Annotated in this window: 41 protein-coding genes (1 of these 41 running past the window's edge); 20 read left to right on the forward strand and 21 right to left on the reverse strand. The window is 69.3% G+C overall.

What is annotated here, in order from left to right:
- Positions 1–432 carry the 3' portion of a helix-turn-helix transcriptional regulator gene (locus EIZ44_RS17150; RefSeq protein WP_037813897.1) on the forward strand. 408 nt of this gene lie to the left of the window's left edge, so only the last 432 of its 840 coding nucleotides appear in the window; its start codon lies beyond the left edge, outside the window; its stop codon occupies positions 430–432.
- Here EIZ44_RS17150 and EIZ44_RS17155 read toward each other — a convergent pair.
- Positions 429–806, reverse strand: coding sequence for a winged helix-turn-helix transcriptional regulator (locus EIZ44_RS17155; protein WP_037813896.1), 378 nt, complete (start codon positions 804–806; stop codon positions 429–431). The genes EIZ44_RS17150 and EIZ44_RS17155 overlap by 4 nt on opposite strands.
- An 89-nt stretch (positions 807–895) precedes the next feature.
- On the opposite strand from EIZ44_RS17155, the gene EIZ44_RS17160 reads away from it, so the two are divergent.
- Positions 896–1,738: an NAD(P)H-binding protein gene (locus EIZ44_RS17160; protein ID WP_037813894.1), complete on the forward strand. Its 843-nt coding sequence runs from the start codon at positions 896–898 to the stop codon at positions 1,736–1,738.
- Here the strand turns inward: EIZ44_RS17160 and EIZ44_RS17165 are convergent, their stop codons facing one another.
- The 5 genes from EIZ44_RS17165 to EIZ44_RS17185 form a co-directional block, all read right to left on the reverse strand.
- Positions 1,739–2,287: a phosphoribosyltransferase family protein gene (locus EIZ44_RS17165; protein WP_037813891.1), complete on the reverse strand. Its 549-nt coding sequence runs from the start codon at positions 2,285–2,287 to the stop codon at positions 1,739–1,741.
- Between the two features lie 40 nt (positions 2,288–2,327).
- Positions 2,328–3,197 carry an SAM-dependent methyltransferase gene (locus EIZ44_RS17170; RefSeq protein ID WP_134729660.1) on the reverse strand — a complete coding sequence of 290 codons (870 nt, stop codon included), beginning with the start codon at positions 3,195–3,197 and terminating at the stop codon, positions 2,328–2,330.
- 32 nt (positions 3,198–3,229) lie between these two features.
- Complete coding sequence (locus tag EIZ44_RS17175) at positions 3,230–4,108, reverse strand: helix-turn-helix domain-containing protein (protein ID WP_240691328.1); 879 nt, start codon at positions 4,106–4,108, stop codon at positions 3,230–3,232.
- 140 nt (positions 4,109–4,248) lie between these two features.
- On the reverse strand, positions 4,249–4,515 hold the full coding sequence (locus EIZ44_RS17180; protein WP_043828224.1) for a DUF397 domain-containing protein: 267 nt from the start codon (positions 4,513–4,515) through the stop codon (positions 4,249–4,251).
- A 748-nt stretch (positions 4,516–5,263) separates the two neighbouring features.
- Entirely contained in the window at positions 5,264–5,551 is a 288-nt protein-coding gene (locus EIZ44_RS17185) for a hypothetical protein (protein ID WP_037813883.1), read from the reverse strand.
- Positions 5,552–6,085: 534 nt separating this feature from the next.
- Here EIZ44_RS17185 and EIZ44_RS17190 point away from each other — a divergent pair.
- From EIZ44_RS17190 to EIZ44_RS17205, 4 genes are all read left to right on the forward strand, one after another.
- Positions 6,086–6,712, forward strand: a complete 627-nt coding sequence (locus EIZ44_RS17190) for a maleylpyruvate isomerase family mycothiol-dependent enzyme (RefSeq protein ID WP_167754165.1) — start codon at positions 6,086–6,088, stop codon at positions 6,710–6,712.
- A gap of 555 nt (positions 6,713–7,267) precedes the next feature.
- The gene (locus EIZ44_RS17195; RefSeq protein WP_134729662.1) at positions 7,268–7,498 is read left to right on the forward strand and encodes an HC3 family zinc finger protein; all 231 of its coding nucleotides are present in this window, start codon (positions 7,268–7,270) and stop codon (positions 7,496–7,498) included.
- A gap of 268 nt (positions 7,499–7,766) precedes the next feature.
- Complete coding sequence (locus EIZ44_RS17200) at positions 7,767–8,240, forward strand: hypothetical protein (protein WP_134729668.1); 474 nt, start codon at positions 7,767–7,769, stop codon at positions 8,238–8,240.
- A gap of 345 nt (positions 8,241–8,585) precedes the next feature.
- Positions 8,586–9,071: a DUF2127 domain-containing protein gene (locus EIZ44_RS17205; protein ID WP_134729670.1), complete on the forward strand. Its 486-nt coding sequence runs from the start codon at positions 8,586–8,588 to the stop codon at positions 9,069–9,071.
- On the opposite strand, the gene EIZ44_RS17210 is transcribed toward EIZ44_RS17205, so the two are convergent.
- From EIZ44_RS17210 to EIZ44_RS17235, 6 genes are all read right to left on the reverse strand, one after another.
- Positions 9,068–9,769 (reverse strand): PP2C family protein-serine/threonine phosphatase, encoded by a 702-nt coding sequence (locus EIZ44_RS17210; RefSeq protein WP_134729672.1) that lies wholly within the window; start codon positions 9,767–9,769, stop codon positions 9,068–9,070. The genes EIZ44_RS17205 and EIZ44_RS17210 overlap by 4 nt on opposite strands.
- An 88-nt stretch (positions 9,770–9,857) precedes the next feature.
- A complete protein-coding gene (locus EIZ44_RS17215) occupies positions 9,858–11,696 on the reverse strand; it encodes an ArnT family glycosyltransferase (RefSeq protein ID WP_134729674.1) in 1,839 nt (612 codons plus the stop codon).
- Complete coding sequence (locus tag EIZ44_RS17220) at positions 11,693–12,958, reverse strand: bifunctional glycosyltransferase family 2/GtrA family protein (protein ID WP_134729676.1); 1,266 nt, start codon at positions 12,956–12,958, stop codon at positions 11,693–11,695. Before EIZ44_RS17220 ends, EIZ44_RS17215 begins: the two co-directional genes overlap by 4 nt.
- 103 nt (positions 12,959–13,061) lie before the next feature.
- Entirely contained in the window at positions 13,062–14,873 is a 1,812-nt protein-coding gene (locus EIZ44_RS17225) for a glycosyltransferase family 39 protein (RefSeq protein ID WP_134729678.1), read from the reverse strand.
- A gap of 39 nt (positions 14,874–14,912) precedes the next feature.
- Complete coding sequence (locus EIZ44_RS17230; RefSeq protein ID WP_134729680.1) at positions 14,913–16,433, reverse strand: sensor histidine kinase; 1,521 nt, start codon at positions 16,431–16,433, stop codon at positions 14,913–14,915.
- Positions 16,434–16,943: 510 nt separating this feature from the next.
- Positions 16,944–17,792, reverse strand: coding sequence for a fructosamine kinase family protein (locus tag EIZ44_RS17235; protein ID WP_134729682.1), 849 nt, complete (start codon positions 17,790–17,792; stop codon positions 16,944–16,946).
- 163 nt (positions 17,793–17,955) lie between these two features.
- Between EIZ44_RS17235 and tig the strand changes: the two genes are divergently transcribed.
- From tig to EIZ44_RS17260, 5 genes are all read left to right on the forward strand, one after another.
- Complete coding sequence (gene tig, locus EIZ44_RS17240) at positions 17,956–19,338, forward strand: trigger factor (protein WP_037813864.1); 1,383 nt, start codon at positions 17,956–17,958, stop codon at positions 19,336–19,338.
- A 143-nt stretch (positions 19,339–19,481) separates the two neighbouring features.
- Entirely contained in the window at positions 19,482–20,087 is a 606-nt protein-coding gene (locus tag EIZ44_RS17245; RefSeq protein ID WP_037813861.1) for a ClpP family protease, read from the forward strand.
- Between the two features lie 28 nt (positions 20,088–20,115).
- Positions 20,116–20,769 (forward strand): ATP-dependent Clp protease proteolytic subunit, encoded by a 654-nt coding sequence (locus EIZ44_RS17250; RefSeq protein WP_009081146.1) that lies wholly within the window; start codon positions 20,116–20,118, stop codon positions 20,767–20,769.
- Between the two features lie 222 nt (positions 20,770–20,991).
- On the forward strand, positions 20,992–22,287 hold the full coding sequence (gene clpX, locus EIZ44_RS17255) for an ATP-dependent Clp protease ATP-binding subunit ClpX (RefSeq protein ID WP_037813853.1): 1,296 nt from the start codon (positions 20,992–20,994) through the stop codon (positions 22,285–22,287).
- A gap of 70 nt (positions 22,288–22,357) precedes the next feature.
- A complete protein-coding gene (locus EIZ44_RS17260) occupies positions 22,358–22,753 on the forward strand; it encodes a hypothetical protein (RefSeq protein ID WP_235147034.1) in 396 nt (131 codons plus the stop codon).
- Positions 22,754–22,802: 49 nt separating this feature from the next.
- Here EIZ44_RS17260 and EIZ44_RS17265 read toward each other — a convergent pair whose 3' ends face one another.
- Entirely contained in the window at positions 22,803–23,732 is a 930-nt protein-coding gene (locus tag EIZ44_RS17265; RefSeq protein ID WP_043837252.1) for an alpha/beta hydrolase, read from the reverse strand.
- Between the two features lie 48 nt (positions 23,733–23,780).
- Entirely contained in the window at positions 23,781–24,431 is a 651-nt protein-coding gene (locus EIZ44_RS17270; RefSeq protein WP_134729684.1) for a TetR/AcrR family transcriptional regulator, read from the reverse strand.
- A gap of 65 nt (positions 24,432–24,496) precedes the next feature.
- Here EIZ44_RS17270 and EIZ44_RS17275 point away from each other — a divergent pair, with 65 nt between their 5' ends.
- Positions 24,497–25,810 carry a carotenoid oxygenase family protein gene (locus EIZ44_RS17275; RefSeq protein ID WP_134729686.1) on the forward strand — a complete coding sequence of 438 codons (1,314 nt, stop codon included), beginning with the start codon at positions 24,497–24,499 and terminating at the stop codon, positions 25,808–25,810.
- Here the strand turns inward: EIZ44_RS17275 and fdhD are convergent, their stop codons facing one another.
- Positions 25,811–26,635, reverse strand: coding sequence for a formate dehydrogenase accessory sulfurtransferase FdhD (fdhD, locus tag EIZ44_RS17280; RefSeq protein ID WP_037813836.1), 825 nt, complete (start codon positions 26,633–26,635; stop codon positions 25,811–25,813).
- Positions 26,636–26,788: 153 nt separating this feature from the next.
- On the opposite strand from fdhD, the gene EIZ44_RS17285 reads away from it, so the two are divergent.
- From EIZ44_RS17285 to EIZ44_RS17295, 4 genes are all read left to right on the forward strand, one after another.
- Positions 26,789–28,141, forward strand: a complete 1,353-nt coding sequence (locus EIZ44_RS17285; RefSeq protein ID WP_134729688.1) for an OFA family MFS transporter — start codon at positions 26,789–26,791, stop codon at positions 28,139–28,141.
- Positions 28,141–28,272 (forward strand): MFS transporter small subunit, encoded by a 132-nt coding sequence (locus EIZ44_RS45925; RefSeq protein WP_255409770.1) that lies wholly within the window; start codon positions 28,141–28,143, stop codon positions 28,270–28,272. Before EIZ44_RS17285 ends, EIZ44_RS45925 begins: the two co-directional genes overlap by 1 nt.
- Before the next feature lie 70 nt (positions 28,273–28,342).
- Positions 28,343–28,885, forward strand: coding sequence for an ArsR/SmtB family transcription factor (locus tag EIZ44_RS17290; protein WP_037813829.1), 543 nt, complete (start codon positions 28,343–28,345; stop codon positions 28,883–28,885).
- Positions 28,882–30,132 (forward strand): MFS transporter, encoded by a 1,251-nt coding sequence (locus EIZ44_RS17295; RefSeq protein WP_134729690.1) that lies wholly within the window; start codon positions 28,882–28,884, stop codon positions 30,130–30,132. Before EIZ44_RS17290 ends, EIZ44_RS17295 begins: the two co-directional genes overlap by 4 nt.
- On the opposite strand, the gene EIZ44_RS17300 is transcribed toward EIZ44_RS17295, so the two are convergent.
- Positions 30,107–30,436: a hypothetical protein gene (locus tag EIZ44_RS17300; protein ID WP_134663059.1), complete on the reverse strand. Its 330-nt coding sequence runs from the start codon at positions 30,434–30,436 to the stop codon at positions 30,107–30,109. The genes EIZ44_RS17295 and EIZ44_RS17300 overlap by 26 nt on opposite strands.
- A 163-nt stretch (positions 30,437–30,599) precedes the next feature.
- Positions 30,600–31,268, reverse strand: a complete 669-nt coding sequence (locus tag EIZ44_RS17305) for a GntR family transcriptional regulator (protein WP_037813824.1) — start codon at positions 31,266–31,268, stop codon at positions 30,600–30,602.
- A 72-nt stretch (positions 31,269–31,340) separates the two neighbouring features.
- On the opposite strand from EIZ44_RS17305, the gene EIZ44_RS17310 reads away from it, so the two are divergent.
- Genes EIZ44_RS17310 through EIZ44_RS17320 form a run of 3 tightly spaced genes read left to right on the forward strand, consistent with a single transcriptional unit; the run spans position 31,341 to position 33,987 of the window.
- The gene (locus EIZ44_RS17310; protein WP_037813822.1) at positions 31,341–31,763 is read left to right on the forward strand and encodes a VOC family protein; all 423 of its coding nucleotides are present in this window, start codon (positions 31,341–31,343) and stop codon (positions 31,761–31,763) included.
- On the forward strand, positions 31,760–32,503 hold the full coding sequence (locus EIZ44_RS17315; RefSeq protein ID WP_043837271.1) for an SDR family NAD(P)-dependent oxidoreductase: 744 nt from the start codon (positions 31,760–31,762) through the stop codon (positions 32,501–32,503). The genes EIZ44_RS17310 and EIZ44_RS17315 overlap by 4 nt, the downstream gene beginning before the upstream one ends.
- Positions 32,504–32,559: 56 nt before the next feature.
- Positions 32,560–33,987 carry an LCP family protein gene (locus EIZ44_RS17320; protein WP_134663058.1) on the forward strand — a complete coding sequence of 476 codons (1,428 nt, stop codon included), beginning with the start codon at positions 32,560–32,562 and terminating at the stop codon, positions 33,985–33,987.
- 327 nt (positions 33,988–34,314) lie between these two features.
- On the opposite strand, the gene EIZ44_RS17325 is transcribed toward EIZ44_RS17320, so the two are convergent.
- The 4 genes from EIZ44_RS17325 to EIZ44_RS17340 all read right to left on the reverse strand — a co-directional run bounded on the left by EIZ44_RS17325 (position 34,315) and on the right by EIZ44_RS17340 (position 38,982).
- Entirely contained in the window at positions 34,315–36,627 is a 2,313-nt protein-coding gene (locus EIZ44_RS17325; RefSeq protein ID WP_134729692.1) for an FdhF/YdeP family oxidoreductase, read from the reverse strand.
- Positions 36,628–36,673: 46 nt separating this feature from the next.
- On the reverse strand, positions 36,674–38,017 hold the full coding sequence (locus EIZ44_RS17330) for an MFS transporter (protein WP_167754166.1): 1,344 nt from the start codon (positions 38,015–38,017) through the stop codon (positions 36,674–36,676).
- 72 nt (positions 38,018–38,089) lie between these two features.
- Positions 38,090–38,536 (reverse strand): MarR family winged helix-turn-helix transcriptional regulator, encoded by a 447-nt coding sequence (locus tag EIZ44_RS17335; RefSeq protein ID WP_037364487.1) that lies wholly within the window; start codon positions 38,534–38,536, stop codon positions 38,090–38,092.
- Between the two features lie 104 nt (positions 38,537–38,640).
- Positions 38,641–38,982, reverse strand: a complete 342-nt coding sequence (locus EIZ44_RS17340; protein WP_134729694.1) for a hypothetical protein — start codon at positions 38,980–38,982, stop codon at positions 38,641–38,643.
- Positions 38,983–39,042: 60 nt separating this feature from the next.
- Between EIZ44_RS17340 and EIZ44_RS17345 the strand changes: the two genes are divergently transcribed.
- Complete coding sequence (locus EIZ44_RS17345; RefSeq protein WP_134729696.1) at positions 39,043–41,670, forward strand: valine--tRNA ligase; 2,628 nt, start codon at positions 39,043–39,045, stop codon at positions 41,668–41,670.
- Positions 41,671–41,723: the final 53 nt, after the last annotated feature.

A 41,723-nucleotide genomic window follows, 5' to 3' on the forward strand; every position in this document is an offset into this window, starting at 1 on the left:
TTGTACGGGGACCGCTCGCAGTACACGGGTCTGGCGCGCAGCGAGATCTACCGGTGGTTCACCGACCCGGACGAGCGGCTCGTCTATCCGGCGCACGACCGGGACCGGCAAAGCCGCGCGCTGGTGGCGAACCTGCGGGTCGTGCACGGGTCGATGGGGCCGCGCTCGCGAGCGGGCGAACTGGTGCGCGCGTTGACCCGCGAGAGCCCGGAGTTCGCGCGAATCTGGGAAGAACACCAAGTGGCGAAACGGTTCGAGGACCACAAGGTGCTCGTGCATCCGCAGCTCGGCGAGATCGAGGTGGACTGCCAGGTGCTGTTCACCGAGGACCAGTCGCAGGCGTTGCTCGTGCTGACCGCGCCGCCGCGCAGCGCGGCGTTCGAGAAGATCCAGCTGCTCGGCGTGCTGGGGAACGAGCAGTTCGCCGGTTAACGCGGAAGCGGGCCGGTGTAGGCGTCGCGGGCCTTCTCGACGGCGGGCAGATGCTCGTCGGTCCATTCGGCGAGCGCGGCGAAAACCGGCGACAGGCTCCGGCCGAGTTCGGTGATCTCGTACTCGACGCGCGGCGGCACCTCGGCGTAGTAGTGCCGCTCCACCAAGCCGTCGCGCTCGAGCTGCCGAAGCCGTTGCGTGAGGACCTTCCCGGTCGCGCCGAGCCGCCGTTCCAGTTCGCCGAACCGCACCGGACCGGATTGGCTGAGCGTCCACAGGATCGGGGTCGTCCACCGGCTGAACAGCAGGTCGACGGCAGGGCTGATCCGGCACGCGGCGAGCGGATCGGCCCCGGTCTGCGCGGTGGTGGTCATGCGGCTCCAATACTTTCCCTGGGGAACCTACTGTACGGCGGCTTTTAGCCTCGCTGTGTCGCTTTCGACCCCTAGCTGAGGAGCAAGTCATGATCGTCGTCACCGGCGCCACGGGCAACGTCGGCCGCCTGCTGGTCGAGTCCCTGACCGAAGCCGGGCACGCCGTGACCGCCGTTTCCCGCGGCGTGACGTCCCCGCCGCCGTCGCGGCCCGGCGTGACCCCGATGGTCGCGGACCTGGCGGACGCCGGCAGCCTGGCCCCTGCGCTGAAGGGCGCGGACGCGCTGTTTCTGCTGGTCTCCGGCGCGGGCGCGCACGTCGACGGGGAAGCTGTCCTGCGGGCGGCGGCCGACGCTGGCGTCTCGCGGGTCGTCCTGCAGTCGTCGCAGGCCGCGGGAACCCGGCCGGAAGCGGTTTCGCACGCGCCGCTCGCCGCGTTGGAAGAGGCGGTGCGGTCTTCCGGTCTGGAGTGGACAGTCCTTCGCCCCGGCGGGTTCACCACCAACACTTTCGCGTGGATCCCGACGATTCGGGCCCAGCGCAAGGTTTTCTCGCCGTTCGGCGACGTCGCGCTCCCAGCCGTGGACCCGCTCGACATCGCCGAAGTCGCCGCGGCCGCGCTGACCGGAGGCGGTCATGCCGGACAGACTTATGTCCTTACTGGACCGGAGGCGACGAGCCCGCGACAGCGCGCGGAGATCCTCGGCGCGGCCCTCGGCGAGCCGCTGGAATTCGTCGAACTTGACCGTGCGCAGGCACGCGAGCAGATGGTGCAGCAGATGCCGGAACCGGTCGCCGACGGCACGCTCGACATCCTGGGCCAGCCGCTTCCGGAGGAGCTCCGCAGTAGCCCCGATGTCGAGAAGGTGCTCGGCCGTCCGGCGACCTCGTTCGCTTCCTGGGCGAGCCGCAGCGTCGACGCGTTCCGGTGATCAGAAGTCGCGCGAGTGCAGGAGGGAGCGCACGCGGAGTTGCCGGCGGGGCTCGTGGCGACGCAGCCCGTCGACGACCACGGCGACGCCGATCCACGTCGCCCCGGCGTCGGCGACCAGGGCTTGTGCGGCGAAGGCTTGGCCGCCGGTGTCGATCCAGTCGTCCACGAACAGCGCACGGTCGCCCGCTTGGAGCAGACTGCGGCGGAAGCCGAGCCGCAGGTGCCGGTCCTGGTAATCCGGCGGCGAGGTGCGCTGGAACCACCGGTCGGAATCGCAGGTCGGGTACCGGTTCTTGCGCACCTCGACGAAGCCCGCGCCGAATTCCACCGCGACCAGCGGACCGAGCAGGCACCCGCGGGATTCGGGGCCCAGCACGACATTCGGCTGCTCGTCGGCGAACAGCGCGGCGAGCGCCGGACCCAGTTCGCGCAGCAGTCCGGGCGCACGCCACCACCCCGTCGGGTCGGGGAAGCGGTGGCGGTCCGGCCCGTCCCCGAGCAAGACGGTGGCTTCGCGGATCCGGTCCGCCACAGTGCTCGTGCGCATGCGTCGATGGTCGCAGCGGCGTCCGCCCGAAGCGAGCGAATTACGGCTTGCGCGCCGCTCCGGCCAGGATCACCGAATGCGCCGGCGTCTCGAACTCCACCTGCGGCGCGCCCTCGCCGGACTCCTCCGGATGCCACGACGGCGTCCAGGTGAGCCCCGGTTCGAGCATCTCGAACGACCCGAACAGCGCCTGGATCTCCTCGCGCGAACGCCAGATCACCGGGCTGCTCGACCGGTCGTACAGCTGCTTCAGCTCGACCAGCCCGGCGTCCACGTCGGGGGGAACGCCCTGGTCGGTGATGTGCGAGATGCCGAGGAACGAGCCGGGGGCGAGCAGATCGCGGTACCGCGCGACGATGGACGGCCCGAGGTCCTCGGTGCCGCCGCTGTCCTCGGCGGGCGGCTGCTGGACGTGCAGCACCGCGATCAGCAGCAGCGCGAGCGGTTTCTCGACGTCGATCACGCCGGTCGCCGCGATCTGCTCCCACAGCCGTTCCGGGTCGCGCATGTCGGCGTGGATCACCGCGTGCCGGTCGAGGTCGCCAGACTCGCGCAGCAGGGTTTCCGAATGCGCGACGGCGACCGGTTCGTAGTCGACGTAGCAGACGTGGCTCTCGCCCGGCGCGAGTTCGTCGGCGACCTGGTGCGCGTGGCCCATGGTCGGCACACCGGAGCCGATGTCGACGAACTGCCGCACGCCCTTTTTGACGAGGTGGCGCACGAGCCGGTGCAGGAACAGCCGGTTGGCCTTCGCGATGGGGCGGATCAGCGGGAACTCGCGGATCACCTCGTCGGCGAAGTCCCGGTCGATCGTCCAGTTCGTGGTGCCGCCGAGGTAGTAGTCGTACACCCGCGCGACGCTCGGGTGGTCGAGGTCGACCCCGGGAGGCGGGAAGGGTTCGTCGGCCACCGGTGGCTGTTCCTTTCGTTCGGGACTGCTGGTCAGCGGGCGGGCGTCGCGCAGCGGCTCGCCCATTCCTTCAGGTACTGCAGGGACTGGTCGCGCGACAGGGTGGCGGCGAGCTGCGCTTCCCACGACTCCTCGTAGGAGGCGAACTCGTCCTGCCCCTGCGGCACGGTGATGAGCTTGACTTTGCTTTCCTGGTAAGCGAAATCGGGCAGGTCGGGATGGCCGAAGCGGAGGATGGTGAAGTCCTCGTCCGGGTAGGCGGCCGCGTCGCGCGGGAGGATCCGGACCTCGGCGAAGGGATGCGTTTCGACGATCCGGATCATGTGCTCGAGCTGATCGGTGGCGATGCTGGCCTTGGTGCCGTAGACGAGTTTCTCGATGCAGCTGTACTCCAGCATGAAGACCGTCCGCGGAGCAGGGCAGGCGTCGAAAAGCCGTTGCCGCGCCTTGCGTTCGGCGACCCGGTCGGTGACCCGCTCCTGGCGGCTGGCCTGGAACTGCGCGAGCATGTAATACTCCGATTGGAGCAGTCCCGGGATGCGATTCCCGGTCCAGCTGAGGATTTCCGCCGCCGTCTGCTCGCGTTCGAGGATCTCGCGGAACCACTGCGGCGTGATCATCCTCCGCTCGGCACGCCGCGCGGACGGATCGTTGGCCTGGTTGAGCTCCCGCAGCTGATCGGCCTCGGCGGGCGGGACGGCCAGCACCTCGATGATCCGCTCGAGGTCGTCGGGCCGGGTGCCCGCCTTGCCGGACTCGATCTTCTGGATCTTGGGCTGCTTGCAGCCGATCCCGTCGGCGAGGTCGACCTGGGTCAGCCCGCGAGCGGTGCGCCACTTGAGGATCCGGGACCCCAGCCGGGAACGCTGGGTCCGCAGAGACGGCGGGGGCTGCCGGATCGGGGTGGTCACCAGGGGCTCCGTCATTTCGTCCAGGGGCCGATGTGAGAACCTCCGATGATAATGCGCCGACCCGGCGGGCAATACTCCGGGTCGGCGCCTTTTTCGCAAGGTTCCCGGCGTTTTCGGCAGAGCTGCGTTGTCGTGCCTGGTCAGCCGTCGAATTCCCCGCGCCGCACGGCCTCGACGAACCGCGCCCACTCGCCCCGGTCGAAGACCAGGACGGGAGAGTCGCCGATCTTGCTGTCCCGCACCCCGACCAGCCCGTGCTCGGCCAGGTTCACTTCGACACAGTTGCCGGAATTAGGCCCGCAAGCAGCGGGTTTCCGCCAGGCATGGTCCGGAAAGCGCGCCGCGGGCCCGGCCGCCGGGGCGTGGGTCGGGTGCTGCTCGTGCTCGTGCGGGTCGTAGGCGTCCACTGCAACCCCTCGTTTTCTCGTTTTCGATGAGTGAATGGAATATTCCGCGAAGTACGGAATGTGTTCGGAATATTCCTGAGGGTAGTGGCCTGGTGGATCAATGGCGCGCTGTGCGGCGGGGATTTCACCTGAATGGACACTTCTCGTGCATTGGATGGTGCTTTCGCACGTGCAATTTCGGGTTGGTGTTGTGGATTTCGTTGTTGAGGTGGGGTGGGGGGTGCTTTTTTCGTGGTTTTTTGCGGGGTGGAGGGGGTTGGGTGTCTGCAGCTGGTGACAGGTTGGGGGCGGTTGGCCGGATGAGCTGTTCGGCGGAGTCCTGTTTGCGCCACTTCGCGCGGTTGCCTTGGGGCGGCCTGCTGGACCGGGATCGTGGGGTCGGACTCTGCGGCCCGGTCGTGCGGGAGCCGAAGGTCGAAGAGGCAATGTTGGCCGCTCAGTGTCGAGGGATCGGGCCAAGCCAGGCCAGGCGGGGCGACTGAGAGCGTCGGGCGGGGCAATCGTCGAGCTAGGCGAAACCGCGTCGAGCGGGCGTGCCCCTGCGAGCCGAACTCGCGTAATCCCGAAGCGGCAGCGATCTCGGCTGCCGAGCCGCCAGCTGTCGCGCGTCGCCAGCACCCGGCGCGACCCCGGAGTCAATCCCGGAACGGCAACCTCGTCTCCCGGTGCCCGGCCCTGCCCGACCGGGCACCGGGAGCGCAGAACGCGGGCGGCCCTGAGTCGCCGCCGGCGTCCGCTTCGAGGGTGGTCAGGTGCCCCGGTTCGCGGTGTGCCGCTTGTGCAGCACGGCACCGGCGACGTGGACGAGGGCAACCACGCTCGCGGTAGCCAGACCGGCCAGCACGCCAGCGGTCGCGAAGACGATCGCGGTCGCCCCGGAGAGCAGCACCAGCAGGAGCGCGATCAGCTGCCACGGCTGAGTCCCGCCGTCCCGCTGCGCGGCCAGTTCGACCGCCGTCCGCGCGGTCTTCCACGACGGGTAGGCCGGTCTCGTAGTCGGCCGCGGAGACGGTACGACCGGGGCTGGCTGGGGCATGCCCGGTTCGTGAAACGTCACGGTCACCCGGCCGGGGCGTTGACTCACGGCGACGGCATACGGTCTGTCGCCGCGGCTGTCCGGTTTTTCTGTCCGACGGCATGCCTGGCCTGCATTTTCCGCGCCAGGAACGGTCATTGCGCTTCCTTTCTTCTCCGCCGGAAAAGTGCCGGAACACAGTTCCCAGCCCGCCCCCGAGGGGAACTGGTTCCGGCGGCCGCGGCGGGCGTCCCGGGTATGGAATATTCCACCCATTTAACCCCTCCTGCCTGCGGTGATGCCATCTTTGCATGCCCGTCGCCGATCGCGCTAACCCGGGGCGGGAAATTCTTCGCCGAAGCCGCCGTTCGTGGTGTTTGCGGAACGGGTTTTCGCGATCTGCCGGACTATTCCAGGTGTTATCTGTCCGCACATATTCGACCCGATCGGATGAATGTGGCCCGAGGTCCACTTTGGGGTTCGCCGCCTTGATCAACCCGGCGAACGCGACGGGTGCGCTGCTACGGTGAGTGTCCGTCGCAGATGGGGGAGGGCATGGACGTACGGACCCTGGCTCGCGAGGAACGCGCCGACTTCGCGGACTTCCTCGAGACGCTCACGCCAGAGCAATGGGACCAGCCGACACTGTGCGCGGGCTGGAACGTTCGCTCGGTCGTCGCGCACGTCGTGAGCTACGACGAACTGAGCGGACGCCAGCTGGCGCAGCGGCTCGCCCGCGCGAGGCTGTCGCTGAGCCGAGCCAACGAAATCGGCCTCGCCGAATACCGGGTGCGCGCGCCGGAGGAGTTGATCGGCGTCATGCGTCGACACCCGCAGCCGGGACGGCTCCTGGGAAAATTTGGCGGGATGATCGGGTTTCTCGACGGTTTGATCCATCAACAGGACATCCGCCGCCCGCTCGGGCAGCCGAGGACGATCCCGGCGGCGCGGTTGCGCCGGGCGCTGGACCTGTCGCTGCGCGCTCCGCCGATCGGGGTGTCGCGGCGGCTGACCGGTCTGCGCGCAGTCGCGACGGATTTGGACTGGACCTCCGGGACGGGCATCGAAGTCCGCGGCCCGGCGGAGGCTTTGCTGCTCGCGCTGGCAGGCCGTCGCGCGGCGGCGGACGATCTGAGCGGCCCGGGTCTCGACGTGCTGATCAGCCGCACCACCGTGGCTTGATCCGGCTGGGGTATCGACGCTGCATGACCACGCGGCCGCTTTCGGCGTGCCGATCAGACTTCGCTGCTGTGACGTCTTGCGCTACGGCCCTGGCCCAGACGCGGCTCCCGGGGTCCTGATCGACCCCCATCGTGTCGTGATCGTGCCCGCATCCTGGCAATTCGCGCCACGGTCGTGTGACAACCCGCGCGCGGGGGTTGCGTATGCGCTTGGCGACAGCAGTCATAGCGGCGACCGCACTCCGGAAAGCGAGGTGATGCCCGCGCGGACGCTCGCCGCCTTCCCCCTCGCGGCGCCCGTGACTGCTGCCGCGCCTCGCATCGCTGAAGCAGCACGGGCGCCGTAACGCTCGCGGCGGCGTCCGCTCTCCCCGGGGGTGTCACCATCTGGTGACACCTAACCCGGCGGTAACCCGCGCTCGCTCCCCGGCGTGCGCGGAAAGCCCTTGTGGCTAAGGGGAAATCCCGGTCCCGATGATCACCCGGAACGGGGGCTTGCGTTACGCGGCGGCGACATCGGAAATGGGACTCCAAGCACCACAAGGGGAGGAGTCCGGTGTTCAGATGGCAGCAGGCGGAAGGAAAACGGCACGCACTGGACGGGCCGTTCGCGCCGCGACCCGGGGAAACGTTCACCGCATTGTGCGGAGCCGAAGTCACGGTCGCCCGCAGCGACGTGCCACAGCTCGGCGGCCACTGGTTCGATCCGACGTGCCCTGACTGCGCGGAGGAATGGCTCCGCCAGGAGGGACAGGCCCGCGCGAGTGAAGAACGGTGCCTGGTGTGAACAGGTCGATGCCGGTCTTGCGCGTGCGGTTCACGGCGGGGCCGGATTTGGCGGGAGAAGAAGCTGCCCTGGAGCGCTGGACACGGACCTCGCGGTTGGTGCCGCCACGGCCCGAGGCGGTGGCGCCACAGCTGGCATCGGCGGCGGGGCTGGCAACGCGTTGGGGAATGGCACCGGCATGTGGGTTGCCTGCCGCGGCAGCAGCACCGCGAGGGGCATCCAACCGAGTGGGAGCACGAGGCGGCCTGGCATTCGCTGGGGACAGCGCATGACCGGCCACTGGAGCAGACTGCCCGAGCAGCGCACGTCGGCAGTAGGGCTCACCGGCCCCGAGTTGGTTACCTGGATCCGGGACCTCCAAGCCACCCTGGCGTTGGATCTCGGGTTCCTGACCCGTGCGCTCGACGAACGATATCCGCGACCAGACGCGGTGCGGGATCTCGGCGAGCGCCTTCTCGACCTCGGGCGGGCCTTGATCCGGCGGGCCGATCACCTCAACGAGATCGTCCTGGCCAGCCTGCCCGCGCATGGCTGGCTGCCGCAGGCGGGTGCGCCAGAGAACGCGGCTCGGCTGGCGCATCAGGTCGGGCGGCGTCCGCTGCGGTGCGGGCCGGTGTATCTCGGGTTGTGCGGAGCCGCGTGTTATCCGGTGTTCGGGCAGGATCCGCACGATCACACGAAACGGTATACGCGCTGCGCGGACTGCCAGAGCAAGGGCGGTGCGGCCATGCTTCGCGAGTGAAGGGGGCGCAACCGCAGCGGAACTGGTGAGCCACGGCGGGCGCGGACCAGAGCAACTCGGCCAGCGGCCGAAGCAGGGCGCGGACCGGAACACCCCGGCCAGGGGTCAAAGGAGGGCGCGAGCCGGAGCAACCCGGCCTGCGGCGGCCGCAGGGCGCGAGCCGGAGTAACCCAGGCAGTGGCCGAAGCAGGGGCACGAGCCGGAACAGCCCGGCCACCGGAGGAAGCAGGGCACGAACCGGAACACCCCAGCCAGCGGTCAACGCAGGGCACGCAAACCGGATCACCCAGCCGAAACCAGGCCGTCAACCCAGCATGTCCCGGGGTTTTCCGGTTTCCTGTACCGATGAGCGAGGAGACCTCCACCCGTTCCACCGAGCGGCTGTTCAAGATCGCGATCACGCTCAAGGGCCTCGACGGGGGCCTTCAGCTGATCGGGGCGCTGATCCTGGCGTTCATCCCCGCGACGGTCGTCACGGGGTTCGTCAACGCGGTCATCACCCGCGATCTGCTGGGCGACCCCTCCGGCACGCTGGCACGGCATCTGGAAACCGCTGCCGAGCACTTCGCCGGAGGGGGGACCAAGACGTTCGCCGTCGTCTACCTGCTGGCGCACGGGTTGCTCAAGCTCGCCCTCGTGTGGGCGCTCGCGCGCAAGTGGGTCCGCGCCTATCCGGTCGCGATGCTCGTGCTCGCGGCGTTCGTCGTGTACGAGATTTACCGCGCCTTCGAAACGCACTCCATCGCGCTGCCGTTCTTCGCGGCGCTCGACGCGGTGATCATCGTGCTCGTCTACCGCGAGTACCGGGCCCTCAAGCGCGAGCGCGCTTAGGCGGCGGTGTGCAGCCTCTCCGTGACCAGTGCGGCCACGTCGGGAGCTTCCACGAACAGCGCCGTCGCGTTGTCTCGGCCGCCCAGGGCGATGGCGGTGGCGACCAGCGCTGAGGCGCCGCGGGCCGGGTCGGCGAGGATTTCGTCGATCGTCGCGGGCGTGAGGACCTTGTGCACGCCGTCGCTGGTGAGCAGGAGGCCGCCGCTCGCCGTCTCCGTCGTGCCGATCTCCTCGGGCTTCGTCGTGCGGACGCTCGTGGTGACCAGGTGCTCCATCCGCGGCGAGTACGGCTGGTGCCGCGAGCGGAAGTACTCCGCCATCGTGTGGTCCCGCGTCAGCTTGTGGATCATCGACCCGTCCCACGCATACGCTCGCGCGTCGCCGACCCAGGCGATCCGGTATCCGCTGGCGAACGGCATCGCCACCACGAGGACGGCGTCGCCGGTGCCGCCCAGCCGGTGAACTGCTTGCTGGGCGGCCAAAACCGCCTTGACCGGACCGGCGTCGACGGGAGTCCGTGCGGCGGCCGCGGCGGCGACCTGGGCGGCTCGCCCGGCGCCGGGGTCGTCCCCGACGCCGTCGGCGAGTGCGAAGGTGATTCCGCGCGCCCCAGCGGCCGCGTAGGCGCTCACCGCGTCGGCATTGCGCTCGCGCGGGCCCTGCTCGCTCGCGGTGTGCCAGCGTGGGTATGCGGCCATCGTGACCTCCCGGACGTTCGCGGCGGATGACTCTCCGTGCCTTCCAGAATGCGCCTCGTTCCTGGGAGGAGGCTGAGGATTTCCCGACTTACCGGGTGAGCTGGTAGACAGTTTCGCCACCGACCGTGGTCGCGGTGAAGTTCGCGGCCACCCACTCGGAGATGTCGTTCGACCCGCCGCCGGGACCGCCGCCCCGGCCGCCGTCCACGTAGTACGCCACTTCGCCCGCCGCGACGTACTGCTTGAACTGCTCCAGCGTCGGGGCCGGATCGCTGCCGTCCCAGCCGCCGATGCCCATCACCGACTTGCCGCTCGCCAGCTCCAGGCTCGCCGCCGACTGCGATCCGGTCGTCGCGGCGGCCCACTTCGTCGTCGTGCCGCCCAGCAGCTGGCCGACGGAACCGTTGGCCTCGTCCATCCCGCCGCCGAAACCGCCACCCATTCCGCTGCTCTTCGGACCCGAAGTCGGGATAGAACCGCTGTGCGGCAAGGAAACCGTCTCCGCGGCGTACCCAGCGGTGCCGACCCCGAGCGTCAGGACGATCGCCGCCGCGAGGCCGATCAAGACGGTCCGCGTCCGCGGCACCCCGACCACCACGATGGTGCTCACGAGCAACCCCAGCACCACGATCACCCAGCGCAGCGCGGGCACCCAGTCCGGCGTCCGGTCGAGCAGGATGAAGTCCCACACCGCGGTCGCCGCGATCATCCCGCCCAGCACCGTCCGCGGCGCGGGGTGCGCCCGGCCGCGCCACAGCGCGTGCCCGGAAATCGCGACCAGCGCGGCGATCGCGGGCGCGAGCTGCACCGCGTAGTACGGGTGCACGGTGCCGCTCATGAAGCTGAACACCAGCCCGGTCACCAGCAGCCATCCGCCCCAGACCAGCAGCGACGCCCGGGTCCGGTCGGTGCGCGCGGTCCGCCGGGTGAACCACAGCCCGGCCGCCAGGCCGATCAGCGCGGCCGGCAGCAGCCACGAGACCTCGGTGCCGAAGCTCGCGCCGAACATCCGCCCGAGACCGGAGCTGCCGCCGAACGCGGTGTTCCCGCCGCCTTGACCGCCGCCCATCGCGCCCATGCCGCCGCCGTTGCCCTGCCCGCCGAAGATCCGGCCGAGCCCGTTGTATCCGAGTGCCAACTCCAACAGGCTGTTCCCGGTCGACCCGCCGATATACGGCCGCGAAGCCGAAGGCCAGAGCTCCACCAGCGCCACGAACCAGCCCGCCGAAACGATCACCGCGACCCCGGCGTAAACCAAGTGCAGCAACCGTTTCCCGAGCCCGGTCGGTGCGGCGATCAGATAAGCCAGCGCGAACGCGGGCAGCACGAGGAACGCCTGCATCATCTTCGTCAGGAACCCGAAACCGATTGCCACGCCAGCGAAAACGAGCCATCGAGGGCTGGCTTTCTCGATCGCCCGCACCGTGCAGTACGCACCCGCGATCAGCAACAGCGTGAGCAACGCGTCCGGGTTGTTGAAGCGGAACATCAGCGCGGCGACCGGCGTCAGCGCGAGCATCGCCCCGGCCAGCAATCCCGGCAGCGGCCCGGAAACCCGGCGGACAGTCAGGTACAGCAACCCGACCGACCCGACGCCCATCAGCGCCTGCGGAGCGAGCACCGTGAAACTCGAGAACCCGAAGATACGAGCGAAAGCCGTCCCGACCCACAACGCGGCAGGCGGTTTGTCGACAGTGATCACGTTCCCGGCATCCAGCGAGCCGAACAGCCACGCCTTCATGCTCTGCGTGCCCGATTGCGCGGCCGCGGCGTAGAACGAGTTGCCGAACCCGGAAGCGGTCAAGTCCCAGAAGTACAGGACAGCGGTGAGCGCCAGGAGGCCGAACACCGACGGGCGGACCCAGCGAGGTTTCGCGCGGTCCGGCGCGTCCGGGACGGCAGGCCGGGCGGACAGGACAGTGCTCAAGACGACTCCTCGGTAGCGGTACGGCGCGGATTGAAGACCCAGCCCCGCAGCAGCAGGAAACGCAGCACCGTGGCGGCGAGGTTCGCCAGCACGAGCACGGTCGTCTCCAGGACGAGCCCGGGATGGGTGGTGTGGTTGAGCAGGGCGAGCGAACCGCTGGTCAGCGCCAGCCCGAGGCCGAACACGATGAGCCCCTCGAACTGGTGCCGCCCGGCTCCGGCCCGGCCGCGGACCCCGAACGTCACCCGCCGGTTCACCGCGGTGTTCGCGATCGCGGTGACGAGCAGTGCGGTGAAGTTGGCCGCCTGCGCGCCGACCATGGTCCGCAGCAGCAGGAAAAGCAGCAGGTACGCGACGGTGCTGGCGATGCCGACCGCGGCGAACCGCACGAGTTGTTTGACCAGGCTCGGGGACACTCCGGGGGCCTCCACGCCGATCGGTTCGCGGCCGAGCTGTTCGCGCAGCCGGTGCACGGGGATCTCGCCGGTGAAGGTCGCGCGGGTGACCCTGGCGATGCCTTTGAGGTCTGCGGTGGCGGTCGCGACGAGGTCGACCGACGAGTCCGGGTCGTCGACCCAGTCCACCGGCACCTCGTGGATCCGCAGCCCGGCGCGCTGGGCGAGCACGAGCAGTTCGGTGTCGAAGAACCAGCCGGTGTCGCGCACGTGGGGGAGCAGCGCGCGGGCGACGTCGGCGCGGATCGCCTTGAATCCGCATTGTGCGTCGGAGAATCTCGCCGCGAGCGTGCCGCGGAGGATCAGGTTGTAGCAGCGGGAGATGAACTCTCGCTTCGGCCCGCGGACCACGCGGGCGCCGCGGGCGAGGCGGCTGCCGATCGCGACGTCCGAATGTCCGGACAGCAGCGGGGCGACGAGCGGGTCCAGCGCGGCGAGGTCGGTGGACAGGTCCACGTCCATGTAGGCCAGCACGGCGGCGTCCGAGGCGGACCACACGGCTTGCAGTGCGCGGCCGCGGCCCTTCTCGTCGAGGTGATGCACCTCGACTTCAGGGAACTCGCGGGCCAGTTCTTCGGCTACGGCAAGGGTTTTGTCGGTGCTCGCGTTGTCCGCGACGGTGATCCGGTACGGATAGCCGGCGCGTTCGGCGAGGTGCGCCCGCAGTCTGCGGATGCACGGTTCGAGGTCGGCTTCCTCGTTGTAGACCGGGATGACGACGTCGAGCACGGGATGCGGGCCGCCGAGGCCGACCGGAGTCGTCCCGGGCCGCGGGGCGCCGCTGCGGGAGGGGGCGGTGGCGTTCATGAGTTCACCGTCGTCCGCCGGGCTTTGGCCACGTTGTGGTGTTCCTGTGCCTGCGCTGTGCGACGTACGCCCGCTCGGGTGATCTTGGCCGCACGGCACGGAATCAGGCAGTCAGGTCATAGACGGTGACACCGTCCACTGTGGTCATCCGGTAGTTCTCGGCCACCCACTGGACGATCCGGGCGGCCGCGTCGCTTCCGCTGCTGGACCCGCGCATCGTCATGCCGTCGCCGAGGAAGTAGCGGATCTGTCCTTGCCGGACGTACTGCTCGAACTGCGCGAGCGTCGGATACGGGTCGGTGCCGTTGAAACCACCCACCGCGAGCACAGGTTCGCCGCTGCCGAGCTGGTATCCGGCGGCGTTGTTGGACCCGACGGTCGCCGCGGCCCACCGGTGGTCGCCGGACTGCCGCAGCAGTGCCGTCAGGCTCGCGCCGGGCAGGGTGGTGCCGAGCAAACCGCCGCCGCCGAACATTTGCCGCGTATTCGGTCCGGCAGAAGGAATCGCGCCGCTGTGCGGAGTCGCCGCGGTGGCGAAGCTGTACGCGCCGGTTCCGGAGAGCAACACGACCAAGCCCAGCACCGCGGCGATCCGGCCGAAGTGCTGAACGAAAAACAGGGCGATAGCCGCCAAAAGCCCGAGAACGAGCACGGTCGGGGCAAGCCACGGTTGCCAAGAGCCGTCCAACAGCAGATAACTCGTTACCGTCGTCAGCGCGACACCGCCGCTCAAAAGCCCGACTGCGACCGGATTGCCGCGGATCCGCCACAACTGGACGGCGGCGGTCCCGACGAGCGCGGCGATCGCCGGGGCGAGTGCGACGGTGTAGTAGGGGTGGATGATTCCGCCCATGAAGCTGAATACCGCGGCGGTCACGATCAGCCAGCCGCCCCAGAGCATTAGCGAAGCGCGACTGCGGTCGGTGCGCGACGCGTAGCGGGTGAACCAGAGACCGGCGCCGAGCCCGAGCACCGCGGCGGGCAGCAGCCACGCGATACCGCCTGCCATCTCGCTGCCGAACAACCGGAACAGTCCGGTGCTGCCCCAACCGCCGCCCGGACTTCCGCCGACACTGCCGGTCTCGTCACCGGTGATGCGACCGAAACCGTTGTAGCCCAAGGTGAGTTCGAGCAGGCTGTTGTTCTGCGACCCGCCGATGTACGGCCGGTCCGCGGCCGGCCACAACGCCACGACGGCGAGATACCAGCCTGCCGAAACCACGACCGCACCCAGTCCAGCGAGCAGATGCAGCAGACGCTTGCCGAGGGTGATCGGTGCGGCGACGAGGTACGCGAGGGCGAAGGCGGGCAGGACGAGGAAAGCTTGCAACATCTTGGCGAGGAAGCCGAATCCGATTGCCACGCCAGCGAAAACGAGCCATCGAGGGCTGGCTTTCTCGATTGCTCGCACCGTGCAGTAAGCAGCGGCGATCAGCAGTAGCACCAGCAATGCGTCTGGGTTGTTGAAGCGGAAAATCAGCGCCGCGGCCGGGGTGAGAGTGAGTACTGCGCCAGCGAGCAATCCCGCAGCCGCGCCGGAAGTGCGCCGCACAGTCGCGTACAGCAGCCACGTGGAGCCGACACCCATTAACGCTTGCGGCACCAGGATGCTCCACGCGTTCACGCCGAACAGCCGGGCGGACAGGCTCATCACCCAGAGCGCGGCTGGCGTCTTGTCCACGGTGATGCCGTTGGCCGCGTCGGTGGAGCCGAAGAACAATGCTTTCCAGCTCTGCGATCCGGCTTGCGCGGCAGCGGAGTAGAACGCGTTGGCCCAGCCGGAAGCGCTGAGATCCCACAGGTACAGCGCGGCCGTGGCGACGAGCAGCAGCACGAGGGCCGGGCGCACCCACCTCGGTTCGGAGCGCTGTACCGGCGCGGCGGGAACGGCAGAATGGGTCGCGACTGCGGTCATGCGGCCAGCCTCGCGGGACGACCTGGGGCCGCGATGTGCCTACCCTGTGTGCCCGCTGTGGGACTTGCGGTCATCCACGGGCGGTGTGCGCTGAGCCGGAAACGCGATCGGCAGCCGCACGGCGAATTCCGTCTGGCCAGGGCGGCTCCGCATCGCGATGGTGCCGTGGTGCGCGGTCAGCACTGCCGACGCGATCGCCAAGCCCAGCCCGGTCGAACCGGCTGCCCGCGACCGTGACGAATCCCCGCGGGCGAAGCGTTCGAACACCGCCGGCTGCAACTCCGGCGGGATGCCCGGGCCGTTGTCGGTCACGGTCACTATGGCGCTGCCGTCCGCGGATCTCGTGAGAGCAGTGACGACCGTGGTGCCGGGCGGCGTGTGGACGCGGGCGTTCGCGAGCAGGTTCGCCAGAACCTGGTGCAGCCGTTGGACATCGCCAAGGACGAGGATCGGTTCGTCCGGCATCGCAAGCTGCCAGACGTGGTGCGGACCGGCCACGTGCGCGTCGCCGACCGCGTCCGCGACCAAGCGGGTCAGGTCGACTTCGGCGACGTCCAGCGGACGGCCCGCGTCCAGGCGGGCGAGCAGGAGGAGGTCTTCGACGAGCGCCGTCATGCGGTCGGCTTCGGACTCGATCCGGGTCATCGAATGCGCGACGTCCGGCGGGGCGTGGCTGCCGGACCGTCCGGCGAGTTCGGCGTACCCGCGGATCGCGGCGAGCGGCGTGCGCAGTTCGTGACTTGCGTCGGCGACGAACCGGCGGACGCGCAGTTCGCTGGCGTGCCGGGCTTCGAGGGCGGAGGAGATGTGGCCGAGCATGTGGTTCAGCGCCGCGCCGACCTGGCCGACTTCGGTGCGGGGGTCGGTGTCTTCGGCGGGGACTCGGACGGACAGGTCGACGTCGCCTCGGTCGAGGGGGAGTTCGGAGACTCGGGAGGCGGTTTCCGCGACGCGCTCCAGCGGGCGGAGGGTTCGGCGGACGGCGAAGGCGCCGAGGAATGCTGCGCCGGTTACTCCGGCGGCGGCTACGCCGAAGAGGATCAGGCCGACGGTCAGGAGGGTTTGTTGCATCGCTGCCAGGGGGACGCCGGTGATGACTACGCCGTCAGGGACTGGGAAGGCGGTGAGGCGGTAGTCGCCCAGGGAGCCGATGGTGCGGGTGTAGGGGCGGCCGTTGGTGGGGAGGTCTTGCAGGGCTGTTAGTTCGTCTGGGGTGAGGGTCAGGCGTTGGCCGTGGGGGGAGAGCCAGCCGCCGGTGCCGTTGGTGCCGTCCGGGGAGAAGTGGGCGGTGACGGTGCCTGCGCCTTGGCCGGGGGCGTCGAGGGGGTTGCGTTCGCTGCCGGGCGGGCCGGGGTGGGTGGCGAAGTCCAGGGCTCGGGCGGTGGCTGCGGAGAGCTGGGTGTCGGTTTGGGTCATGAGGAAGGCGCGGAGGGCGAATTCGCTGATCACGCCGATGGTCAGGCAGACAAGGGAGAGGAGGATTACTACGGAGACGGTCAGTTTTGTGCGCAGGGATTGCCGGGCCGGGCGGGCGGCGGCGAACCTTGCGCGGGGGGTCATGGCTTGAGGGTGCGGTTCGTCGGTGTGGGGGCGATGTGTGCTCGCTGTGAGTGGGCTGTGGGGGCGGCTCGTCGCCTGGCGGCGACATTGCGCCCGATCTTGGTTGCGTGGGGCACCCCGAAGCTTGATTGTGCTGACGGTTCGGGGGTGCTTGTCAAGGCGGGAAAGATGCCTTGACAAGCACCCCCGAACCGCAGATGAGCTTCGTATCGGGGTGCGGGGGAGGTGTGGGTGCCTCGCTCGTTGGGTGCGCCGGTGCGGTTTGGGTGGGGCGGGGCTAGCGCCCCAATGCCACATTGGGTGCGTCAGACGCACCGAACGCCACATTGGGTGCGTCCCATGCACCCAATGCCGCATTGGGTGCATCGGCTGCGGGGGCGGGGCGGTCCGTGAANTGCACCCAATGCCGCATTGGGTGCATCGGCTGCGGGGGCGGGGCGGTCCGTGAAGGGCTCCTTGAGGGAATCTGGGTCCGTGAAGGAGCCCCTCACGGACGGCGGAGTCCGGAGGTCAGCCCAGGGAGCGGGCGGCGGCTGTTGCTTGGTCGGCATAGGAGCGTCCGAACAGGACTGTGTGCACCAGGAGCGGGAAGAGCTGGTGCAGGGCGATTCGTTCTCGATAACCGTCGGCCAAGGGTGCGAACTCGTTGTAGGCGGCCACGATTCGCTCTAACTGTGGGCAGCCGAACAGGTGCAGCATCGCTAGATCGGTCTCCCGGTGGCCGCCGTGTGCGGCTGGGTCGATTAGTACTGCTCCGTGTGCGTCCCAGAGGACATTGCCGCTCCATAGGTCCCCGTGCAGGCGGGACGGGGGTTCTGGTGGGCCAGCTACTGCCGGGATTCGGGTGCAGGCTCGTTCGAAGACGTTCGTATCAAGGATCTCGGCGGCCATTCGGACGTACGGGAGGATTCGGTATTCCGCGTACCATTCCGGCCACGAATCGCCTGGTGAGTTGCGCATCGGCGCGGTGCCGATCCAGGCGTCGGTCAAGCCGTCTGGGGGCGGGGCGCCGAAGGCTGGGGCTCCGGTTGCGTGCAGGCGCGCGAGGTTGCGGCCGAACTCCTCCGCGTGGGACGGCGTGCTCTCCGCCACTCGGTCCAGCACCAGCCACGTGTCGTCCGCGCCATGAACTCGGGGGATCCGGACCGCGTCCGCTTCGGCGAGCCAGCGGAGTCCGGCTGCTTCGGCTCGGGTCGCGCCGGGGGCGTGGCCGCGTTTCACTACCGCTTCGACGCGGTGGGCGCCGTCGGTCAGGGTGATCTCACTGAGGGTGCCTGAGGCGTCGTGCGAGTCCGTGTTCAAACCGGTGAGCCGCGCCGCCGCTGCGGCCGGACCTTCGTTCTGCTGACCGGAAACCACGTCCCGACGCTACGGGCGCGGATCGGAGCGCGCTGAGCGGCAGGTGACCCGCGGCCGGTCTTGTCAACCCTCTGGCCTAGACTCGGATATCCCGGTCAGCAGGTGACCGGGGCGGTCCCGAGGGACTGTCCGCCCCCATCGTTTACCGCTCGAGGAGAAGACCTTGAAGAGCACCGTCGAGCAGCTCAGCCCGACGCGAGTGAAGATCAATGTCGAGGTGCCGTTCGACGAGCTCAAGCCGAACTTCGACGCCGCGTACCGGAAGATCGCCCAGCAGGTGCGGGTCCCCGGTTTCCGTCCCGGCAAGGTCCCCGCTCGCGTCCTGGAAAGCCGGATCGGCCGCGCGCCGGTGCTCGACGAGGTCGTCAACGAGGCCATTCCGGCCAAGTACATCGAGGCCGTCCGCGCGGGCGAGGTCCGGACGCTCGGCCAGCCCGAGTTCGAGGTGACCAAGCTCGAGGACCGCGAGGTGCTGGAGTTCAGCGCCGAGGTCGACGTGCGGCCGGAGATCGAGCTGCCCGACCTCGCCGGCCTCGAGATCAGCGTCGACGACGTCGAGACCACCGACGAAGAGGTCGCCGAGCAGCTCGACGAGCTGCGCGCCCGCTTCGGCACCCTGACCGGCGTCGAGCGCCCGGCCCAGACCGGCGACTTCGTGTCGATCGACCTGTCGGCCAGCGTCGACGGCAAGGCCGTCGAAGAGGCCTCCACCACCGGCCTGTCCTACGAGATCGGCTCCGGCCAGCTCGTGGACGGCATCGACGAGGCCATCGTCGGCGCGAACGCGGGCGAGACCAAGGTGTTCACCACCAAGCTGGTCGCGGGCGAGTTCGCCGGCCAGGACGCCGAGGTCACCGTCACCGTGCAGTCGGTCAAGGAGCGCGAGCTGCCCGAGGCCGACGACGAGTTCGCCCAGCTGGCGAGCGAGTTCGACACGATCGACGAGCTGCGCGAGGACCTGCGCACCCGGCTCGGCCGCGTCAAGACGATGCAGCAGGGCGTCCAGGCGCGCGACAAGGTCCTCGAGATCCTCCTCGAGCGCACCGACGTGCCGCTGCCGGAGAAGGTCGTCGAGGCCGAGATCGAGAACCGCAAGCACGACGCGATTCACCCGTTCGACCACGACGAGGCGCAGTTCGCCAAGGCCCTCGAGGCCGAGGGCCGCACCCTCGACGAGTTCAACGCCGAGGTCAAGGAGGAGTCGGAGAAGGCCGTCCGCACGCAGCTGCTGCTGGACACCATCGCCGACAAGGAGAAGACGTCGGTCAACGACGGCGAGCTCACCGAGCGGATCATCTACCAGGCGCAGCGCTTCGGCGTCAGCCCGGACGAGTACGTGCAGCGGGCCCAGCAGTCCGGCCAGCTGACCGCGATCTACGCCGACGTCCGCCGCGGCAAGGCTCTCGCCTCCGTCGTGCGCGGCACCACGGTGAAGGACGCGTCCGGGTCCGAGGTCGACCTGAGCGAGCTGTTCGGCGCGGACGAGGAAGCCCCCGCCGAGGAGACGCAGGTCACCGAAGAAGCGGCGGCGACCCCCGCGGAGTAAAGCTGTAAGCGAACTTGGGCGGTGTCAGGCATTCTGCACCGCCCAAGTTCGTTAGGGTCGGTTGCAAGATCTCAAGCATCTGAACACGACAGCGGCGGCGCGGCCCTCCGGCCGGCCCGCCGCCGGTGAAAAGGCAGGCAGACGTGAAGCAGCACATGCCCGAGGGGCGGACCGGCACCGCGGGGCTCAACCTCACCGACTCGGTGTTCGAGCGGTTGCTCCAGGAGCGCATCGTCGTTCTCGGCTCCGAGGTCAACGACGAGGTCGCCAACCGGCTCACCGCGCAGCTCCTGCTGCTCGACGCGGACGACGCCGAATCGGACATCCGGTTCTACATCAACTCGCCGGGCGGCTCGGTGACCGCCGGGTTCGCGATCTACGACACCATGCAGCTGATCCGCCCGGACGTGGCGACCTACGCGATGGGCATGGCGGCCTCGATGGGGCAGTTCCTGCTCTCCTCGGGCACCCCCGGCAAGCGCTACGCGCTCCCGCACGCGCGCATCCTGATGCACCAGCCGTCCGCGGGCGTCGGCGGCACCGCCTCCGACATCGCGATCCAGGCGGACCTGTTCAACAAGTGGAAGCAGGAGCTCGCGAAGATCACCGCCGAGCAGACCGGCCAGACCACCGAGCAGATCATCAAGGACGGCGACCGCGACCGCTGGTTCACCGCGCAGGAGGCGAAGGACTACGGCTTCGTCGACCACGTGCTGACCCGCGACAGCGGCCTGACCTCGAGCAACTGAGCCCCGAAGCACCACACAGGAGAGCATCATGAGCAACTTCCGGCTCCCGGGTGACTTCCGGGCTCCGCAGACTCCTCAGTCGCGGTACATCCTTCCGTCCTACGTCGAGCGCACCAGCTACGGCGTGAAGGAGTCCAACCCGTACAACAAGCTGTACGAGGAGCGGACGATCTTCCTCGGCGTGCAGGTGGACGACGCGTCGGCCAACGACGTGATGGCCCAGCTGCTGCACCTCGAGCACGAGGACCCGGACCGCGACATCAGCATCTACATCAACAGCCCGGGCGGGTCGTTCACGTCGCTGATGGCGATCTACGACACCATGCAGTACATCCGCCCGGACATCTCGACCGTGTGCCTCGGCCAGGCCGCCTCGGCCGCCGCGGTGCTGCTGGCGGCGGGCACGCCGGGCAAGCGCATGGCGCTGCCGAACGCGCGCGTGCTGATCCACCAGCCTGCCACCGAGGGCACCTACGGGCAGGTCTCGGACCTGGAGATCCAGGCCAACGAGATCCAGCGCGTGCGCCGCCAGATGGAGGTCATCCTGGCGAAGCACACGAACAAGGAACCGGACGAGATCAAGGCCGACATCGAGCGGGACAAGATCCTCACCGCCGAAGAGGCCAAGGCCTACGGCCTGATCGACGAGGTGCTCCCGTACCGGAAGGCCTCGGCGAACTGACCGCGACGGGCCGGTGCGCGGCGAATCCGCGACGCGCACCGGTCCGCTGGTCTACTGTCGGTCGTCGACGAGCCCGAAGGGGTCGGGTGTTCCCGACCGCGCCTTCGGACGGGTACCGTCGATGGCAATGCGTGTTGGTCCCGGGAACGCCTGGCAGTCCCGGGGCCGCCAGGAAGTAGTGCAGGTGCGCCCCGCGCACCGGAGGGGACGAGGTCAACGGCCATGGCACGGATCGGTGACGGCGGCGACCTGCTGAAGTGTTCTTTCTGCGGCAAGAGCCAGAAGCAGGTGAAGAAGCTCATTGCCGGGCCAGGGGTCTACATCTGCGATGAGTGCATCGACCTCTGCAACGAGATCATCGAAGAGGAGCTGGCCGAAGCCGGCGACGTGAAGCTCGACGAGCTGCCGAAGCCCGCCGACATCCACGAGTTCCTCGAGCAGTACATCATCGGCCAGGACGACGCGAAGAAGACGCTCGCGGTCGCGGTGTACAACCACTACAAGCGGATCCAGGCCGACGACAAGTCCGGGCCGAAGGACTCCAAGGACGAGCCGGTCGAGCTCGCCAAGTCGAACATCCTGATGCTCGGCCCCACCGGCTGCGGCAAGACCTACCTCGCGCAGACGCTGGCGAAGCTGCTGAACGTGCCGTTCGCGATCGCCGACGCCACCGCGCTCACCGAGGCGGGCTACGTCGGCGAGGACGTCGAGAACATCCTGCTGAAGCTGATCCAGGCGGCCGACTACGACGTCAAGCGCGCCGAGACCGGCATCATCTACATCGACGAGGTCGACAAGATCGCCCGCAAGAGCGAGAACCCGTCGATCACCCGCGACGTGTCCGGCGAGGGCGTGCAGCAGGCGCTGCTGAAGATCCTCGAGGGCACCACCGCGTCGGTGCCGCCGCAGGGCGGGCGCAAGCACCCGCACCAGGAATTCATCCAGATCGACACCACGAACGTGCTGTTCATCGTCGCGGGCGCGTTCGCCGGGCTGGAAAAGATCATCAACGAGCGGGTCGGCAAGCGCGGCCTCGGGTTCGGCGCGGAGATCCGCACCAAGGCCGAGATCGAGGGCAGCGACGTGTTCTCCGACACCATGCCGGAGGACCTGATCAAGTTCGGGCTGATCCCGGAGTTCATCGGCCGGCTCCCGGTCGTGGCGACGGTGAACCACCTGGACAAGGAATCGCTCGTCTCGATCCTGACGCAGCCGCGCAACGCGCTGGTGAAGCAGTACAAGAAGCTCTTCGAGATGGACAACGTCGAGCTGGAGTTCACCAAGACCGCGCTCGAGGCGATCGCCGACCAGGCCGTGCTCCGCGGCACCGGCGCCCGCGGCCTGCGCGCGATCATGGAGGAAGTCCTCCAGCCGGTCATGTACGACATCCCGAGCCGCGAGGACGTGGCGAAGGTCGTGATCACCGAGCAGACCGTGCGGGAGAACGTCAACCCCACGATCGTGGCTCGCCAGCCGTCGCGCCGCACCCGCAGCGAGCGCGGCGAGAAGTCGGCCTGACCCGGCGGCCGCCGGGCGTTAGCAGGAGTCGGCTGTCCGGGTGTCGGCGGCGGGCGCGATAATGGACAGGATGACAACCGTGCCGCTGACCGCACCCCGGGGGGACGACACTGCCGACCCCGGCGAAGCGGTACCCGCCGAGACCGAGCCTTCCGCCGCTCCGGTCGGCATTGTCGAGCTGAGCGAACGGGTCGCCGCGTCCGTGCTGACGCGCTTCCCGTGGCTGATCCGCGCGTCCGAGATCATGCTCGCACTGTTCACGCTGGTCTGCCTGGTGGCGGTCGGCACCCGGCTGTCGGCGCTGCCGCTGCTGCCGATCCCGCTGTTCGCGGTGTCGTGGCTGTTCCTGCGCCGCCTGCGTTCGTCGGAGACGCGGGCGCAACAGCTGCGGTGGTCGCTGCTGATGGCACTGGCGGCGATGGTGGGGTTCTGGGTGATGTCGGTCGTGGCTCGCTGGGTCTCGTGAGCGTTTATGCCGGTTAGAACCGGCATTGCCACTCACGACCGCCCCAGCCTCACGCCTTCTGCCGCAGATGCTTCCCCAAGAACCCCACCATGCTCGGCACCGTCGTCCGGAAGAACGTGTCGCTGTGCTTCCCGTGCGCCGTATACCCGATCGTCGGGTGCGTTTCCGCGATATACCGCCGCACCCCGGTGATGAACGGATCCTCCGTGCCGCAGTACACCGCCGTCGGGATGCCCTGCAACGCTGACTGGTGGCGCAGCGGATCCAGCGACGTCCAGTCGTTCAGACCGGTGAAAATGCGGCGTTTCGCCATTTCCGGCCACGACGTGATCAGCGCCGGAGCGATCGCGGCGACCGCAGCGGGCGGTTGGCGGCGTTCGGCTCGGCGTCGGGCGTACAGGAGCGCTCCGAAACCGCCCATCGACACTCCGGCGCACGCGAACGGCTGGCCGTCCGTGCCGCCGAAGCCGCGGGCGCGCAGCCACTGCGGGACTTCTTCCAACAGCATCGCCATCGGGTCGTCGCCGGGGCGGACCTGGTGCCAGTAGTTGTCGCCGCCGTCGACCGCGACGAAGCCGTACGCCGGCACGGCTTTGCGGGCGACGTCGCTGCCCAACTGCTTGAGCAGTCCGCTCGGCGCAGCGGAGCGGGCGGAACCGTGCAGGCCGTGCAGCATCAGCGACATCGGCAGACCGGCCGGGGGCTTCTTGCTCGGCAGCAGGAAAACGAGGTCCACTTCCCGGCCGCGGGCGTGTGAATAGACGCGCTCCACGCGCATGCTGCCCAGCTGCGTCACCGGTGTCGACGACGTGACGCCCAGTGCCCGCTGCATGGCCTGGTTGAACGGCACGACGCCGGTCGCGCTCCCCACCGCGAGCCCGGCGATGCCGAGGCCCGAAGCGCCCGCGATCAGCATGGACCGGCGGCTCACCCGCCTTCGGCCCTCAGTCTCCTCGGTCACCCGATCCCCCTCACCCATATAGCGTAAGACGTGAGGAAGGGACGAAACGTTGCCTTCGGAAGATCTTCACTCGGTTGTTGTGACCAGCCCCACGGACGCCCGGGCGGCGGCAGGGCGGTCTCCGAGCCCGACGATCAGCGTCACGCAGAGTGGCGCGAGCACCTCGGCCACCCCGCGGTCGCCCCGGCCGAAGTGGCCCAGCAACTCGAGGGTGACATAACCGTGCACCGCGCTCCACACCTGTGCGGCGACAGCGAGCGGGTCGCCTTGGAGCCGTCCGGAGTCGATGGTGCGGCCGACGGCGGCGACCATGCCGCGGAATGACGACGCCGCCTCGCTGTCCTCCTTGGCCTTCATCAGCTCGCCGACCGGCTGTCCGTGCGCGCCCGCCTCGCGGAACATGAGCGCGAACAGCTCCGGGTGCTCGACCGCGGTGCGGCGGTAGGCGAGTGCCAGCTGGTACAGATCGGCGACCGGGTCGTCGGTGCGCTCGACCGTCGCCATGTTCGCGATCAGCCGCCGGAACCCTTCCCGCGCAACGGCTTCGATGAGCGCGGACATTCCGCCGAAGTGCGTGTAGACGGCCATTGTGGACGCGCCGATCTCGGCCGCCAGCTTGCGGGCCTGCAGTGCTTCCGCGCCGCCGTCGGCCAGCAGCCGGATCGCCGCCTCGACCAGTTGCGTCCGCGCGTGTTCGCCCCGAGTCCGCTCGCTCATGCTTGCCAGTATTCCATAACCCTGTTATACCGGTGTCCATAACCACGTTATGGACGGAGCGGGTCATGACGAATCACTTCCTCGAAGGCAACTTCGCGCCGGTCGAGCGCGAGTACACGAGCACCCGGCTGACGGTCACCGGGCAGCTGCCCGACTACCTCGACGGCCGCTACCTGCGGAACGGGCCGAACCCGGCCGACCCGGATCCCGAAACGCACCACTGGTTCCTCGGCCGCGGCATGGTGCACGGCGTACGCCTTCGCGACGGCCGGGCCGAGTGGTACCGCAGCCGCCGCGTCGGCACCGACGAGGGCGGGGCCAACACCAACGTCATCGGGCACGCCGGGCGCACGATCGCGCTGGTCGAGGGCGGGCTGCCGCAGTGGGAGCTCAGCGAGGAGCTGGACACCCTGGGCGTCTGCGACTTCGGCGGCACCCTCTCCGGGTACACCGCACACCCGAAGCGCGACCCGCGAACGGGTGAGCTGCACGCCGTCTCGTACCAATTCGGGCTCGGGAATCGGGTGCAGTATTCGGTGGTCGGCACCGACGGACGGGCGCGGCGGACGGTCGACATCGAGGTCACCGGGGCGCCGATGATGCACGATTTCTCGCTCACCGAACGGTATGTCGTGTTCTACGACCTGCCGGTCACCTTCGATCCGGACCAGGCCCCGGTGCCGGTCGACGTGCCCGACCCGCTGACCGCGCGCACCGGCCGCGGCGTGAGTTCCTTGCCGTACCGGTGGAATCCGGACTACCCGGCGCGCATCGGCGTGATGCCGCGCGAGGGGGACAACGGCGACGTCCGCTGGTTCGACGTCGGCCAGTGCTACGTCTTCCATCCGCTCAACGCCTACGACGAGGACGACCGGATCGTGCTCGACGTGGTCCGGCACCCGAAGATGTTCGACCGCGCGCTGCACGGCCCGGCCGAGGGCGAGCCGACGCTCGACCGGTGGACCGTCGACCTCACGCTCGGAAAGGTCGTCGAGGAACGGATCGACGAGCACGGTCAGGAGTTCCCGCGGGTGGACGAGCGGCTGGTCGGATTACCGCACCGGTACGGCTACGCGACGGCGCTCGACGACCGGTCGCGCAGCGTCGGCGCGGTGTACAAACACGACCTGCGCAAGGGTTCGGTCGATGCACACCGCTTCGGGCCCGGCCGGGAGCCGGGGGAGTTCGTGTTCGTTCCGTCCAGTGCGGACGCGGGCGAAGACGAAGGCGTGCTGATGGGCTACGTGTACGACGCGGCCGAGGCGCGCAGCGATCTCGTCCTGCTCGACGCGGGCACCCTCGAAACCGTCGCCGCGGTCCACCTGCCGGACCGCGTCCCGCACGGCTTCCACGGCAACTGGGTGCCCACCGAAGCATGATCAGGTGAGCAGCCGCTGGTCCCCGGTGTAGAGGTTCATGCTGTCGCCGCGCAGGAAACCGATGAGCGTCATGCCGTTCTCCTCGGCCAGTTCGACCGCGAGCGACGACGGCGCGGACACCGCGGCGAGCAGCCCGATGCCCGCCATCGCGGCCTTCTGCACGAGCTCGAACGAGGCGCGGCCGGAGACCAGCAGCCCCAGATCGGGCGCCGGGATCCGGCCCGCCTGCAGGGCCCAGCCGAGCACCTTGTCCACCGCGTTGTGCCGTCCGACGTCCTCGCGCACGACGACGAGCTCACCGTCCGAAGTGAACAGTCCGGCGGCGTGCAGGCCGCCGGTGGACGAGAACACCTTTTGCTTCTCCCGCAACCGATCCGGCATCTGCGAGAGCACGTCGGTCTTCACCGCGAACTCCGACGCGCCGGGGGAGAACCGGCTGCGCAGCTTCACCGCGTCGAGCGCGGCCTTGCCGCAGACGCCGCACGACGAGGTGGTGTAGAAGTTCCGCTCGACGCCGGTGTCCGGCGGAGCTACTCCTTCGGCGAGTGCGATGTCGAGCACGTTGTAGGTATTGCGGCCTTGGTCGTCGACGCCGTCGCAGTAGCGCGCCACGGCCACGTCCTCACGGGACCCCAGCACGCCCTCCGAGAGCAGGAAGCCGTGCGCGAGTTCGACGTCGTGGCCGGGCGTGCGCATTGTCACCGCCAGCGCCTTGCCGCCGACCCGCAGCTCAAGCGGTTCTTCGGCGGCCAGAGAGTCCGGCCTGCGCCGTTCGCCGGCCGCGGAGATCCGCCGTACCGGCCGTCGCACCGTCACTCTGCCCATCGCCTGCTCCACTCGTCCCGGTTGTCGTCTTCGGCGTCGAATTTTGTTGTCATCGACAAGACATTCTCAAGTCATTCGACAGTCATCCGGCGCAACGCCGAGGATCTGGTAAACCATTCCCAGCACCTCGTCACTGTTGGGAGGAGACCGCCGATGGCTGTCCCCGGCTTCCTTGCCCGTTCCCGCATCGTCGCACCGCCCGGCTGGACCCGCTGGCTCGTGCCGCCCGCTGCGCTGTCCATCCACCTGTCGATCGGCCAAGCCTACGCGTGGAGCGTCTTCAAGACGCCGCTGGAGAAGACCCTCGGACTGTCCGGCACGCAGTCCGGGCTGCCGTTCCAGCTCGGCATCGTGATGCTGGGGCTGTCCGCCGCGTTCGGCGGCACCCTGGTGGAGAAAAACGGTCCGCGCTGGGCCATGACCGTCGCCACAGTGTGTTTTTCCGCCGGGTTCCTGCTCGCTGCCCTCGGCGTCGCGACCGGGCAGTTCTGGCTCGTGGTGGCCGGCTACGGCGGGGTCGGCGGGATCGGCCTCGGCATCGGCTACATCTCGCCGGTGTCGACGCTGATCAAATGGTTCCCGGACCGGCCCGGCATGGCCACCGGGATCGCGATCATGGGCTTCGGCGGCGGCGCGCTGATCGCGTCGCCGTGGTCGTCGGCGATGCTCGGCACCGCGCCCACGACCGGCGACATCGCGACGGCGTTCCTGATCCACGGGATCGTGTACGCGGTGTTCATGACGATGGGCGTGCTGATCGTCCGCGTCCCGGCCGACGACTGGCGTCCGGCGGGCGCGGTGAAGCAGGCCGCGGCCAAGCCGATGATCTCCACGGCGAACGTCTCGGCGGCGAACGCGCTGAAGACGCCGCAGTTCTGGTGTCTCTGGATTGTCTTGTGCCTCAACGTGACCGCGGGCATCGGCATCCTGGAGAAGGCCGCGCCGATGATCACCGACTTCTTCAAGGGCACCTCCGCGCCGGTCGGCGCCGCGTCCGCCGCCGGGTTCGTCGCGCTGCTCTCGCTGACCAACATGCTGGGCCGGTTCGTCTGGTCGTCCGCCTCGGATCTGGTGGGGCGCAAGAACATCTACCGGTTCTACCTCGGCGTCGGCGCACTGCTGTACCTCGTGATCGCGTTGACCACGAACGGGTCGAAGCTCGTGTTCGTGCTGTGCGCGATGCTGATCCTGTCCTTCTACGGCGGCGGGTTCTCGACGCTCCCGGCGTACCTCAAGGACCTGTTCGGCACCTACCAGGTCGGCGCGATCCACGGCAGGCTGCTGACCGCGTGGTCGGCGGCGGGCGTGCTCGGGCCGCTCATCGTGGACGGGATCGCGGACAGCCAGAAGGCGGCGGGCAAGACGGGGCCGGACCTCTACCAGCTGTCGTTCTGGATCATGATCGGCCTGCTGGTGGTCGGGTTCGTCGCGAACGAATGCGTGCGCCCGGTGAAGGAGAAGTTCCACGAACCGGCCGGTGCGGCCGCGGTGGGGAGCGAGGCGTGATGACGAGTGCCGAGGGCCGTTCCGGCGGCCGGACCCTTCTGCTGGTGATCGCGTGGCTGTGGGTGCTCGCCCCGTTCGGCTACGGCGTGGTCGAGCTGATCCGGAAGGTGGTCGGGCTGTTCGGCGGCTGAGTGCCGCTGACCGGCACTGCCCGGAAATAAGCTCTGGACAAATGGTCAAGAGTCGTTGACCATTAGCCCCGTGACTGGGGATGACCAAGCGGGCTACGTCCCGCCGCACGACACTGTCCATGTCGAAACGACCGACCAGCTGCGCGCCGTGAGCAACGTCGTGCGGCACCGCGTGCTCGCGGTGCTGCGCGACGGGCCCGCGACGATCACGCAGGTCGCCGACCAGCTGGGGATCGCGAAAGGCAGTTCCAGCTACCACATGCGGGTGCTGGAACGGGCCGGGATCGTGCACGTGGTGCGCACGCGGAAGGTGCGCGGCGTGCTGGAGCGCTACTACGCGCACGTCGGCAAGAGCATCGAGCTGCCCGAACCCGCGGCGGGCCAGCGGGACGTGCTGCTGCAGCACGCGCTCGACGACCTCTCGACCGCGCCCGAGGGCTCGCACCGGTTCGTCCGGCTGCAGCACACGCGGATCAGCGAGACGCAGTTCGAGGAGTTCGAACGCAGGCTGGCCGGGTTGCTCGACGAGCTGCGGGACGCGCGCGACGCCGACGAGGCCGCCGCCACCGTCGCGGTCGCGTTCTTCCGCCCGGGCCCCGGAGCGGCCCGATGACCAAGACGAAAATGCCTCCCGCGTTCAGTCGCTTGTGGACCGCCGCGACGGTCAGTTCCCTTGGCGACGGCGCGTATACCGCGGCGCTGCCCCTGCTGGCGCTGCTGCTGGACAGCGATCCGCTGGTGGTCAGCCTGGTGACGGTGGCGGTGCTCGCCCCGTATCCGGTGGCCGGGCTGTTCGCCGGCGCACTGGTCGACCGCTGGGACCGGCGGCGCACGATGTGGCTCGCGGACCTGGCCCGGGCGGTGTTGCTGGCGGCGACGGTGGCCGCCGGCGCGTTCGGCTGGCTCAGCATTCCGGTCCTGTTCGTGGTCGCGTTCCTGCTCGGCACCGGCACGCTGTTCTTCGACACCGCCGCGCAGGCGTACCTGCCGGATTTGCTGGCGCGGGACCAGACCTTGCTTCGCCGCGCCAACGGCTATCTGCGCGGAGCGTCCACCGCGGCCGGGCAGTTCGCCGGGCCGCCGGTCGGGAGTTTCCTTTTCACCGTAGGGAGAACGCTGCCGTTCGCGGTGAACGCGCTGACGTATGTGGCCAGCGCGGTGCTGATCCGGACGCTGCCGCCGGCACCGGTGCCGGAGCGCACGCCGGGCCGGTCGGTGTGGGCGGACTCGAAGGAGGGTTTCGCTTACGTGGTCAAGGATCGGCTGCTGCTCGGCCTCGCTTTGCGGCCCGCGGTCGGGAACCTGGCCTTCGGCGCGTTCGGCGCGGTTCTGGTGGTGTTCGCGAAGGACGCGCTGGGACTGGACTCGGCTGGCTACGGCTTCCTGCTCGCGGTGGAAGCCGCCGGAGGACTGGTGGGCGCGATGGTGCTCGCCGGGCCGCTGGAGAAATGGCTGGGCACCGGCACCGCGCTCACCGTCACCGCGGTGATCGAGGGCGGCGCGGTCCTGGTCTTCGGCCTCGCCCGGGATCCGTGGCTCGCCGGGGCGATGTTCGCGCTGTGCGGCTGCGCGATGGCGACGACCATGGTGCTCGGCGGTTCGCTGCGCCAGGTCGTGGTGCCCGCGCGGCTGATGGGCCGGGTCGCCGCGGCTTCGCGCCTGGTCTCGGCTTCGGCCGCACCGGCGGGCGCCGCACTGGGCGGCTGGCTCGCCGCGACGGCCGGAGTGCGAGTGCCTTACGTGGCGGCGGCGGGGGTGCTCGTGTCGATGACTTTGGTGACGATGAGCATGACGAGCAACAAGAAGATCGAAGAGGCGCTCGCGCGGGCGAAAGCTACTCCAGCGACGGCCATCCCGTGAGCAGAGTGATCTGCGGGAAGAGCACCGCGGCCACCGGCATGGTGGTCCAGATGACGACGCTGGCGTACGGCCGGGGAACGTAACGGTTCGCGACCGCCCCGGTCGCGGCGGCGAGCGGGAAGACGAAGATCCCGTACAGGCGGCAGAAGACGCCGATGATGTACACCACGTTGAGCGGGGATTCGGTGAAGGCCGCCGCGAGGCACAGGCTGAGCGCGGCGACCGCGGCCACGAGCGCGAAGACGGCGTGCAGCGCACCGAGAACGGCTTGGCTGGTCCGGTTCGGACTGCTGGTGAGGTCCACCGGCCCAGCCTGCCCGGGAGTTGTGGAGATTCCGGGGTGGTCCGGGGGAGAAACGCGGGGAGACCGGATGTCTCAGGGCGAGCGCCGAGGCGATGATCCACACTCGGCCTTCCGCCTGTTCCTCGGGCCTGCCGACCGCCGCGCCCCGAATCGGGCTGGGGGGTCACAGTCCGGCGAGCAGGCTTTCCTGGGCTGAATGGACGTGTGCCTCGGCCACTTGGGCCAACCGTTCCCGGTCGCCGCTGCGAATCAGTTCCGCCAGTTCGCGATGCTCGGCGACCACCCGGGCCCGGTAATGCTCATGGCCGAGCGAAACCCGTTGCAGCTGAAACAGAAACACCTGCGACCGCACCGCGTGCCAGGCCTCGGTGAGGCGGCCGTTGCCCGCGGCGGCGTACACGCGGTCGTGGAACGCAATGTCCAGTGCCAGCAACTGCGGTCCGGGGGCCTTGATCCGCACCGCCTTCGCCAGGTCGGCGACCAGCGCGTCCAAGGCGGCGAGATCCGTCTCGGTCGCGTTGGCGCGCGCGGTGACGGCGGCCAGCCGGTCGAGGGCGGCGCGGACCGAATAGACCTCGGTGACGTCCTCGGCGGTCACGTCGACCACCGTGGTCGGGCGATGCCAGCCGCACCGGACCAGGCCTTCCCGGGCGAGCTGGGAGATGCCCTCGCGGACTGAACCGCGGCTGATGTCCAGCGACGCGGCCAGTTCGACCTCGCGCAACGGCGCGCCAGGCCGGAAATGCCCGGCGAAGATCGCTTCGCGCACCCGGTCGGCGGCCTCGTCGGCGAGCCCGCGGCGCGCCGCCTTCCTCAGGGGGGTGACTTCCACGTCCTAATGTTGACATTCGAACATCCGCCAGTCAACGTGGAGAGACCGATCCCCGCGCCGAAGGAGTGCCTCATGGCCGTCCGTCCCGCCTTCCACCTGGCCATACCGGTCGACGATCTGCCGAAAGCCCGCGAGTTCTACGGCGGCGTGCTCGGGCTGGCCGAGGGCCGCTCGGCGGACGCGTGGGTCGACTGGAACTTCCACGGCCACCAGGTCGTCACGCACGTGGTCCCGGGCGCTCGCGCGGAAGCGGGCCGCAATCCGGTCGACGGGCACGACGTGCCGGTGCCGCACTTCGGGCTGGTGCTCGACGTCGACACGTTCCACGACCTGGCCGGACGGCTGCGCGCGGCGGGCACCGAGTTCGTGATCGAGCCGTACCAGCGGTTCGCCGGGGAACCGGGGGAGCAGTGGACGATGTTCCTGCACGATCCGGCCGGGAACGCGCTGGAGTTCAAGGCTTTCCGCGACGAGACGCAGTTGTTCGCGAAATGAACGTCCTCGTCACCGGAGCCTCGCGCGGGATCGGCCGCGCCATCGCCGTCGCCTTCGCCACCCGGGGCGACCGGGTCGCTGTCCACTGTGGATCCAACCGGGAGGCCGCGCGCGAAACGCTCGAGGCGCTGCCCGGTTCCGGGCACGTCCTCGTGTCCGGCGACCTCGGCAACCCCGACGCCGCGCAGTGGATCGCCGACGTGGCCGAGGAACAGCTCGGCGGGGTCGACGTGCTGGTCAACAACGCCGCGGTCGGCACCACCCCGGCCACCCGCACGCCGATCGCTGAAATGTCCTATGCGGACTGGCAGGACGCGTGGCAGCGCACGCTCGACGTCAACCTCTACGGCGCGGCCAACGTGTCTTTCCACGTCGCACGCCACCTCATCGCCCGCGGCGTGCCCGGCCGGATCGTGAACATCGGATCGCGCGGGGCGTTCCGCGGCGAGCCCGAATACCTGCCGTACGGGGCGAGCAAAGCCGCGCTGCATGCGTTCGGCCAGTCGCTGGCGGTCCAGCTGGCGCCGCACGGGATTTCGGTCACCTCGGTGGCTCCGGGCTTCACCGCGACCGAGCGCGTCGCGGACCGGGTCACCGACGAGGTGCGCGAGCAGAGCCCGTTCGGCCGGGTCGCCGAACCGGAGGAGATCGCCGAAGCGGTGGTGTTCCTGGCCTCGTCGGAGACGCCGTGGGCGTCCGGTTCGATCCTCGACATGAACGGAGCGTCGCACCTGCGCTGAGTTGTGAGCTGCGTCACGAATGCAGCATTTCGGGGCGGCCAGACGTCCAGAGGGGCGTGCGGATCGCAGGAAAAGTTATCGCCGGGGCGCTGTCGACGGTGGTGTTCGCCGGCACGGCTTACGGGTTCTCGACCCTGAGCGCGCTCGACGACATCACCCGCAGCGACGTCATCGGCGGCGGCGGATCGGTGGACGAGGGGCAGAAGCACGCCGACGGCGCGCTGGACATCCTGATGGTCGGCCGGGACTCGCGCAAAGGCCCGGACGGGCAGATGCTGCCGAAGAGCGTGCTGGAAGAACTGCGCGCCGGCGCGAACGGCGACGACCTCACCGACACGTTGATCGTGCTGCGGATCCCGGACGGGCAGCAGGAGGTCAAGGCGTTCTCCATCCCGCGCGACTCGTACGTCTCGATGCCCGGCGGGAAGGGCAAGATCAACGCCGCGTTCGGCCGGGGCAAGGCCGCCGAGGCCGCGAAACTGCGCGCGGCGGGCGAGACGGACAAGGACAAGATCGAGCAGGAGTCGATGACCGCGGCGCGCAAGGCGACGCGGCAGGCGGTCGAGGACCTCACCGGCGTCACCATCGACCACTACGCCGAGGTCAACCTGCTGAGCTTTTCCGAGATCAGCAAGGCCGTCGGCGGGGTCGAGGTGTGCTTGAAGCACGCCACCAAGGACGAGAACTCGGGCGCGGACTTCCCGGCGGGCAAACAGCGGCTGTCCGGCGGCGCCGCGCTCGCCTTCGTGCGGCAGCGCGACAACCTGCCCGGCACCGACTTCGGCCGGATGCGGCGGCAGCAGGTGTTCCTCGCCGCGATGGCGCACCAGGTGCTCTCGGCCGGGACGCTCGCCGACCCGGGCAAGCTGAGCGACCTCATCGACGCGGTGAAGAACTCGGTGGTGCTGGACCAGTCCTGGGACATTTTGGACTTCGTCAGCAAAATGCGCGGGGTGTCCGGCGGCGGCATCCAGTTCACGACGGTCCCGGTGGTGAACCCGGACTACCGCTACGACAAGTCCCATCCCACGGCGACCGCGGTGCAGGTGGACCCGGCGCAGGTGAAAGCGTTTGCGGCCGGGCTGGTCGGCGCCGCCCCGTCGTCGTCCGCGCCGCCCGCCGCACCGAAGGCAGCGGTGGAGATCTCCAACGCCGGCGGATCCTCCGGCCTGGCAGCACGCGTCGCGGATGTGTTGAAGGGCAAGGGATTCGCCGCGACCGCCGCGGGCAACGCCCCGTCGCAACGGACGTCGATCGTGCGCTACCCGGCCGCGCTCGCCGCCGAGGGCGCAGAGGTGGCGAAAGAGCTGGGCGGACTGTCCACAAAGGAATCAGCGGACGTTCCGGCAGGGCACATCCAGGTGGTGCTCGGGAAGGTCTACTCAGGACCGGGGGTGTCGGACGGCGGATCCGCGGCTGGTGTGCCGGTGAAAAGCGACCAGCCGCCGCCCGTCACGTCAGACGGTGACAACTGCATCGACTGACGCCTCGTGCGTGGCGATGCCGGTTCTAATCGGCATCGCCACGCACGAGATCGCGGAGTCAGGTGGTGCCACCGCGCTCGCTTCGGGGAGACACCGACGGTCGCGTCGGCGGAGGTCGCGCGTGGTGGTGCGGTTCCAGCCGGATCGCCACGGCCTTCGAGGCCAGGCTTTCCATCACGGAATCGAGCGGCAGCAACGCATTCGCCTCGGGAAGCCCGCCGCTGCACACCGGTGATCCGTCGGATCCGCGACCGCGCGGAAGCGGGGCGCGCCGTGCGTCGTGAGCGGCGATCGCGGTGCTGACCGGGATCGCCGCTCACGAGCAGGTCACGCGTGGTGGTGCGGCTCCAGCCGAATCACCACGGCCTTCGAAACCGGCGTATTCGACTTCTCCGCCACAGAATCCAGCGGCACCAACGCATTCGCCTCCGGGAAGTACGCCGCCGCACACCCCCGCGCCGTCGGGTAAGCCACCGCTCGGAAGCTGGGCGCCCGCCGATCCCCGTCTCGCCATTCCGAGACCAGATCCACGATCTCCCCGTCCGCGACCCCCAGCGCGGCCAGGTCGTCCGGGTGCACGAACACGACCCGGCGGCCGTCCTCGATGCCGCGGTAGCGGTCGGACAGGCCGTAAATCGTCGTGTTGTACTGGTCGTGGCTGCGCAGCGTCTGCAGCAGCAACCGGCCCTCGGGAACCTCGGGATACTCCAGCTCCGACACGGTGAACGTGCCCTTGCCGGTCGCCGTGCCAGTGAACTCCCGCGAGTCGCGCGGCGCGTGCGGCAGCACGAAACCGTCCGGTTCGCGGACGCGGCGGTTGTAGTCGTGACAGCCCGGCACCACCGCGGCGATACGGTCGCGGATCAGGTCGTAGTTCTTCTCGAACGACCGCCACGGCACCGAGTGGTCGGCACCGAGCAGCTTCTCCGCAAGGCGGCAGACGATGGCGACCTCGGACAGCAGTTCGTCGCTCGCCGGAGCCAGGCGGCCGCGCGAGGCGTGGACCTGCGACATCGAGTCCTCGACCGTCACGAACTGGCGGCCGGATTCCTGCTCGTCGCGTTCGGTGCGGCCGAGCGTCGGCAGGATCAGCGCGGTGCGGCCGGGCACGACGTGCGAGCGGTTGAGCTTCGTCGACACGTGCACGGTCAGCGAGCACGCCCGCAGCGCCTCCGCGGTCCGGTCCGAATCCGGGGTGGCGGAAGCGAAGTTGCCGCCCATCGCGAAGAACACCTTGCCGCGTCCGTCGAGCATCGCGCGGATCGAGTCGACGGTGTCCCAGCCGTGATTGCGCGGCACGGTGATGCCGAACTCGCGGTCGAGGGCGTCCATGAACGGCTCGGGCATCTTCTCCCACACGCCCATGGTGCGGTCGCCTTGCACGTTCGAGTGGCCGCGCACCGGGCACAGCCCCGCGCCCGGCTTGCCGATCATCCCGCGCACCAGCGCCAGGTTCACGACCTCGGCGATCGTCGGCACCGCGTGCTTGTGCTGGGTCAATCCCATCGCCCAGCAGTAGATCGTGCGCTCGGACGTCGCGATCATCCGCGCGATGTGCTCGATCTGCGCGCGTTCGAGGCCGGTCGCCTTCTCGGTTTCCGGCCAGTCGATCTCGCGCAGCTGCTTGGCCCAGTCCTCGAAGCCGTGCGTGGACTTCTCGACGAACTCGCGGTCCACAATGGACCCGGGCGCGGCGTCCTCCCACTGCAGCAGCAGATGCCCGACCGCCTGGAACAGCGCGAGGTCGCCGCCGAGCCGGATCTGCGCGAACTCGTCGGCCAGCGGCGTGCCCTTGCCGACCACGCCGCGCACGTTCTGCGGGTTCTTGAAGCGCATCAGCCCGGCCTCGGGCAGCGGGTTGACCGCGATGACCTTCGCGCCGTGCCCCTTCGCCTGCTCCAGCGCGGACAGCATCCGCGGGTGGTTCGTGCCCGGGTTCTGCCCGACGACCACGATCAGGTCGGCCTGGTGGATGTCAGCCAGCGACACCGAACCCTTGCCGATGCCGGTGGTCGCCGACAGCGCCGCGCCGGACGATTCGTGGCACATGTTCGAGCAGTCCGGCAGGTTGTTCGTGCCGTACGCGCGGACCAGCAGCTGGTACACGAACGCGGCCTCGTTGCTGGTGCGGCCGGACGTGTAGAAGATCGCCTCGTCCGGGCTCGACAGGCCGCGCAGCTCGTCGGCGATCAGGCCGAACGCGTCGTCCCAGGAGATCGGCTCGTAGTGCGAACCGCCCTCCCGCAACACCATCGGCTCGGTGAGCCGGCCCTGCTGCCCGAGCCAGTAGTCGGTGCGCTCGTTCAGCTCGGACACCGGATGCGCGGCGAAGAACTCCCGGCCGACCCGGCGTTTCGTCGCCTCCTCGGCGACCGCCTTCGCGCCGTTTTCGCAGAACTCCGCCATCTTGCGCTTCTCGCCGTCGATCTGCCGCGGCTCGGGCCACGCGCAGCCCGGGCAGTCGAAGCCGTCCCGCTGGTTCAGCAGCCGCAGCGTGCGCGCGGTGCGGACCGGGCCCATCTGCTCCACCCCGCGCGCGAGCGAAACCGCGACTCCCGGGATTCCGGCCGCCCAGCCTTTCGGCTTGCCCACTTCGAGGCGGGCTTCGTCCACGTCACCAGTCGGAGCTTCGCGAGTCATGGCCACATCGTCCGCCTTTGCCGCGCGGAACCCAAGACGGGGGTGGTCACATCGCCGCCTGCCGGTCCTGTTCGCGGCGTTCGGCCCGCACCAGGGCGCGGTCCGCGACGGTCACGACCAGCAGCAACGCGCTGGTCACGATCAGCACGACGGCCAGCCGGTGGAGTCCTTCGGAATCCGCATGACCGCCATAGCATTGGGCGATGACCGTGGCCGCGATGATCGCGCCGAGGTATTGCGCGGTCCGGAAGAGCCCGCTCGCGGTGCCCATCGTCTCGGCCGGGGTTTCGCGGTAGAGCGTCGTCTGGTTGGCGACGCTGGTGAGCCCCTGGGCCAGGCCGAACAGCGCGGCGAGCACGAGCAGCCAGATCAGCGCGGTGCCGTCGTTGACGAACAGCAGCGCGACGGATCCGGCCAGGAGCGCGGCGCCGACCAGCAGCAGCCGCAGCCGGACGCCGGTGGGCTTCCCGGACAGCGCGGCCGCGCCCACGGCGACCCCGGACATCGGCAGGAGCAGCAGCCCGGCAGCGGACTCGGCGAACCCGCGCGCCTCCTCGAGCCACTGCACGTAGCCGAACATGATGGTGTAGATCGCCAGGAAACTCAGTGCCTGCCGCAAATACGTGCGCAGGACCGGGCCGTTCGCGGCCAGCATCCGCAGGTCGATGAACGGCTTCCGGGCGCGCAGTTCGACCCTCGCGAAGAGCCCGCCGAGCACGATCGCCACGGCCAGCAGCCACAGATCGCCGATGCCCGGCTCCATCAGGTAGCACAGCAACACCAGCAGCGCGGCGGAAAACAGCGCGATCCCGGCGACGTCGATCCGCTCGGCCGGCTTCTCCGCCGGAGTGTCCTTGGGCACCCACAACAGGGTCAGCACGAGGGAAATCCCGGCGAGCGGCAGGTTCACCGCGAAGATCGCCGGCCAGCCGAAGAGCGCGATCAGCACGCCGCCGAGCGTCGGGCCGATCACCATGACCGTCTGCGCGGACATCGCCAGCACGGACAACACCCGCGCCGGAACGCCTTCGCCGATTTCGTCGGCGCGCCGGCGCAGGACCGCCATCGCGGCCGGGAACCCGGCGCAGGTGCCGATGCCGAGCACCGCACGGACGCCGGTGAGCCATTCGACCGAGATCGGGATCATCCCGGCGATCCCGGCCACCATCACGACGGACGCGCCGCCGAGCAGCACGCGCCGCGCGCCGTAGCGGTCGACGAGCAGTCCGACGACCGGTTGCCCGACCGCGGTGGCCAGGTACAACGAGGAAATCAGCCAGGCCGTGCGGCCCGGGCCGGCGCCGAAGGCCTGTCCGATCGGGACGAGCGCGACGGCGATGAGTGTGGAGTTGATCGGATTGAGCACGGCGCTCGCGACCAGCGGGGTCACCAGGCGCGCGCCGAAACGGGATTTCGCGGGGGCGGTCGCGGTGTTCGTCAGTGCTCCTCGGGTTTAAGGGGGTCAGCGCTGGGCGATCCGCTGCAGCAAGGGCAGCGCGCGCCGGACCGTTTCGAGTTCGTCCTCGGTCAGTTCGTCGGTCAGCGCGGCGGCGAGCCATTCGTCGCGGTGCTGCCGGATGCCGATGACGGTCTTGGCGCCGAGATCGGAGAGCGAGATCACGACGCGCCTGCCGTCGGCCGGGTCGCGCGTGCGGTTCAGGTAGCCGAGCGAGTCGAGCACGCCGAGCGTCGCGGCCATGGACTGCTGCCGGACGTGCTCCGCGGCCGCCAGTTCGGCCTGGGTACCCGGACCTTCGCGGTGCAGCCGGTTGAGCACGGCGGTCTGCGTCGGCGTGAGGATCTCGGCGTTGTCGACCTGCCGCAGCCTGCGGTGCAGCTGGCCGACGACGCCGCGGATCCAGCCCGCGGACTCGGCGACGCGCGGGGGGACGGGCGGGTCATCGGACATAAGCACAGTCTAGCCTGTTGAGTCCAAGCTGTGCATCCTTGGCCGGAAAGACGTGAAGGGCTCCTTCCGGGAATTCCCGGAAGGAGCCCTTCACGGACTTCAAGCTAGAGCGGCTGGCTGCTGGTCTCGGCGGGGGAACCGAGCCCGACGATGTACCCGATCTTCTCGTCGTTGACCCCGATCGGCTGAACCTGGTGCACCACGATCGCCGCGGCGAGCAGCAGGACCAGGCCGACGATCGCCGCGATCCCGGGCAACCGGCTGGGCGCCGCGCCGCCGCGGCCGTAGACCGGCGACGGAGCGTTGCGGCGTTCGCGCTTGCGCCGCTTCTTCATGTCCTTCTTGGCGCCGAGCCACGCGTCCCGCTGGGCGTGCTTGCGCCACTCCGGGTCCATGAGGTCCGGATGGGTTTCCATCCGGTCGTCCGGATCCTCCGGCCGAGTCATCGGCGCACCGCCTTTCCCCCTGCGTAACCCCGCCGCGGCGGGTTCGTAGACTTGTCCATTGTGACCGAGAACGCTCCGCAGCAGAAAACCGACCTTCCGGGTGCCTGGGACCCGGCCGCCGAGGAAGCCCCGATGTACGACCGCTGGGTAGCGGCCGGGTACTTCACGGCTGACGCTTCGTCGGAGAAGCCGCCGTTCTCGATCGTACTGCCGCCGCCGAACGTCACCGGCAGCCTGCACATGGGCCACGCGCTCAACCACACCCTGATGGACGCGATGAGCCGCCGCCGCCGGATGCAGGGCTACGAGGTGCTCTGGCTGCCGGGCATGGACCACGCGGGCATCGCGACGCAGAACGTCGTCGAGCGCCAGCTGGCCGGCGAGGGCCTCTCGCGCCACGACCTGGGCCGCGAGAAGTTCGTCGAGCGCGTCTGGGAGTGGAAGGCCGAGTACGGCGGCAAGATCCTCGGCCAGATGAAGCGCCTCGGCGACGGCGTCGACTGGTCGCGCGAGCGCTTCACCATGGACGAGAACCTGTCCAAGGCCGTCCAGACGGTGTTCAAGAACTTCTACGACGCCGGCCTCATCTACCGCGCCGAGCGGATCATCAACTGGTGCCCGCGCTGCCAGACGGCGCTGTCGGACATCGAGGTCGACCACAGCGACGACGACGGCGAACTCGTGTCGATCCGCTACGGCGACGGCGACGCCTCGATCGTCGTGGCCACCACCCGCGCGGAGACGATGCTCGGCGACACCGCGGTGGCCGTCCACCCGGACGACGAGCGGTACACGCACCTGGTCGGCACCGAGATCGAACTGCCGCTGACCGGCCGGAAGATCCCGGTGGTCGCCGACCGGCACGTCGACCCGGAGTTCGGCACCGGCGCGGTCAAGGTGACCCCGGCGCACGACCCGAACGACTTCGAGATCGGCCGCCGCCACGACCTGCCGATGCTGACCGTCATGAACGAGCGCGCCGAGGTCACCGTGCCCGGTCCGTTCGAGGGCCTCGACCGGTTCGAGGCGCGTCCCGCGGTGGTCGCCGCGCTGCGCGAGCAGGGCCGGATCGTCGCGGAGAAGCGGCCGTACGTGCACGCGGTCGGGCACTGCTCCCGCTGCGACACGGTCGTGGAGCCGCGGCTGTCGCTGCAGTGGTGGGTCAAGGTCGCCGAACTGGCCCAGGCCGCGGGCGACGCGGTGCGCGACGGGCGGACGAAGATTCACCCGGCCGAGTTGGAGAAGCGGTACTTCGACTGGGTCGACAACATGCACGACTGGACGATCTCCCGCCAGCTGTGGTGGGGGCACCGGATCCCGGTCTGGTACGGGCCGGACGGCGAGGTCGTGTGCGTGGGACCGGACGAGCAGCCGCCGTCGGGCGAGGGCTGGACGCAGGATCCGGACGTGCTCGACACGTGGTTCTCGTCGGGGCTGTGGCCGATGTCGACCATGGGCTGGCCGGAGGAGACCGCGGACCTGGCGAAGTTCTATCCGACCAGCGTGCTGTCGACCGGGTACGACATCCTGTTCTTCTGGGTCGTCCGGATGATGATGTTCGGCGTGCAGGAGATGGACGGGCGGCAGCCGTTCGACCATGTCTACCTGCACGGGCTGATCCGCGACGCCAACGGCAAGAAGATGTCGAAGTCGCGCGGGAACGTCATCGACCCGCTGGAGTGGATGGACGCTTACGGGGCGGACGCCACCCGGTTCACGCTCGCGCGCGGGGCCAACCCGGGTGCGGACATGGCGCTGGCCGACGAGTGGGCTGCCGGGTCGCGGAACTTCTGCACGAAGCTGTGGAATGCCAGCAAGTTCGCGATGATGAACGGGGCGACGGTCGAGGGGGCGTTGCCGCCTGCTGCCGAGTTGACCGAGTCGGATCGGTGGATTCTCGGGCGGCTGGCGGCGTTGGTGTCCGAAGTGGACGGGTTGTTCGAGGACTTCCAGTTCGCCAAGGTCGCCAATGCGCTGTACCAGTTCACGTGGAACGAGCTGTGTGACTGGTACTTGGAGCTGGCGAAGGTTCAGCTGTACCAAGGGGATTCCGCGCGGGTCGAGGCTACGCGGAAGGTGCTGGGGCAGGTGCTGGACACAGTGCTTCGGTTGCTGCACCCGTTCGTTCCGTTTGTCACGGAGAAGCTGTGGACTGCCCTGACGGGTGGCGAGTCGTTGGTGATCGCGGCTTGGCCTTCGGCGGTTGAGGGGTATGCGGATCCGGTTGCTGATGCGCGGGTCGCTGATGTGCAGAAGCTGATCACCGAGATTCGGCGGTTCCGGGCGGATCAGGGGTTGAAGCCGGGGCAGAAGGTTGCTGCGCGGCTTTCCGGGGAGGCGTTTCCGGAGGGGCATTCTGGGGCGATTCGGTCGTTGGTGCGGCTTACTGAGCCTGAGGACGGGTTCTCGGTGAGTGCTTCGTTGGAGGTCGCGCTCGCTGGTGGTGTGGTGACTGTGGAGTTGGATACTTCCGGCACTATTGATGTTGCTGCTGAGCGGAAGCGGTTGGAGAAGGACCTTGGGGCTGCGCGGAAGGAATTGGCGCAGACTGAGGGGAAGTTGGGGAATGAGGCGTTTATCGCCAAGGCGCCTGAGCATGTGATCGAGAAGATCAAGGTGCGGCGGGAGACTGCGGTGGCCGATATTGGGCGGATTGAGGCTCGGTTGGCTGCGTTGCCTGCGTCTTAGGGGCGGGGTCTTAGAACTCCTAACAGAGTGAGAGGTTGACCAGTCGGCGCCAG

It is taken from the genome of Amycolatopsis nivea (genome assembly GCF_004522235.1).
In the GTDB taxonomy this organism is placed as follows: domain Bacteria; phylum Actinomycetota; class Actinomycetes; order Mycobacteriales; family Pseudonocardiaceae; genus Amycolatopsis; species Amycolatopsis nivea.

What these genes read in the sequence shown, in the direction of transcription:
- EIZ44_RS17155 (WP_037813896.1), bottom strand. Translation starts at nt 806, where the DNA reads ATGACCACCACCGCGCAGACCGGGGCCGATCCGCTCGCCGCGTGCCGG.
- EIZ44_RS17160 (WP_037813894.1), top strand. Translation starts at nt 896, where the DNA reads ATGATCGTCGTCACCGGCGCCACGGGCAACGTCGGCCGCCTGCTGGTC.
- EIZ44_RS17165 (WP_037813891.1), bottom strand. Translation starts at nt 2,287, where the DNA reads ATGCGCACGAGCACTGTGGCGGACCGGATCCGCGAAGCCACCGTCTTG.
- EIZ44_RS17185 (WP_037813883.1), bottom strand. Translation starts at nt 5,551, where the DNA reads ATGCCCCAGCCAGCCCCGGTCGTACCGTCTCCGCGGCCGACTACGAGA.
- EIZ44_RS17190 (WP_167754165.1), top strand. Translation starts at nt 6,086, where the DNA reads ATGGACGTACGGACCCTGGCTCGCGAGGAACGCGCCGACTTCGCGGAC.
- EIZ44_RS17200 (WP_134729668.1), top strand. Translation starts at nt 7,767, where the DNA reads ATGACCGGCCACTGGAGCAGACTGCCCGAGCAGCGCACGTCGGCAGTA.
- EIZ44_RS17205 (WP_134729670.1), top strand. Translation starts at nt 8,586, where the DNA reads ATGAGCGAGGAGACCTCCACCCGTTCCACCGAGCGGCTGTTCAAGATC.
- EIZ44_RS17210 (WP_134729672.1), bottom strand. Translation starts at nt 9,769, where the DNA reads ATGGCCGCATACCCACGCTGGCACACCGCGAGCGAGCAGGGCCCGCGC.
- EIZ44_RS17220 (WP_134729676.1), bottom strand. Translation starts at nt 12,958, where the DNA reads ATGAACGCCACCGCCCCCTCCCGCAGCGGCGCCCCGCGGCCCGGGACG.
- EIZ44_RS17225 (WP_134729678.1), bottom strand. Translation starts at nt 14,873, where the DNA reads ATGACCGCAGTCGCGACCCATTCTGCCGTTCCCGCCGCGCCGGTACAG.
- EIZ44_RS17230 (WP_134729680.1), bottom strand. Translation starts at nt 16,433, where the DNA reads ATGACCCCCCGCGCAAGGTTCGCCGCCGCCCGCCCGGCCCGGCAATCC.
- EIZ44_RS17250 (WP_009081146.1), top strand. Translation starts at nt 20,116, where the DNA reads ATGAGCAACTTCCGGCTCCCGGGTGACTTCCGGGCTCCGCAGACTCCT.
- clpX (WP_037813853.1), top strand. Translation starts at nt 20,992, where the DNA reads ATGGCACGGATCGGTGACGGCGGCGACCTGCTGAAGTGTTCTTTCTGC.
- EIZ44_RS17260 (WP_235147034.1), top strand. Translation starts at nt 22,358, where the DNA reads ATGACAACCGTGCCGCTGACCGCACCCCGGGGGGACGACACTGCCGAC.
- EIZ44_RS17265 (WP_043837252.1), bottom strand. Translation starts at nt 23,732, where the DNA reads ATGGGTGAGGGGGATCGGGTGACCGAGGAGACTGAGGGCCGAAGGCGG.
- EIZ44_RS17270 (WP_134729684.1), bottom strand. Translation starts at nt 24,431, where the DNA reads ATGAGCGAGCGGACTCGGGGCGAACACGCGCGGACGCAACTGGTCGAG.
- EIZ44_RS17275 (WP_134729686.1), top strand. Translation starts at nt 24,497, where the DNA reads ATGACGAATCACTTCCTCGAAGGCAACTTCGCGCCGGTCGAGCGCGAG.
- fdhD (WP_037813836.1), bottom strand. Translation starts at nt 26,635, where the DNA reads ATGGGCAGAGTGACGGTGCGACGGCCGGTACGGCGGATCTCCGCGGCC.
- EIZ44_RS17285 (WP_134729688.1), top strand. Translation starts at nt 26,789, where the DNA reads ATGGCTGTCCCCGGCTTCCTTGCCCGTTCCCGCATCGTCGCACCGCCC.
- EIZ44_RS45925 (WP_255409770.1), top strand. Translation starts at nt 28,141, where the DNA reads ATGACGAGTGCCGAGGGCCGTTCCGGCGGCCGGACCCTTCTGCTGGTG.
- EIZ44_RS17295 (WP_134729690.1), top strand. Translation starts at nt 28,882, where the DNA reads ATGACCAAGACGAAAATGCCTCCCGCGTTCAGTCGCTTGTGGACCGCC.
- EIZ44_RS17310 (WP_037813822.1), top strand. Translation starts at nt 31,341, where the DNA reads ATGGCCGTCCGTCCCGCCTTCCACCTGGCCATACCGGTCGACGATCTG.
- EIZ44_RS17315 (WP_043837271.1), top strand. Translation starts at nt 31,760, where the DNA reads ATGAACGTCCTCGTCACCGGAGCCTCGCGCGGGATCGGCCGCGCCATC.
- EIZ44_RS17325 (WP_134729692.1), bottom strand. Translation starts at nt 36,627, where the DNA reads ATGACTCGCGAAGCTCCGACTGGTGACGTGGACGAAGCCCGCCTCGAA.
- EIZ44_RS17335 (WP_037364487.1), bottom strand. Translation starts at nt 38,536, where the DNA reads ATGTCCGATGACCCGCCCGTCCCCCCGCGCGTCGCCGAGTCCGCGGGC.
- EIZ44_RS17340 (WP_134729694.1), bottom strand. Translation starts at nt 38,982, where the DNA reads ATGACTCGGCCGGAGGATCCGGACGACCGGATGGAAACCCATCCGGAC.